Origin of the sequence: Nocardia sp. NPDC060255 (assembly GCF_042727395.1) — a bacterium.
GTDB lineage: Bacteria > Actinomycetota > Actinomycetes > Mycobacteriales > Mycobacteriaceae > Nocardia.
Genome location: NZ_JBHXAU010000002.1, coordinates 182,860 through 239,456 on the forward strand (window position 1 = coordinate 182,860; position 56,597 = coordinate 239,456).

General features: G+C 67.6%; 51 protein-coding genes (2 of these 51 only partly in view). 19 read left to right on the forward strand and 32 right to left on the reverse strand.

Annotated features, from left to right (window positions below; genetic code table 11):
- The 3 genes in view from ACFWF1_RS06675 to ACFWF1_RS06685 are tightly spaced (at most 15 nt apart) and all read right to left on the reverse strand, a layout consistent with a single transcriptional unit that may run on beyond the window.
- Positions 1 to 2,614, reverse strand: partial view of an amino acid adenylation domain-containing protein gene (locus tag ACFWF1_RS06675; protein ID WP_379286014.1) — the 5' portion only. The gene continues 2,402 nt to the left of window position 1, outside the view; 2,614 of the gene's 5,016 nt are visible here — the first part of the coding sequence; it begins with the start codon at positions 2,612 to 2,614; the stop codon falls past the left edge of the window.
- Positions 2,598 to 5,906, reverse strand: coding sequence for a beta-ketoacyl synthase N-terminal-like domain-containing protein (locus ACFWF1_RS06680; RefSeq protein ID WP_379286016.1), 3,309 nt, complete (start codon positions 5,904 to 5,906; stop codon positions 2,598 to 2,600). The genes ACFWF1_RS06675 and ACFWF1_RS06680 overlap by 17 nt, the downstream gene beginning before the upstream one ends.
- Before the next feature lie 15 nt (positions 5,907 to 5,921).
- Positions 5,922 to 6,758 carry a type II CAAX prenyl endopeptidase Rce1 family protein gene (locus tag ACFWF1_RS06685; RefSeq protein ID WP_379286018.1) on the reverse strand — a complete coding sequence of 279 codons (837 nt, stop codon included), beginning with the start codon at positions 6,756 to 6,758 and terminating at the stop codon, positions 5,922 to 5,924.
- Between the two features lie 662 nt (positions 6,759 to 7,420).
- Between ACFWF1_RS06685 and ACFWF1_RS06690 the strand changes: the two genes are divergently transcribed.
- Complete coding sequence (locus ACFWF1_RS06690; protein ID WP_379286020.1) at positions 7,421 to 8,833, forward strand: MDR family MFS transporter; 1,413 nt, start codon at positions 7,421 to 7,423, stop codon at positions 8,831 to 8,833.
- Here ACFWF1_RS06690 and ACFWF1_RS06695 read toward each other — a convergent pair.
- From ACFWF1_RS06695 to ACFWF1_RS06720, 6 genes are all read right to left on the reverse strand, one after another.
- The gene (locus ACFWF1_RS06695) at positions 8,830 to 9,822 is read right to left on the reverse strand and encodes an endonuclease/exonuclease/phosphatase family protein (RefSeq protein ID WP_379286022.1); all 993 of its coding nucleotides are present in this window, start codon (positions 9,820 to 9,822) and stop codon (positions 8,830 to 8,832) included. The genes ACFWF1_RS06690 and ACFWF1_RS06695 overlap by 4 nt on opposite strands.
- Before the next feature lie 153 nt (positions 9,823 to 9,975).
- On the reverse strand, positions 9,976 to 10,728 hold the full coding sequence (locus ACFWF1_RS06700; RefSeq protein WP_379286024.1) for a hypothetical protein: 753 nt from the start codon (positions 10,726 to 10,728) through the stop codon (positions 9,976 to 9,978).
- Positions 10,725 to 10,934: a hypothetical protein gene (locus ACFWF1_RS06705; protein ID WP_379286026.1), complete on the reverse strand. Its 210-nt coding sequence runs from the start codon at positions 10,932 to 10,934 to the stop codon at positions 10,725 to 10,727. Before ACFWF1_RS06705 ends, ACFWF1_RS06700 begins: the two co-directional genes overlap by 4 nt.
- Before the next feature lie 157 nt (positions 10,935 to 11,091).
- Positions 11,092 to 11,346 carry a 2Fe-2S iron-sulfur cluster-binding protein gene (locus ACFWF1_RS06710; RefSeq protein WP_379286028.1) on the reverse strand — a complete coding sequence of 85 codons (255 nt, stop codon included), beginning with the start codon at positions 11,344 to 11,346 and terminating at the stop codon, positions 11,092 to 11,094.
- Positions 11,343 to 12,683 (reverse strand): oxygenase MpaB family protein, encoded by a 1,341-nt coding sequence (locus tag ACFWF1_RS06715; protein ID WP_379286030.1) that lies wholly within the window; start codon positions 12,681 to 12,683, stop codon positions 11,343 to 11,345. Before ACFWF1_RS06715 ends, ACFWF1_RS06710 begins: the two co-directional genes overlap by 4 nt.
- Positions 12,684 to 12,686: 3 nt before the next feature.
- Complete coding sequence (locus ACFWF1_RS06720) at positions 12,687 to 13,706, reverse strand: oxygenase MpaB family protein (protein WP_379286032.1); 1,020 nt, start codon at positions 13,704 to 13,706, stop codon at positions 12,687 to 12,689.
- 95 nt (positions 13,707 to 13,801) lie between these two features.
- Between ACFWF1_RS06720 and ACFWF1_RS06725 the strand changes: the two genes are divergently transcribed.
- Entirely contained in the window at positions 13,802 to 14,419 is a 618-nt protein-coding gene (locus ACFWF1_RS06725) for a TetR/AcrR family transcriptional regulator (protein WP_379286033.1), read from the forward strand.
- Between the two features lie 88 nt (positions 14,420 to 14,507).
- Here ACFWF1_RS06725 and ACFWF1_RS06730 read toward each other — a convergent pair whose 3' ends face one another.
- The gene (locus ACFWF1_RS06730; RefSeq protein ID WP_379286034.1) at positions 14,508 to 15,947 is read right to left on the reverse strand and encodes an amino acid permease; all 1,440 of its coding nucleotides are present in this window, start codon (positions 15,945 to 15,947) and stop codon (positions 14,508 to 14,510) included.
- 621 nt (positions 15,948 to 16,568) lie between these two features.
- Complete coding sequence (locus ACFWF1_RS06735; RefSeq protein ID WP_379286035.1) at positions 16,569 to 17,396, reverse strand: NADPH-dependent oxidoreductase; 828 nt, start codon at positions 17,394 to 17,396, stop codon at positions 16,569 to 16,571.
- 138 nt (positions 17,397 to 17,534) lie between these two features.
- Between ACFWF1_RS06735 and ACFWF1_RS06740 the strand changes: the two genes are divergently transcribed.
- Entirely contained in the window at positions 17,535 to 18,296 is a 762-nt protein-coding gene (locus ACFWF1_RS06740) for a siderophore-interacting protein (RefSeq protein ID WP_379286037.1), read from the forward strand.
- Positions 18,297 to 19,143: 847 nt separating this feature from the next.
- On the opposite strand, the gene ACFWF1_RS06745 is transcribed toward ACFWF1_RS06740, so the two are convergent.
- Complete coding sequence (locus ACFWF1_RS06745) at positions 19,144 to 20,037, reverse strand: alpha/beta fold hydrolase (protein WP_379286039.1); 894 nt, start codon at positions 20,035 to 20,037, stop codon at positions 19,144 to 19,146.
- A 162-nt stretch (positions 20,038 to 20,199) separates the two neighbouring features.
- Between ACFWF1_RS06745 and ACFWF1_RS06750 the strand changes: the two genes are divergently transcribed.
- The gene (locus ACFWF1_RS06750; RefSeq protein ID WP_379286041.1) at positions 20,200 to 20,628 is read left to right on the forward strand and encodes a hypothetical protein; all 429 of its coding nucleotides are present in this window, start codon (positions 20,200 to 20,202) and stop codon (positions 20,626 to 20,628) included.
- Positions 20,629 to 20,691: 63 nt separating this feature from the next.
- On the opposite strand, the gene ACFWF1_RS06755 is transcribed toward ACFWF1_RS06750, so the two are convergent.
- The 3 genes from ACFWF1_RS06755 to ACFWF1_RS06765 are packed head-to-tail and all read right to left on the reverse strand — an operon-like array spanning position 20,692 to position 23,427.
- Positions 20,692 to 21,744, reverse strand: a complete 1,053-nt coding sequence (locus ACFWF1_RS06755) for an ABC transporter substrate-binding protein (protein ID WP_379286043.1) — start codon at positions 21,742 to 21,744, stop codon at positions 20,692 to 20,694.
- Positions 21,745 to 21,746: 2 nt separating this feature from the next.
- Entirely contained in the window at positions 21,747 to 22,631 is an 885-nt protein-coding gene (locus tag ACFWF1_RS06760; protein ID WP_379286044.1) for an ABC transporter permease, read from the reverse strand.
- Positions 22,621 to 23,427 (reverse strand): ABC transporter ATP-binding protein, encoded by an 807-nt coding sequence (locus ACFWF1_RS06765; RefSeq protein WP_379286045.1) that lies wholly within the window; start codon positions 23,425 to 23,427, stop codon positions 22,621 to 22,623. Before ACFWF1_RS06765 ends, ACFWF1_RS06760 begins: the two co-directional genes overlap by 11 nt.
- Positions 23,428 to 23,574: 147 nt before the next feature.
- Between ACFWF1_RS06765 and ACFWF1_RS06770 the strand changes: the two genes are divergently transcribed.
- Positions 23,575 to 25,263 (forward strand): ATP-binding protein, encoded by a 1,689-nt coding sequence (locus ACFWF1_RS06770; protein ID WP_379286047.1) that lies wholly within the window; start codon positions 23,575 to 23,577, stop codon positions 25,261 to 25,263.
- Positions 25,245 to 25,934: a response regulator gene (locus ACFWF1_RS06775; RefSeq protein WP_379286049.1), complete on the forward strand. Its 690-nt coding sequence runs from the start codon at positions 25,245 to 25,247 to the stop codon at positions 25,932 to 25,934. Before ACFWF1_RS06770 ends, ACFWF1_RS06775 begins: the two co-directional genes overlap by 19 nt.
- A 7-nt stretch (positions 25,935 to 25,941) precedes the next feature.
- On the opposite strand, the gene ACFWF1_RS06780 is transcribed toward ACFWF1_RS06775, so the two are convergent.
- The 3 genes from ACFWF1_RS06780 to ACFWF1_RS06790 form a co-directional block, all read right to left on the reverse strand.
- Complete coding sequence (locus ACFWF1_RS06780; RefSeq protein ID WP_379286050.1) at positions 25,942 to 26,391, reverse strand: MarR family winged helix-turn-helix transcriptional regulator; 450 nt, start codon at positions 26,389 to 26,391, stop codon at positions 25,942 to 25,944.
- Complete coding sequence (locus tag ACFWF1_RS06785) at positions 26,384 to 26,827, reverse strand: SRPBCC family protein (RefSeq protein WP_379286052.1); 444 nt, start codon at positions 26,825 to 26,827, stop codon at positions 26,384 to 26,386. The genes ACFWF1_RS06780 and ACFWF1_RS06785 overlap by 8 nt, the downstream gene beginning before the upstream one ends.
- 64 nt (positions 26,828 to 26,891) lie before the next feature.
- A complete protein-coding gene (locus ACFWF1_RS06790) occupies positions 26,892 to 27,464 on the reverse strand; it encodes a carboxymuconolactone decarboxylase family protein (RefSeq protein ID WP_379286054.1) in 573 nt (190 codons plus the stop codon).
- Positions 27,465 to 27,533: 69 nt separating this feature from the next.
- Here ACFWF1_RS06790 and ACFWF1_RS06795 point away from each other — a divergent pair, with 69 nt between their 5' ends.
- On the forward strand, positions 27,534 to 27,899 hold the full coding sequence (locus ACFWF1_RS06795) for a winged helix-turn-helix transcriptional regulator (protein ID WP_379286055.1): 366 nt from the start codon (positions 27,534 to 27,536) through the stop codon (positions 27,897 to 27,899).
- A 69-nt stretch (positions 27,900 to 27,968) separates the two neighbouring features.
- On the opposite strand, the gene ACFWF1_RS06800 is transcribed toward ACFWF1_RS06795, so the two are convergent.
- From ACFWF1_RS06800 to ACFWF1_RS06810, 3 genes are read right to left on the reverse strand one after another with little or no spacing between them, the layout of a single operon-like run.
- Entirely contained in the window at positions 27,969 to 28,502 is a 534-nt protein-coding gene (locus ACFWF1_RS06800) for an LppP/LprE family lipoprotein (protein ID WP_379286057.1), read from the reverse strand.
- Positions 28,503 to 28,561: 59 nt separating this feature from the next.
- On the reverse strand, positions 28,562 to 29,254 hold the full coding sequence (locus ACFWF1_RS06805) for an HAD family hydrolase (RefSeq protein ID WP_379286058.1): 693 nt from the start codon (positions 29,252 to 29,254) through the stop codon (positions 28,562 to 28,564).
- Entirely contained in the window at positions 29,251 to 30,807 is a 1,557-nt protein-coding gene (locus tag ACFWF1_RS06810) for a mannitol dehydrogenase family protein (protein WP_379286060.1), read from the reverse strand. Before ACFWF1_RS06810 ends, ACFWF1_RS06805 begins: the two co-directional genes overlap by 4 nt.
- A 651-nt stretch (positions 30,808 to 31,458) precedes the next feature.
- On the opposite strand from ACFWF1_RS06810, the gene ACFWF1_RS06815 reads away from it, so the two are divergent.
- The 7 genes from ACFWF1_RS06815 to ACFWF1_RS06845 all read left to right on the forward strand — a co-directional run bounded on the left by ACFWF1_RS06815 (position 31,459) and on the right by ACFWF1_RS06845 (position 39,481).
- On the forward strand, positions 31,459 to 32,508 hold the full coding sequence (locus tag ACFWF1_RS06815; protein ID WP_379286062.1) for a Gfo/Idh/MocA family oxidoreductase: 1,050 nt from the start codon (positions 31,459 to 31,461) through the stop codon (positions 32,506 to 32,508).
- A 122-nt stretch (positions 32,509 to 32,630) separates the two neighbouring features.
- Positions 32,631 to 33,542: a bile acid:sodium symporter family protein gene (locus ACFWF1_RS06820; protein ID WP_379286064.1), complete on the forward strand. Its 912-nt coding sequence runs from the start codon at positions 32,631 to 32,633 to the stop codon at positions 33,540 to 33,542.
- 82 nt (positions 33,543 to 33,624) lie between these two features.
- Positions 33,625 to 35,400: a protein kinase gene (locus ACFWF1_RS06825; protein ID WP_379286066.1), complete on the forward strand. Its 1,776-nt coding sequence runs from the start codon at positions 33,625 to 33,627 to the stop codon at positions 35,398 to 35,400.
- Between the two features lie 47 nt (positions 35,401 to 35,447).
- On the forward strand, positions 35,448 to 37,004 hold the full coding sequence (locus ACFWF1_RS06830) for an AMP-binding protein (protein WP_379286068.1): 1,557 nt from the start codon (positions 35,448 to 35,450) through the stop codon (positions 37,002 to 37,004).
- 9 nt (positions 37,005 to 37,013) lie between these two features.
- Positions 37,014 to 37,811, forward strand: coding sequence for a M50 family metallopeptidase (locus ACFWF1_RS06835; protein ID WP_379286070.1), 798 nt, complete (start codon positions 37,014 to 37,016; stop codon positions 37,809 to 37,811).
- Positions 37,812 to 37,889: 78 nt separating this feature from the next.
- Positions 37,890 to 38,852 (forward strand): DUF5995 family protein, encoded by a 963-nt coding sequence (locus ACFWF1_RS06840; protein ID WP_379286072.1) that lies wholly within the window; start codon positions 37,890 to 37,892, stop codon positions 38,850 to 38,852.
- Between the two features lie 65 nt (positions 38,853 to 38,917).
- Positions 38,918 to 39,481 (forward strand): type 1 glutamine amidotransferase domain-containing protein, encoded by a 564-nt coding sequence (locus ACFWF1_RS06845; RefSeq protein ID WP_379286074.1) that lies wholly within the window; start codon positions 38,918 to 38,920, stop codon positions 39,479 to 39,481.
- A gap of 228 nt (positions 39,482 to 39,709) precedes the next feature.
- On the opposite strand, the gene ACFWF1_RS06850 is transcribed toward ACFWF1_RS06845, so the two are convergent.
- Positions 39,710 to 40,219 carry a gluconokinase gene (locus ACFWF1_RS06850; protein WP_379286076.1) on the reverse strand — a complete coding sequence of 170 codons (510 nt, stop codon included), beginning with the start codon at positions 40,217 to 40,219 and terminating at the stop codon, positions 39,710 to 39,712.
- A gap of 227 nt (positions 40,220 to 40,446) precedes the next feature.
- On the reverse strand, positions 40,447 to 41,322 hold the full coding sequence (locus ACFWF1_RS06855; protein WP_379286077.1) for a dihydrodipicolinate synthase family protein: 876 nt from the start codon (positions 41,320 to 41,322) through the stop codon (positions 40,447 to 40,449).
- A gap of 116 nt (positions 41,323 to 41,438) precedes the next feature.
- On the opposite strand from ACFWF1_RS06855, the gene ACFWF1_RS06860 reads away from it, so the two are divergent.
- Both ACFWF1_RS06860 and ACFWF1_RS06865 read left to right on the forward strand, forming a co-directional pair.
- Positions 41,439 to 42,359 (forward strand): LLM class F420-dependent oxidoreductase, encoded by a 921-nt coding sequence (locus ACFWF1_RS06860; RefSeq protein WP_379286284.1) that lies wholly within the window; start codon positions 41,439 to 41,441, stop codon positions 42,357 to 42,359.
- A 1-nt stretch (position 42,360) separates the two neighbouring features.
- Positions 42,361 to 43,230: a class I SAM-dependent methyltransferase gene (locus tag ACFWF1_RS06865; protein WP_379286078.1), complete on the forward strand. Its 870-nt coding sequence runs from the start codon at positions 42,361 to 42,363 to the stop codon at positions 43,228 to 43,230.
- Here the strand turns inward: ACFWF1_RS06865 and ACFWF1_RS06870 are convergent, their stop codons facing one another.
- Positions 43,231 to 45,267, reverse strand: coding sequence for a CocE/NonD family hydrolase (locus ACFWF1_RS06870; RefSeq protein WP_379286080.1), 2,037 nt, complete (start codon positions 45,265 to 45,267; stop codon positions 43,231 to 43,233).
- A gap of 203 nt (positions 45,268 to 45,470) precedes the next feature.
- Positions 45,471 to 45,740: a hypothetical protein gene (locus ACFWF1_RS06875; RefSeq protein ID WP_379286082.1), complete on the reverse strand. Its 270-nt coding sequence runs from the start codon at positions 45,738 to 45,740 to the stop codon at positions 45,471 to 45,473.
- Between the two features lie 108 nt (positions 45,741 to 45,848).
- Between ACFWF1_RS06875 and ACFWF1_RS06880 the strand changes: the two genes are divergently transcribed.
- A complete protein-coding gene (locus tag ACFWF1_RS06880; protein WP_379286083.1) occupies positions 45,849 to 46,514 on the forward strand; it encodes a TetR/AcrR family transcriptional regulator in 666 nt (221 codons plus the stop codon).
- Positions 46,515 to 46,569: 55 nt separating this feature from the next.
- Positions 46,570 to 47,475, forward strand: coding sequence for a dienelactone hydrolase family protein (locus tag ACFWF1_RS06885; RefSeq protein WP_379286085.1), 906 nt, complete (start codon positions 46,570 to 46,572; stop codon positions 47,473 to 47,475).
- On the opposite strand, the gene ACFWF1_RS06890 is transcribed toward ACFWF1_RS06885, so the two are convergent.
- The 3 genes from ACFWF1_RS06890 to ACFWF1_RS06900 form a co-directional block, all read right to left on the reverse strand.
- Positions 47,476 to 48,990 (reverse strand): FAD-dependent monooxygenase, encoded by a 1,515-nt coding sequence (locus tag ACFWF1_RS06890; RefSeq protein WP_379286087.1) that lies wholly within the window; start codon positions 48,988 to 48,990, stop codon positions 47,476 to 47,478.
- Positions 48,987 to 49,568: a TetR/AcrR family transcriptional regulator gene (locus tag ACFWF1_RS06895; protein WP_379286089.1), complete on the reverse strand. Its 582-nt coding sequence runs from the start codon at positions 49,566 to 49,568 to the stop codon at positions 48,987 to 48,989. The genes ACFWF1_RS06890 and ACFWF1_RS06895 overlap by 4 nt, the downstream gene beginning before the upstream one ends.
- Positions 49,569 to 49,642: 74 nt before the next feature.
- Positions 49,643 to 50,542 (reverse strand): LysR substrate-binding domain-containing protein, encoded by a 900-nt coding sequence (locus ACFWF1_RS06900; RefSeq protein ID WP_379286090.1) that lies wholly within the window; start codon positions 50,540 to 50,542, stop codon positions 49,643 to 49,645.
- A gap of 117 nt (positions 50,543 to 50,659) precedes the next feature.
- Here ACFWF1_RS06900 and ACFWF1_RS06905 point away from each other — a divergent pair, with 117 nt between their 5' ends.
- A complete protein-coding gene (locus tag ACFWF1_RS06905) occupies positions 50,660 to 51,781 on the forward strand; it encodes a PQQ-dependent sugar dehydrogenase (protein WP_379286092.1) in 1,122 nt (373 codons plus the stop codon).
- A 1-nt stretch (position 51,782) separates the two neighbouring features.
- Here the strand turns inward: ACFWF1_RS06905 and hutI are convergent, their stop codons facing one another.
- The 4 genes in view from hutI to hutU are tightly spaced (at most 32 nt apart) and all read right to left on the reverse strand, a layout consistent with a single transcriptional unit that may run on beyond the window.
- Positions 51,783 to 52,940, reverse strand: coding sequence for an imidazolonepropionase (gene hutI, locus ACFWF1_RS06910; RefSeq protein ID WP_379286093.1), 1,158 nt, complete (start codon positions 52,938 to 52,940; stop codon positions 51,783 to 51,785).
- Positions 52,928 to 54,232: a formimidoylglutamate deiminase gene (locus ACFWF1_RS06915; RefSeq protein ID WP_379286095.1), complete on the reverse strand. Its 1,305-nt coding sequence runs from the start codon at positions 54,230 to 54,232 to the stop codon at positions 52,928 to 52,930. The genes hutI and ACFWF1_RS06915 overlap by 13 nt, the downstream gene beginning before the upstream one ends.
- Complete coding sequence (locus ACFWF1_RS06920) at positions 54,229 to 55,428, reverse strand: allantoate amidohydrolase (RefSeq protein ID WP_379286097.1); 1,200 nt, start codon at positions 55,426 to 55,428, stop codon at positions 54,229 to 54,231. Before ACFWF1_RS06920 ends, ACFWF1_RS06915 begins: the two co-directional genes overlap by 4 nt.
- A 32-nt stretch (positions 55,429 to 55,460) precedes the next feature.
- Positions 55,461 to 56,597: the 3' portion of a urocanate hydratase gene (hutU, locus tag ACFWF1_RS06925; RefSeq protein ID WP_379286099.1), read on the reverse strand. 516 nt of this gene lie beyond the right edge of the window; 1,137 of the gene's 1,653 nt are visible here — the last part of the coding sequence; the start codon falls outside the window, past its right edge — the gene reads right to left on this strand; its stop codon occupies positions 55,461 to 55,463.

Genomic DNA, 56,597 nt, shown 5'->3' on the forward strand with positions numbered 1-56,597 from the left:
GCGGCTCGACGGCCGAGCGGGTGCGCCCGGCGATCGGCGAGGCGACGATCAGATCCTGTTGGCGGGTATACCGATTCAGCACGGTGTAGAACGCGGCGAGCAGCACCGCGAAGGTGGTGACGCCGCTGCGGGCCGCGAGCGCCCGCACTTCGGCCATCACCTGCGGGTCGACGGCGAGCCGCTCGACCGCGCCGCGAGAGCTGCGGCGCGCGGGACGCGGCCGGTCGCCGGGGATTTCGGTGACCGTCGGGTCGGCCAGCTCGGTGCGCCAGAAGTCCAGCTGCCCGTCGAGTCGGCCGGCGTTGCCGCGCTGCCAGCCCGCGTAGTCCGCGTACTGCACGACCAGCGGCGGCAGCGGCGAGTCGACGCCGGCGACCTGGGCCCGGTAGTGGGCCGAAACCTCTTGGCTCAGTACGGCAACCGACCAGCCGTCACACACGATGTGATGCAGCGCGATGGCCAGCAGGTACTCGTCCGGCCCCGACTTGATGAGGTGGTATCGCCAGACCGGGCCTTCGGCCAGATCGAACGGCGCGCGGTAGACGCTCGCGGCGAGGTCGGCCTCGGCGGTGCCGCGCTGCTCGGGCGCGAGGGTGCTGTAATCCGTGAACTCCAGCGGCCGTGCCGAATACGGGCGGATCACCTGGCGCAGCTGCCCGTCCTCGGTAGTCCGGTAGACGCTGCGCAGCACCTCGTGCCGCTGTTCGACCAGGGCCAGAGCCTTTTCCACCGCGGCGACGTCGAGCTCGCCGCGCAGCCGCAGGCCGCCGGGCATGATGTAGGTCGCGTTGCCGGGATCCAGTGTCTCCAGGAACCAGAGGCGTTCCTGGGCGTAGGACACCGCGAGCAGCTCGCCGTCCGTGCGCGGTGCGGCCTGCAGCGGCGGCAGCGAATCCTGGTCCGCGGACGCCGCTTCGATGAGTCGCGCGGCCGTCACGATGGTCGGGCTCTCGAACAGCTCGCGCAGCGAGACGCTGACGCCGAACTCGTCGAGGATCTGCGAGATCACCCGGGTGGCCGCCAAAGACGTGCCGCCGAGGAGGAAGAAGTCGTCGTGGCGGCCGATTTCGGCACGCTCGAGGGCCTGCGACCAGAGGGCGGCGAGGCGGGTCTCCCGCTCGCCGATCGGGGCCTCGAACGCGGTCTCTTCGACGTCGTCCGAATCCGGTTCGGCCACTTCGTCGTTCACCGCGTACTCGCGCACGGGCAGCGCGGCGAGCAGCTCGTCCACCGGCGTCGTCGGTGCGGCGGCGGCCGCCGCGGCGATCGTCAGGAAGTCCTGTGCCAGGTCCGCGGCGGCAGTCGCGTCGAGCAGCTTCGCGTTGTAGGTCAGGTGACAGACCAGCTCCGAGCCCGTCTCGGCGACGTGCATGACCAGGTCGTAGAGCGTCGCGCCGGTGTCGATGGCGTGCCATTCGACGGTGAGTCCCCACTCGCTCAGATCGGGGCGTTCCAGCACCTGCTGCACGAACAGGGTCTGGAAGACCGGGCTGAAGGCCGGATCCCACGGCCCGCCAATGGCTTCGACGACCTGCTCGAACGGGACGGTCTCGTCGTCATACGCCGCCATCGCGCTGTCGCGGGTGCGGTGCAGCAGATCGAGGAAGGTCTGGCCGTCGGCGAGATCGGCGCGGACCGGGACCGTGTTGACGAAGTGCCCGATGGTTTTCGCGAGCTCGGCGTACGGCCGGGCCGCCATCGGGATGCCGATGGTGAAGTCGCGCTGACCGGTGCGATGCGCCAAAGTCAGTTCGTAGCAGGCCAAAAGGAAGACGAACGGCGGAACCGCGTTGTCCGCCGCGCGGGCGCGGATCGCGTCCGCCACCTCGCGCGGGAACGAATTCTCCACGCGCGCACCGTTGTTGCCCACACGGCGCGGGCGGCGGCCGATGGACAGGTCCAGCGGCGGGGCATCGCGCAGCAGCGCGGCCCGCCGCTCGACCGCCACCGTCTGCGCGGCGGGCGTGCCATGTTCGGCACTCCACACCGCGTAGTCGGCGTATTGCCGCGGCGGCACCACGAGAATGATCTCCGCGCCGCGCCGGACGGCACCGTAGGCCGCCCACAGCTGATCGATGAGCAGCGCGATCGACAGGCCGTCCAGCACCAGGTGATGCGCGACGACCGCGAGGATCCACTCCTGCTCGGCCAGCCGGATCAGCGCCCAGCGCACCGGCGGCCGGGCCGCCAGGTCGAACGGCGCGGACGCGAGCGACTCGAGCAGCCGATCGACCGCGGCCGCCCGTGCCTTCGCGGGCACCAGCCGCAGATCCGGTGACTGCCACTCCGCGCCGGCGACCTCGACGACCTCGGCCCGCAAACCCTCCGGCGATTCCTTGAACACCGTGCGGAAGGCATGCTGCTGCTGGGTCACCGCGTCGGCGGCCGTGCGCAGCGCCGCCACGTCGAGCGGACCGGTGATCCGAATGCCCAGCGGCACATGGTAGATCGCGGCGTGGCCGGCCAGCTGCTCGTGCAGCCAGATGCCCCGCTGCGCCGGTGTCGTCGGGAACGGTCCGGCGCCCTCGCGCAGTGGCACGGTGGTGGTGGAAATGCCTGCGGCACGGCGTTCCCGCAGGCGCGCCAGGGCCAGGCTGCTAGCCGGTGAGTTCATGATCGCTCTCCAAAAGGGCTGCATCGGCTTGCTCGACCATGAGCTCCTCCAGCGCCGCCGCCACCTGAGCCACGGTCGGCTCCTGCAGCATGCGCCGGAGTGCGAACTCGATCTCGAAGAGTTCGCGCAGCCTGCGGACGAACTGGGTGGCGGCCAGCGAGTGCCCGCCGATGCGGAAGAAGTTCTCGAAGACGCCGACCTGCTCCAGCCCGAGCAGCTCGGCCCACATCTCGGCGACGACCTGCTCGTATTCGGTGCGCGGCGCGACATAGTCGGCGTCGGCGGTGAACAGATCGGTGCTCGCGCGCGACACCGGGGCGGCCTGGACGCTCGGCACACCGCCGACGATCCGGTACGACTTGCGGTCGAACGGATACAGCGGCAACCGGGCCTGCGGCCGCGTCGCCGCGTCCACGCCGGACCAGCGCACCTCGTGCCCGCGGACGTGAAGTTCGCCCAGTGCCGCCAGCATCACCGAGAGGTCGTCGAGGTCGCGGACCAGCGACGGCACCGCGACCCCGGCCCGATCATGATGGCGGAGCAGGCTTTTCAGCATGCCGTTGAGCGCGGGATGCGGGCCGATCTCGATGAAGGCGCCGATATTGGCGTCGATCATCGCGCCGACCGCCTCGGCGAACTGCACCGGACGCACCACCTGATCGGTCCAGTAGAGGCCGTTCAGTTGCGCGCCGTCGATCCGGCCGCCGGTGACGGTCGAGAAGAACGGAATGCCGCCCTCGCGGGGCTGGATGCACGGCATGTCGGTCGCGAATTCCGGCAGGCAGTCGCGCATCAGCGGCGAGTGGAAGGCGTAGCGGCCGGGCAGGCGGCGGGTCATGATCTGCTCGCCGTCGAGCCGGTGCAGGAAACCGTCGACCGCGCCCGTGTTGCCCGAGATCAGCGTCCACTGCGGGCCGTTCGTGCCGGCGAGGTAGACCCGCTGTGGCAGTTCGAGTTCCGCGGCGGGCCGGTTGACCACGGCCATGCAGCCGTTGTCGCGCAGGCGCGCAGTGGCTTTGGCCCGTGCGGCGATGATCTGCGCGGCGGTGCGCAGGTCGATCGCGCCGCAGACGTGCGCGGCGGCGACTTCGCCGACGCTGTGGCCCACCACGGCGGACGGGGTGATCCCCCACGACTGCCACAGCGCCGCGAGGGCGACCTGCAGGGCGAACAGCACCGGCTGTGCGGTGGCGGTGTCGGCGAGGGCTTCCTCGTCGCGGCCCCGGTCGAGCACGGCGAAGGTGGACCAGCCGAGCTCGATGCGGAGCTCGCGATCGATCTTGAGCAGAGTGTCCCGGAACACCGGCTGATGACGAATCAGCTTGCGCCCCATGCCGACCCACTGATTGCCCTGCCCGGTGAAGACGAAGCCCACCTTGCCGGGGCCGTTGCGCGGCACTCGACCGGCGGCAGCGCCCAGTGGCAGCGAGCCGCCGGAGATCGAGGTGAGCTGTTCCGCCAGATCCGCATGACCGCGGGCGGTGACCGCCACACGGAACGGATGCTGGGCGCGCCGCGCGGTCGAGGTCTGCGCGAGTTCGGCGATCGGGGCGGCCGAGCCGTCGCGCAGCGCGTCGATCCAGCTGTCGACCAGGTCGAGCGTCGACTGCTCGCTCCGGCCGGAAATGCTGACCAGATACGGCTTTTCGGGCGCGGCAGGGGCCTGGGTGTGCGGCGCCTGCTTGGCTGCGCCGGTCAGCACCGCGTGCGCGTTGGTGCCGCCGAAGCCGAACGAGCTCACGCCCGCCAGCGCGCGGCCACGACGCTGCGGCCAGACCTGGTTCCGCGCAGGCACATCGAACGGCAGCTCGTCGAAAGCGATGTGCTTGCTCGGCGATTCGAAGTTCAGGTTGGCGGGCACCTGCCCGTGATGCAGCGCGAGGGCGGTCTTCACCAGGCCGGTGATGCCCGCGGCGGCCTCGAGATGACCGACCACCGTCTTGGCCGAGCCGACGAGGAACTTCTCGTCGCGGTTCTCGGCGAAAACGGTGCCGAGCGCCCGCGCCTCGATGGCGTCGCCGAGGATGGTGCCCGTGCCGTGCGCCTCGATGTATTGCACGTCGCCCGGGTTCACGCCGGCCCGGCGATAGGCGCGGCGCAGCACGTCGACCTGCGACTGATAGCTCGGCGCGGTCAGCCCGTTGGTACGGCCGTCCTGGTTTATCGCCGAACCGAGCAGCACCGCGTAGACCCGGTCGCCGTCCTGTTCGGCCTGTGCCAGCGGCTTCAGCACGACCGCGGCGCTGCCCTCGCCGCGGACGTACCCGTCGGCACGATCGTCGAACGTCTTGCACCGGCCGTCGGCGGCCATCATGCCCGCGCCCGCCAGCGACTCGGTGACCCGCGGGTCCAGGGTCATGTTGACCCCGCCGACCACGGCGACATCGCAGTCCCCGTCGTGCAGGCTGCGCAGCGCCATGTGCAGCGCGACCAGCGACGACGAGCAGGCGGTGTCCACGCTGACGCTCGGTCCGCGCAGATCGTAGAGATAGGACAACCGGTTCGCGGCGATGCTGCTCGCATTGCCGGTGACGGCCGCGATCGGCATCCCGGACTCGGCCGCATCGCCCATGCCGCGCGCGTAGTCGCCCGCGGTGATGCCGACGAAGGTGCCGGTCGAGGTCCCGGCCAGCCGCTCGATCGGCACGCCCGCGTCCTCGAAGGCGTCCGCGACGGTTTCGGCGAGCAGCCGGTGCTGCGGATCCATGGCCGCGGCCTCGGCGTCACCGATGCCGAAGTAGTTGGCGTCGAAGGCATATGGGTCATCGAGGAACGAACCGAACCACGAGCCGTGCTGTTCGTCGCCGGGCGCGCGGCCCGACGGCGGCCAGTCGTGCCGGGCGGCCGGTGCTTGACCCACCAATTCGCGGCCGTGCCACAGGGTTTCCCACAGCTGCTCGGGTCCGCGCAGTCCCGGGAACGAGCACCCGATGCCGATGATCGCCACCGGTTCCTGCGCGAGGTCGGCGCGTACCGAGCGCCCCCCGACTGCAGGCTCCCGATCCGCGGCATCCTGCGGCATGGGTTCGATGCTGTCCTGTGCCGCGGCCAGCCCCTCGGCCAGTGCGTGCACGGTCGGATACTCCCAGGGGAGATCCGGTGGTAGTGGTTTTCCCATCCAGGTGGAAATCTTGCCGACGAATACCAGGGCCACCGCCGAGGTGAGCCCGAAACTCGAGAACGGCTCACTCAGTGCGACATCATCCGTGGCGATGTCCAGTAGATCTCCGAGCGTTTCGGTGAGGAACAAACTGATCTCGTCGGCCGTCCGACGGGCCATTTCTGCAGACATCTAGCACGATCCCTACTACGTAGAAACAGAAGAACGTGGCTCGACTGAATTTTCAGTATTGTCCGCGACGGCGGGGACATCCTGTTCGGTGAGGGTTTTTCCGGGAATCTCGGACAATCCGCGCTCGGCCAGGTTGCGCCGGGCCTGCGCCAGCGGGAACGCCAGCACGCGCAGATCATGGAACAGCTTGATCGCGATGGTCGGCCAGATCGCACCGGTCAATTTATAGGTGAGCGCGAGCGCGACACCACCGAATATCACCTGGGCGGAGACGGCGGGACGGAAGCCGTGCCGCAGGCCATCGATGACGCCACCGGCAACGATGATCAGGATCCAGAACGGCATGTCCGGCCACAGCAGCGCGACCGCGTAGATGGTGAAGCCGCGGTAGACGACCTCCTCGGCGGGGGTGCTGAACGAGTTGGCCAGCCACCAGAACCGCTCGATCGAGCTCTCCGGCGTGATGAAGACGACGTACTCGATCTTGTGCGCGATCCAGTCCTTGCCGCGCCGACCACCGACCAGCGGAATCAGCACGGGTCCAAGCAGATACGACACATAGACGGCGACGATGGCCAGGCTGATGATCTTCTCCGCGAGGGAGAAACCGCGGAAGATGGCGAAGTCGAAGTGGGTCAGACCCAGCTCGTGCACCGAGGTGCCGCTGACGGCGAAGGCGATGAGGATGACCGCGAGGGTCGCCCAGGTCCGGAAGACGCCACCCTGATACAGGCGGACGCGCGCGTCGGACCGTTCACCGAATTCCTTGGTGAAGACACGCACCGAGAATATCTCGAAGAATGGCTCGGCAAAGACGAGATAGACAAGCAGAATTATGCAGAAGATTTCCATCGGGAGGCCCCGTTCACTATCCGGTCGGGTCGGTCTTTACATTTCATCGGAGTGGGGTCGTCCGTGCCCTCATGCTAGGGACAACTAATTACACGCAGGTTGAGGAAAACATCAGTGATTTTGCCCTACTGCCCGAGCTCTAACATCACCTACCTACGGCGTCGTCCTGAACACATCGGCAGACAGTACAACCGTACTGAGATGACTGTCTACAGCTTCCACCTGGAAGCTCCTGTGAGCTGAGACACCGGTTTTATACGGAGTAAGGGCCTCCGCATGCACCGGGCGCCATACGTCCCATTCGCGCAGTTTTTTCGGCCGATTTCACCTGGTCGGGCAAACGGCGTTAACCATTACCCCCATTTCATTCAACTGCCGGAAACATTCCGCACCACCCAGCGAAACATCTCGTGACATCAATCTGATAGCTAATTGTTTGCCAGAGATGTGCAGAGGTCCAACTTCGTATGTACGGCCGTCCAACACCGGGCCACGGCACCCCTACGCGGCACGGGCTCGATCGGTGCCGACACCGGCCGATCGCGGGCCCGCCGCGGGCCTCGTCGACACCCGAGCGCCGAGAAAATTCCGAGCGGGAATAGCTGGTGCCGGACTACGTTCGTTGATGGTGGTTAGTCGAACAAACGAAAGGGGCCGCGCGCGTGGCAACCGAGACAGTGGCATCGTCCGTCGGATTTCGATCGGAGCGTGGCGCCGTACTCGGTGCGCTGATGCTGTCGACGGGATTGGTGGCGTTGGATTCCACCATCATCGCCACCGCGGTGCTGACCATCACCAGCACGCTCGGCGGCTTCGCGCAGTTCCCCTGGCTGTTCTCTATATACCTACTCGCCCAGGCGGTGACCGTCCCGATCTACGGCAAGCTCGCCGACACGGTCGGGCGTAAGCCGGTCCTCATGTTCGGCATCGCGGTGTTCGCGCTGGGCTCGCTGCTGTGCGGGCTGGCGACGAGCATGCTCGGGCTGATCATCTTCCGCGCGGTGCAGGGCATCGGCGCCGGCGCGATCCAGCCGATGACGATGACCATCGCCAGCGACCTCTACACACTCACCGAACGCGCGAAGGTACAGGGTTATCTCGCCAGCGTGTGGGCGATGTCCTCGGTGGCCGGACCGCTGCTCGGCGGCGTCTTCGCCGACTACCTCAGCTGGCGCTGGATCTTCCTGATCAACCTGCCGCTCTCGGCCGTCGCGGCCTGGATGCTGCTGCGCAAGTTCGCCGAGACCGCGCCACGGCGTAAGCAGAAGGTGGACTATCTGGGTGCTGCCCTATTAACTGTCGGCGCGGGTGCGCTGATCCTCGGCCTGCTCGAAGGTGGGCAGGCCTGGGCGTGGGGCTCCCCCGCGAGCATCGGCATCTTTGTCGGCGGTGCGGTGCTGCTGGTGCTGTTCGGCCTGGTCGAGCGGCGGGCGGCGAATCCGATCCTGCCGCTGTGGGTGTTCACCCGGCGGGTGATCATCGCGAGCAGCGTGGTTTCGGTGCTCGTCGGCACCATCCTGATCGGCTTGACCTCCTACGTCCCGACATTCACCCAGGGCGTGCTCGGCACCAGCGCGCTGATCGCCGGACTGACCGTCGGCGTGCTCACCCTCGGCTGGCCGATCGCCGCATCCCAGGCAGGAAAGCTGTACCTGCGCATCGGGTTTCGATCGACCGCACTGATCGGCAGCGGGCTGGCGACCGTCGGTGCCGCGACCACATTGCTGATCAACGAGGATTCGACGCTGTGGCAGGTCGCCGGATCGTGTTTCGTGATCGGCATCGGCATGGGCCTGGTCGCGACGCCGACCCTCATCGCGGCGCAAACCAGTGCCGACTGGTCCGAGCGCGGCGTGGTGACCTCGGCCAATATGTTCGGCCGCTCGATCGGCAGTGCGGTGGGCGTCGCGATCTTCGGCGCGATCGTGAACGCACGCGTCGGGCACACCGATCATCCGGTGCCGTCGACGCTGTCCTCGGCGGTGCATCTGGTCTTCATCACGGTCCTCGTGATGGCGGCCGTGATGGTGCTGGCCTCGGCGTGCATGCCGGGGCGCAACACCGTGGCCGCCTAGGGTCCGGCGAACTCGAAGGTCGCGACGACCGGCGCGTGATCGGATTCGGGGAACTTCTTGTCGGTGGCGAAGTCGGCGGACTCGTCGTGCAGCAGTTCGTTGTGGATCTCGGTGCCGCGATAGTTGGCGAGCAGGTTCCGGGTGACCAGCAGGTGATCGAGCATCTGGCCCTTGCCGTGGTGGAACAGGGAGTAGCGGGCGGATTCGGGGACGGTGTTCTCCAGCGGCACGAGTACCCGGCCCGCGAGGGCGCCGTTGCCGGTGTCCTCGACGTCGCCGCGGATGGCGAGCAGCGGCACCTCGTCGGCGGTGGAGTTGAAATCGCCTGCGACCACGATGCGGGCGGCCGGGTCGTTGTCCAAGATCTGATCGACCAGGCGGCGGACCTCGACGGCCTGACTCATCCGCTTCATCGAAGACAGGAACGAGCCCTCGGCGGCCGCGCCCGCGTCGCGCCAGGTGAAGCGGTCGAGCTTCTGGCCGGGGACGTCGGTGGGCAGCTTCGACTTCAGGTGCACGACGATCACGTGCAGCGGGGAGCCGAGCAGGTCGAGTTCGACGTGCAGGATCGGGCGTTCGATGGCGATCGACTGTGGTTGCGCGGCAGGCGGATTCGCGGTCAGCACCTGATAGATCGGGGCCGCGACAAGATCATTGAGCAGTTGGGCGTGCGCGGTGACCGGAAGGGAGGTGACCACCGCGATATTGCGTTCGTCGAAGACCTCGCCGTTGGCTTTCTCCGTCGAGACGATGTTCCAACCGGCCAGGGCGGTGCCCTGCAGCAGGTCGGCCAGCGCGATCAGTGAACGCGGCTGGCCGGGCCGCTCCTGGCCGTTCACCTCCTGCAGGCACAGGATGTCGGCACGCAGGCGGTTGATCTGGGGTCGCATCACTGCGATGCGGTCCGCCAGGGTCGGCTCGAAGGGGGTGGGATTCGGCGTCTCATCGAAGTTTTCGAGATTGAACGTCGCGATTCGCAGGGTGACCATTACACACATCCTCATCAGGCCCCGACGGTTCGTACGTGTCAATTGTCGACCTGCGCGGGCGTTTCGGGGTGCGTAGTCGACTACCCGAAAATCGGCGTTCACGTGGACTTCGCGTGCGGCGGTGCGGTTGGTCGCCGGGGACGTACCTGATCGTTACGACGCGGGGCGGTCGGCGATTTCGGCGAGGGCGCGGTCGCGGTGTTCGGGCGGCAGTTGGTCGGCCGCGGCGCGGACTGCCGCGAGGGCGGAATCCGAGAGACCGTCGAGAGTGCTGCGGTATTCGTCCCACAGGTCGTGTTCGGCTGCGGCACGGAGCATCTCGGCCAGTTTCGCCTCGGGGACCAGGGCGACCATGCGTTCCAGGTGCTCGGCGTCGTCGACGAGGAAAGCCGCACGAATCAGGGCGGTTCCGTCGAGGGCTGCCTGCGCGGCACGGGCGGCGGCGTCGGAGATCGCGGCCATCAGGTCGCCGAGGGTGATCCAATCTTCTTGCTCAGCAAGCAGTTTGGCGACCGCGACGATGGTGTCGGTCGGCACCCCGGCGATGATGTAGGCCGAGCGGCGCGCGTCGAGTAGCGGGGCGACCTCGGCGAGGAAGTCGACCGGCAGGCGCTTGGCGACGTCCACCGCGTGGGATGGCTCGAGTACGCCCGCCATCCGCGCGGCCAGCAGCGCGTTGCGGTTGCGCGCCACCAGTTTCGCGATGACCGGGGCGGGGATCACCTTGGCCGCCGCCGCGGTTTTGCGCAGGCCGCCGGACTGGCTTTCGAAGAGAAGGTCGGCGACCTGGAAGCGGAAGTCTCTGACGTCGGAGGCGGGGACGTCGGCCAGGTAGGCGAGTCGCTCGACGGGGACGCCGAGCGTGCGGGCGAGCTTGGTCACCTGGGCGGTAGCCGCGTCGGTCACAGCCCGGCCGCCTTCTTGACCGCGCCGCGCAGGAAGCGAGGGACGAAATCCAGCAGCGAGTATGCGGCGGTTTCGAGGTCCTTCGCTTGCTTGCGCCTGGCTTCGGCCACCACCGTGGCGAGTTCGGCCTGGACCTCGGGGCTCAGTGCGGCGATCCCGGCGGGCAGATCGCCCGGCACCAGTTCGGCCAACGTCTTCGTTGTCATCTCACTACCTCCGGCTCGACTCACTACCGAATCGCCCCAACCCACGCTTCGCTGACGCCCGGCTTCGTTGCGCAACGCTACTGTGCCGTCGGCTCGGCTGCTGCGCGGGTGGACATGATCACAACGGCACCGGCGAGCGGTGTGTGTCGCCGACGGGTCAGAGGTCGAGGACGAGGTGGGTGAAGGGGCCGGGGGCGGTTGTGCAGAGACGTAGCGGGCGGGGGTAGTGGTCGGCGGGATGAGGGCCGGTCGCGGCAAGAGCTACCGTTTCGCAGGTTCCGCAGATGCCCGCTCGGCACATCGAGTCGATGGCGACGCCCTCGTCCTCTAGTGCCTCGAGCACGGTGAAGGCGGGTGGGACGAGCACGGTGCGGCCGGATTTGCGTAATTCGACAACGAGGGGCGGGATCATCGGACCGGGCAGCGGGCGAGGCCGGTGGCCGAATCGTCGTGCTGGTCGTAGGGGGTGCCGTAGATGCCGACGCGGGCGGCGAGCAGTTTCGCGACCTTGGTGTTGCGGCGCCAGACCGGGTCGTCGGCGGCGGCTCGGCGCACCATGCGGCCGTGGGAGCCCGGTAGTGCGTCGTCGAGTGCGCGCAGCCGGACATCGAGTGCGGCCGCCACACCGGTCAGGGTCGACCATGGCTGCACCGGGACATCGCGTAATGGTGTGCTGCGGACCAACTCTCGCACGAGTCCTGCGCTGCTGAAGTAGGTCAGCAAGCCGAGTAGCGGTGCCGTCGCTTGGACTTTCAGTCGGTCGACCACACTCGTCCCCGCCAGGCGGTGGGTTGCCGCGCCGGCCATGTTCGCGGTCCATTCCGGCGCGACACCGGCGGTGGCGACCATGTAGTCCGACATCTCCATGCCTTCGACGGCCGAGCGCGGGATCAGTTCGTCCGCGACGCCGAAGACGTAGGCGATGTAGGCCCAGTAGTGCATCACCGCATTCAGTTGCCGCTCTGTGCATTTGCGGCCGTGAGTGTGGTCGAAGCACATCGGCGACAGGCCGAAGGTCACCGCGGCGCCCATCATCGTGCTGTTGGAGATGGGATTGCCGTGCGTGGCGAAATGGCCGGCGCCCCAGGTGCGGCGCAGGCCGGCGCGCACCTGGGCGTGCATGAGTCGTACGCGCACAGTGTCTTTGAAGACCGGCGACCAGCGGTCCATGCCGCCGCGGACCGTCACGTTGCGGAACCAGGTGGAGGTCTCCAGGTTTCGCCGGTAGGGATCGTTGACGAATCGGCCGGTGGCGCCGGTCGCGGAGGCTACCTCCGCGCCGACGAAGGTGCCCATGAAGTCCTGCACGCCCATGGCGAGTTTGCCGGAGGTGGAGACGTTGATCCAGAGTTGGCGGCCGTGTTCCCACAGGTCGGGGTCGTACCAGTCCGGTGGGTTGTCGAGGGTGGCGAACAGCGCGACCAGTTCCGGTGGCGGATCGTCGAGTGTGTCGATGCCGTGGTCGAGGGCCTGGTCGAGGACGCGTCTGCCCTCGGCGGTGCCGATCCGGCGGAACGCGGCGACCAGCTGGTCCATCGGTTCGTCGCCCTGCCAGAGATGGTCGGCCATCAGCCGGGTGCGCGGTGTCTCGGCGGGGATCGGTCGGACGTCGATCCACGGCGACAGGATCGATTTCCTTGGCTCGAACCATAATTCGGAGGCGACGGCGCGCGGCGGTGGCGGGCGCAGCGGCATGCCGTGGCGGTAGTAGTAGTCGTTGGGGTGCGCGGCGGTGTTCACGTCCAGCATCGGTCAAAATCCTGTCAGTTGCCGGAATTTCGTGGCGGGGGTCGACCCGTGGTCGGCGTGAACCGGGCAGTAGTGCTTCGGGTCGTCGCGGTGTTCGGTTGCGGGCCAGAGCAGTTTGGGCGCTTCCGGCGGTGCCATGGTCGCGGGGCGGCGGCCGCGTTCGCGGCGGCGACCGGCTCGGATGCGGGGGAAGAAGTAGCGGATCTCGTCCGGTGTCACCCGGTTCATCGCCGTGCAGAGCTCACACCAGCGGTCGAAGAGAAACTGATCCCTGCGGGTCCAGGTGAAGCCCATCGTGCGCCGGATCGACGGATCACACAGGCCGATGGTGACGAACTGATAGAACTTCGCACCATAAGGTCGGAATAGTCTCTCCCACAATGGTTTCGGCAGCAGATCGAGTACCGGGAACGGTGGCACCGGCGCGTTCTCGGCCAGCCGGTACACCTCCCACGCGGCCTGGGTCGACTCCAAGACGTTCTCGCACATGTCATTCCAGTAGTCCTGGAACTCCGGCCAGCTCTTCGGGACGACTCGCATGCTCATCCCGTACATCTCGTACCACTGGTATTGCTCGCGCCACAGTTGTTCGCGTTGTGCGGGCGTGAGGCCACCCATGAACAGTTCGCCCGCGCGCAGCGTCTGCACGAAGAACACCGCGTGTGCCCAATAGAAGGTGCCGGGATCCAGTGCGTGATACCGCCGCCCCTGCGCGTCGATGCCCTTGATCGTGCGGTGGTAGTTCACGATCTCGCGGGCGGTCTGCTCGGCTCGCGGGCCGTCGAAGACCACGCCCACAATCGGATACGCCGAGCGCAGCACCCGCTGATAGAACTCGTCCTTGATCTCCGAGTGGTACTCGACGCCCGCGCCGAGGCCGGGATGCATGTTCTGCACCATGCCGAGGAACAGGCCGGTCGGCGCGAAGTAGAGGGAGCCGAAGATCTGCCAGGTCAACGAGTCCGGACCGAGTGGCACGGGTGCGTGGGGGCGCTCGTGCAGCACGTCATTGTGTGCAACCATGACTTGATGCTGACACGAATAAATACTCGCGTTCAATTCGTCTTCTGATGCCACCGAGGACGCGGAAAACGCCGCAGCAGGAGCGCTCTCGCGCGATGGTGCAGCGCATCGTCGACGCGGGGCAGGCGGTGCTCATCGAGCACGGTTATGACGGCGCGTCCACCAATCGGATCGCCGAAGCGGCGGGTATCAGTCCCGGCTCGCTGTACCAATACTTTCCGGGCAAGGACGCGATAGTCACCGCCGTAATCGACCGCTATAACAGCGAAGTCGCGTCGCGGGTGCACAGCAGCGTGCTGGCCCAGCTTCATCAGCCGCCCGAAACCGCCGTTCCGGCAACGATTTCCGCGCTGCTCGACGCGCTGGGCAGTCATCCCGCGCTCTTGCGCGCCGTGATCGAGCAGACGCCGCGGCTCAGTGGCGACAACACCGTGTTCGCCTTCGAACAGCAGATCGGCGAGCTGGCGCGGGTGGCGTTGACGATGCATCGGGACTCGCTGCCCGACGATGTGGACTTCGAGGCGGCCTCGTGGATGCTGGTCCGAGCGGTCGAACACCTCGCCATTCGCTACATACTGGACCAGCCTGCGGTCTCCCGCGAGCGCTTCCTCGCCGACATCACACGGCTGGTGCTGAACTACTTTCGACCAGCGCCGGGGCCCTCACCTGCGAAAACCCCGACACCGCACCGATCACGAGCAGAACGCGAGTAAGCACGGCCGCACGCCTACTGATCTCCCGCACCGGGAATTGCATGCGATTCCAGGTGCCGAAAATCAAGAGGCGTGCGGCTGTCGTGCCTTAGTGTCCGGCGGTGTTTCGGGCGGGATCCGTTGTGCTGCTGGACTTTCCGAGGCGGGTCAAGGCGAGGTAGCCGACGGACACCAACACCGTCCAGACGACGCCCACCACCACTGCGGTGCGGCCGCTCTCGGTGAAGAAGAGCAACACGACCACCAACGCGAGGAACGCCAGCGCGAGCACGGTGCTGTAGGGCGCGCCGGGGAGGCGGTAGTCGGTCGCCGGGAGCTCACCACGAGCGACCCGGGCGCGGTAGATCAGGTGGCAGACCAAGATCATGCCCCAGACGAAGATGATGCCGATGGTGCTCACCGAGGTGATGTAGGCGAACGCCTTGTCCGGGGAAATGATGTTGACGATCACGCCGATCACCATCGCCGCCGCCGACGCCGAGATGCCGACATACGGCACGTGGCGCGAGCTCAGCTTGTTGAGCGCGGCCGGTGCTTCGCCGTGCAGCGACAGGGTGCGCAGCATGCGGCCGGTCGAGTAGATGCCGGAATTGCAGGACGAGAGCGCGGCCGTGAGCAGCACGAAGTTGATGATGCCCGCGGCGCCGGGGATGCCGATCTGCTGGAACACCTCGACGAACGGGCTCTTGCCCGCGTGGAAGTTGCGCCAGCTGGACACCGACATGATCACCAGGAGCGCGCCCACATAGAACAGGCCGATCCGGAACGGCAGCGTGTTGATCGCCTTGCGCAGCGTCTTGCGCGGCTCGCGGGCCTCACCGGCGGTGACGCCGACCAGCTCGACACCCACGTACGCGAACAACACGATCTGCAGCACCAGCAGCGACTGGCCGAAGCCGTTCGGGAACACGCCGCCATCGGCCCACAGGTTGGTCACGGTCGGGTTGGCGGCGTGGCCGAAGCCGATGGTCAGCACGCCGATGCCGAGCAGGATCATGCCGATGATCGCGGTCACCTTGATGGTGGAGAACCAGAACTCGCCCTCGCCGAACAGGCGCACCGAGATCAGGTTCGCTGCGAACATCACTGCGAGCACCACCAGGGCGGTGATCCACGGTTGGATGTCGAACCAGTACTGCACGTACTTGCCCGCCACCGTGATTTCGGCCATGCAGGTGGCCACCCACACCGCCCAGTACGACCAGCCGGTGACGAAACCCGCGTAGCGGCCGATGAATTCGTGCGCGTACTCGGCGAAGCTGCCCGAGACCGGACGGTAGGTGAGCAACTCCCCCAGCGCGCGCATGATCACGAAGATCGCCACGCCTGCCGCGAGGTAGGCCAGGATCAAGGCGGGGCCGGCCTGCTCGATCGCGCCGCCCGCGCCATAGAACAGGCCGGTGCCGATCGCGCCGCCGACGGCGATCATCTGGATGGTGCGCGGGCTCAGGCCGCGCGAGTAGCCCTCCGAGTCGCCGGTCGAATCCTGCGTTCCAGCGTCCGATAGATGACTGTCGGCGGCTGTCATAGTGCGGTCCTTCTCTCTTGCGGCAACGACGCGACTCCCCGGGATCGTCGGTCGGTGACCCCGGACACATGACATGGGATCATCGCATGTTCCGGAATCGATCAGCACGTCACGCTACCGGTCGGTCGTGCTACCCGAGACCGCCCAGACCAGAGATCCCAGGTCAGCGCCTCGACCGGGACGTCAGCATCGCCGATAATTCATTTAGAGCAATTCATCTGGAGATGAGTTGAGTCGCGCTGCCGACCAGGCGACGCAACTGCCGGGCGCACCCGCGTGGACCGCGAGCCCCTGACCCGCCGCATCGACGCGCACCTCTTCGCGGGCCGCGCGCGAAATTGCCAGCAAATACGTGCGCCGGGGCGACAAAACGCGCGCGGCAGCGGGATCAGCGCGGTTCAGGGCACACGATCCAGGCCGGGCGTCGCAGAGATCGTGGCCGATCGCGGCGATGCGGGAGAACACCCACTCGCAAGGCACCGAGCGTAAGCCGTCGGACTGCCGCGCACGTCTTGTCCAGCCGCGCACGAAATTGCCAGCGAATACGTGCTCGGGGCGACAAAACGCGCGCGGCAGAGGATCGGTGCGTGGTGCGGACGAAGGTTCAACGGACTTCTCGAGTTACTTCAGGTGGAAGCCGTGGTTCTCCAGTGACGTGCGCAGGCGGTGGCGGCCGTTGAGGCTGGCTGCCGAGGCGAGGCGGGCCAGGACGCGTTCGGTCCACGAGTGTGAGAGTTGTTGTTCGGCATAGAATTCGGCGATGCGGGTTTCGTAGTCGGTGACGTGTTCGCGTTGCGTGGCCAGGTCGTAGGTTTCGTGGTGCAGGACCGCGCCCTGCGGCAGGCGGGGCTTGACCCTGGCATCCTCGGACGGATCGGGGTGGCCGACCAAGAGGCCGAAGACCGCGAACACCTGTGGGGGCAGATTCAGTTCCGCCGCAACGTCTTCCGGATGGTTGCGTAGCGCGCCGAGGTAGACCGTGCCGAGGCCGAGGGATTCCGCGGCGACCACCGCGTTCTGCGCGGCGAGGGCGGCGTCGATGAATCCGACGTAACTGGATTCGAGGTAATCGGCACCCTCGAGCGGGGCCTCCTGGTCGTCCGCGAGCTGGCGTAGTCGCGCGAAATCCGCTGTCCAGACCAGCAATACGGGTGCCTGCAGGATGTGCGCCTGATTGCCCGCCACCGCCGCGAGCCGCGCCTTGCGCTCGGGGTCGCGCACCGCGATGACGCTCCACACCTGGAGATTCGACGACGTCGGCGCGGACTGGGCGGCCGAAATCAGCAGGCGCAGCGTGTCATCCGAGACCGGGTCGGCGAGGTAGCGGCGGACCGAACGATGCTCGTGCAGCACCTGCAATACCGGGTTCCACTGGGCGGGTTCGGTAGGCTTGGGGTCGCGGTAACGCTGTTGCACCAGGTGGGTCGGCGTCGGCACGGTCTGGGTCATGTCCGTCATCCTGGACCGCCGCGGCACGTTCGTCAGCGGTTGCTCGCATCGTGAGCCGAAGGCCGCCGATATTTCCTTGGAGATCAACTCGGAGTAGGGTCGGTAAGGTAACCCTAATTAGCAGTGGGAGGAACACCTATGGCCCGACCCCGCACCACCCTGACCGTGCAGCACACCGAGTGGCTGAGCCCGCACCTGATCCGGGTCCACCTCGGCGGCCCCGGCTTCGCCGCGTTCCAGGCCAGCGAGTTCACCGATTCCTACGTCAAGTTCATCTTCGAGCGTGACGGCATCGACGTGCTGCGCACCTACACGGTCCGCTCGGTCGATCAGGACGCAGGCCAGCTCGCGGCCGATTTCGTGTACCACGGCGCCGAGGGCATCGCGGGACCGTGGGCGGCGGACGCCAAACCCGGCGACACCATCGATCTGTTCGGCCCCGGCGGTGCCTACGCGCCCCGCGCCGACGCCGACTGGCACCTGCTGGCCGGTGACGAGGCCGCGCTGCCCGCCATCGCCGCCGCACTCGAGGCGATGGACCCGGCGGCCGTCGGCTACGCGTTCGTCGAGGTCGCCGGCCCCGACGACGAGCTGCCCCTGCGCAAGCCCGAGGGCATCGAGCTCACCTGGCTGCACCGCGGCACCCAAGCACCCGGCGAAGCACTCGCGGAAAGCGTGCGCAACGCTCCCTGGAAAGACGGCCAGGTCCAGGTCTTCATCCACGGCGAAGCGCAGGCCGTCATGCACGACATGCGCCGCTACGTCCGCCGGGAACGCGGCGTAACCGCCGAATGGGCGAACTCGATCTCCGGCTACTGGCGTCGCGGACGCACCGAAGAGGGCTTCCGCGAATGGAAGGCCGAGCTCAAGGAAAAAGAGACCGCGCCCGCAAACGGCTGACGCAAGCCGCCCCGGCCGCCGCGCACCCCGCCTGAAGCAGCGCAGTTCTTGTCCGCCCGCGCACGAAATCGCCAGCAAATACATGCGCGGGCGGACAAAACACGCGCGGCAGCAGGATCAGCGCCGCTTTGGGCAAGCGATCCACGCCAGCGGCGCAGTGACCGTGGCGATCGCGGCGACGCGAGCGCCCCCACCTCGCAAGGCGCTGAATGTGGGCCATTCGGCCTGCCGCGCACGGTTTCGCGAGCCGCGCACGAAATTGCTGGCGAATACATGCGCAGGCCGACAAAACGCGCGCGGCAGTCGGACAGCACGGTTCAGGGCACACGATCCAGGCTGGGCGTCGCAGAGATCGTGGCCGATCGCGGCGATACGGGAGACCCCACCTCGCGAAGCGCTGTGCGTAAGCGGTTGGGCTGCCGCTTTGCGGGCCGCGCACGTCTTTGCAGGCCGCGTACGAAATTGCCATCGAAACATGCGCGGGCGGATGAAACGCGCGCGGCAGCGGGATCGGTGCGCGGCCGAAGGTTCAGGGCACGCGCGGCAGCCCAGCAGTCGCGGAGAACGTGGCCGATCACAGCAATGCGGGAGACCTCACCCTCCGACCGCTGAACGTAAGCCGTCGCACTGCCGCGCACGTCTTCGCTTGCGGCGCGCGAAATTGCCAGCGAATACATGCGCGGGCGGATGAAACGCGCGCGGCAGCGGGATCGCGGCGAGGGGCGGGGTTCGGGGTGAGCGATGTAGGTCAGCGGTCGCGGAGAAGGCGGTCGGGCGCAACTATCGAGGACCTCGCCATCGAGCAGTAGTCGACGGGGAGTCGTTGGCTCCGAACGTGGTTCGGGCCCTACGGCTCGGGATGCCGCACTGATTCGGCGAGGACATCGTCGATCGCCGATCGGGTCGCCGCGACGTAGTTCGGTGGGTCGGTGAGGAACACGTCGTGGGCGGCGTCGAGTTCGATTACCGTCGCATCGAGCAGGGCGGCCAGCGCACGCTGGTCCTTGGGCGGCACCGCACCGTCACGCGTGGTAACCACAACGGCTGTCGGCAATCCGGCGAGCTCGGCCGCATGCGGCCGGAAATCGAAGACGTACTCGGCGAGAATCACGTCGACGATCACCCGTGGGTGACAGTGACCCAGTTCCGACCGCAACCATGGCCACAGCCGCGCGACCTCGTCGGACTTGACCCGGGCCTTCCGGAAATAGGACAGCGGCACCGACCGCCCGATCCCGCCGCTGCGATGCGCGAACGGCCGCAGCCCGCGAAAGAACACTCGGCCGATCTTGTCCTCGGCACTGTCGAACGCCATCGCGGTGGCTTCGAAAACCAACCCGCGCACCCGATCTCTATGCCGACGGGCAAATTCCAACCCCACCGGCCCGCCCAGCGAGTACCCGCACACCACGACCTGATCGATGCCGAGCGCATCCAGCACCGCAGCCGCGTCATCCGCACACTGCGCGATATCGAACCGCTCATCCGACCTCAACGGCAGCCCGCGCCCATGCCCCCGCATGTCCATCGCGACCAGCCCATAGCTGTCAGCAACAGGCCGCATCAGATGACAGAAGTTCACGTCGGCCGTCAACGCCCAGCCATGCAGCAGCAGAACAGGATTCGCGCCGGGCACAAACCGGACACCAACGCTCGCCCCGTCGGCCAGCGCAACATCCCGGCGCGGCGGAAACGTAACCGGAGCAGCGATCACATCACCACTTCGTGGAAGGCCCGTCACCTACCCGACGGTAGCCGATAATCGCACCGCTCGTTCGACCGCACCACGCGGAGATTCGTGTCGTCCGTTTTGCGTACAAGATCACGTTTCAAGGTAATGTTCACGATGGGGGGCGGCCGGGCCGCACCCTGTGCTGAATATCGAGATGAGGGGGAATCATCCATGATGACAACACTTTTGAGTAGACGCCTGCGCCGGTTCGGTCTCGGCGCCGCCGTGGCCACCGCGGTGATGGTGCTCGCCGCGCCCACCGCCTCGGCGGCTGAAGCCCGTATCACGATGTCCTCCGACAACGGTACTTATTCGGTCTGGTCGACCTATACCGTGACGGTCACGGCGGACCCTGCCACGGAAGGGGCGGCCCACCTCTGCTTCTGGGTCGACGGCATCGGGGCGTGTCCCACGGTCCCGGCGAAGAACGGTACTGCGACCTATCAATGGAGACCGACTAAGCAGGGCAGATACCAGATCGACTCCACGTATGTCTACGCCGGTACGCAGTGGCCGTCCGGACCCGGTGATCGGGTGACCGTCATGGTCTACTGCCCGGGCCACCAAGGGCAGTCGTGGGACTGCCGGCGCGAGCCCTGAGCCGAACAACCGACCGATGCGCCGTCCAGGGCTTCCTGGACGGCGCATCGGTTTCCGGGTGAGTTACTGCTTGGGGGCGCGCAATGCTTCCTCTACGAATTTGGTGGTGTAGGTCTTCGAGAGGTCGATGCGGTCCTTCATCGGGGCCACGTTGCGGGAGTACTGACCGAGGATGTTCAGGACGTTCTGGGCGCCTTCGGGTTTCATCAGGCCGTCGCCGTTGAACATGCCGATCGAGTCGCGGATGGACTGAATGTAGAGGTCTTTGCCCGCGCTGGCGTATTGCGAGGGCATTTTGGCGGCGATCTCTTCCGGGGTGTGGGTTTTGATCCACTTCAGCGTTTGCACGAACGCCGCCGCGAGCTTCCGCACGATGTCCGGGTGGGCGTCGATGGTCGCGCAGTTCATGTACAGCGAGGTAGCGGGGTAGAGGCCGCCGAGGGCGGCGCGGGTGCCCGCTTCGGTGCGCATGTCGACCAGGATTTGGGCCTCACCGGAGTTGACCATCTGGGCGACGGTCGGGTCGGTGGTCATGCCCGCGTCGATGCCGTTGTGGTTCATGCCTGCGATGAACGTCTGTCCGGCACCGACTTTCACCCGGGTGTAGTCCTTGGTGGTCATGCCCTGCTGGCCGGTGAGGGCCTGGGTGAGGAAGTCGGTCGAGGAGCCGAGCGAGGTGACGCCGAGGTTCCTGCCGCGTAGGTCGGCGGTCGATTTGATGGTCCCCGCGTCCTGCTTGGAGACCAGCTCGACCTCGCCGGGCACGTCCGAGAACTGCACCACCGATTGGATGCACTGCTCCTTGGCCTGCAGGTCGATGGTGTGGTCGTAGAACCCGACCACGCCCTGCACGTCACCGGTGAGCAGCGCGGTCTCCGCGTTGGCGCCGGACTGCTCGCCGAGCAGCTGCACGTCGATATCGTTGGCGGCGAAGTAGCCGAGCTGCTTGGTGAGCATCGCGGGCAGGTAGATCACCTTCTCCAGCCCGCCGACCATGATGGTGATCTGCGGGCGCCCGTTCGCCGTCGGAATGTGCCGGGAATCCCGGCATCCGGTGGCCAGCAGCAGCGCCGCGATGGCAATGACGACGACCGTCACCTGTTTGCGGTATCTCATGCTCAGATCCCGTGGCCCGAAGTCGCCTGCGACGGACGCCATTTCAGCAACTTGCCCTCGGCGAAGCCGATCGCCCATTCCGCGAGCAAGGCGATCACGGTGATGATGATCATGCCCGCGTAGATGCCCGCCGAATCGAAGGTGCCCTGGGCATTACTGATCAGCAGGCCCAAACCTTTACTGGCACCGGCATATTCACCGACCACCGCGCCGATCAGGGCGAAGCCGAAGGCGGTGTGCAGGCTGGACAGGATCCAGGTGGTCGCGCTGGGCAGCACGATCGCGGTGAGCACCTGCCGCTTGCCCGCGCCGAGGATGCGCGCGTTGTTGATGACGTTGCCGTCCACTTCACGCGCGCCGGTGAAGGCGTTGAAGAACACCGCGAAGAACACCAGCACGACCACCGTGGCGACCTTCGAGCTGAGCCCGAGACCGAACCAGATGATGAACAGCGCCGCGAGCACGATGCGCGGAACCGCGTTGAGCGCCTTGATGAACGGAGCGAGCACGTCGGCCCAGTAACGGCTGCGGCCGAGCAGGGTGCCGAGCACGACACCGGCGACCGCGCCGATCAGGAAGCCGAGCACGGCCTCCTGCACGGTGGTGAAGATCTGCAGCCAGATCGAGCCGAACTGCGTTCCCTCGGTGAACCATTCGACCAAGCGGTCCCAGATCAGCGTGGGCTTGGAGTAGAAGAACGGATCGATCCACAGCGAGGCGGTAAGCTCCCATGAGCCGAGCCACAGTGCGACCAAAGCCAATCGGAGGCCCCAGGTGCGGATGCGCACGCGCCGGGCGTTGGTGCGGACCCGGGTGAGGATCTGCTCCTCGCTCTCGTTCTCCGGCACCGCTGCGGCGGAACCCTTTTCGAGCAAATTATGCGACACGGGAGGTTCCCTTGGCTCGAGCCGCCTCGACCTCGTCGCGCAGCGTTTCCCAAATCTCTTTGTAGATATCGCGGAATTCTGTGGTGAGCCGGATCTCTTCGACATCGCGTGGCCGGTCGAGCGCGACGGTGAAGTTGCCGCACACCGTCGCCGGGCTCGCCGTCATCACGACGACCCGGTCGGCGAGCACGATCGCCTCTTCCAAATCGTGGGTGACGAAGATGACCGCGGCACCGGTGCCCGCCCACACGCGCAGCAGTTCGTCCTGCATGAGCTGGCGGGTCTGCACGTCGAGCGCGCTGAACGGCTCGTCCATCAGCAGGATTTCCGGATCGTTGACCAGCGTCTGCGCCAACGCGACGCGCTTGCGCATGCCGCCGGACAGCTGATGCGGGTAGTAGGTCTCGAACCCGGCGAGGCCGACCTTGTCCACCCAGACCGCAGCCTTTTCGCGCGCTTCGGCTTTCGACGCGCCGCGCAGCCGCGGGCCGAGGGCGACGTTGTCCAGCACGGACTTCCACGGCAGCACGGCGTCCTGCTGGAACATGTAGCCGATGCCGTCCGGGATGCCGTCGACGTCCTTGCCGCGCACCAGCGTTCGACCCGCCGAGGCGGGTTCCAGGCCGGACACGAGGGACAGGGTGGTCGACTTGCCGCAGCCGGTCGGGCCGACCACGGAAACGAATTCGCCGGGGCGGACCTCCAGGTCGAGGTTCCTGACGGCGGTGTGGATGCCGCCCCCGGTGCCGGGGAAACGCTTCGTTGCGCTCCGCAGCTCGATGAGTGGGTGGTTCATGGTGCTTAGCTCCTGCGAGATCGAGGTAGAGCGAACGTACGTGGCCCCGGTCACACCGCGGAGCTTGTGCGCACAAGCCGTGCAAATGTCCGATTCGCTAGTTCTGCGCATTCTGCTCACGCCTGGGCGGTGGTCTATGCTGCGGCAATGGCGAATGAGGGCGCGCCTGCCGTGCGATTGAGGACTCAAGTTCTGCTGCTGCAGATCGTGGTGGTCACCCTTACCCTCGGCGTCGCCTTCGCCGTTTTCGGCTACCTCAGCGACCAGCGGCTGCGCGACGGGTACGGCCAGCGCGCGCTCGCGATCGCGCGCACGGTCGCGGCCGATCCGGTGGTGCGGGACGAGGTGACCAGGTACGCGCCGGGTGCGATCGGCACCGACCCACAGCTGCGCGAACGGCTGGCCGCCGGACCGCTGGAGCGGATCGCCGTGGACACGACGCAGCGAACCGACGCGTTGTTCGTGGTGATCACCGACGACTCCGGGATTCGGCTGGCGCATCCGGACGCGGCGCGGATTACCGAGCATGTGAGCACCGATCCGTCGGGCGCGCTGGCCGGGCGCGAGGTGATCGCCGAGGAGCGCGGCACGCTCGGCGACTCGGTGCGAGCGAAAGTTCCTGTGCTCGAACCTGGTTCGGATCGGATCGTGGGCGCGATCAGCGTCGGCATCTCCACCGATGCGGTGCGGGACCAGTTGCTCGACGACCTGGGGACGGCGGGGCTGCTGGTCGGTGCCGCGCTACTGGTCGGGATCGCCGGATCGATGTTGCTGGCCCGGCGCTGGCGCGGGCTGACGCTGGGGTTGGAGCCCGCCGAACTCGCCGAGTTGGTGCGCGGTCAGGCCGCGGTGTTGCACGGCATCGGTCGCGGCGTGCTGGCCGTCGACTCTTCTTGGCGCACAACGTTTGTCAATGACGAGGCGCGCAGACTGCTCGGGATCGGCGCGGATATCGGGCGGCCGGTGGACGAGATCGGTTTGACGCCACGGGTATTGGAAGTGTTCCGCGGGCTCGACGAGCAGCCCGCCTCGGCGACGGTGGGCTCACACATCGTTGTCGTGGCGGCGCGGCCGGTGCATCGGGACCGTCGTGATCTGGGCGCGGTGCTGACGGTGCGCGACCGCACCGACGTAGAAGCGTTGACTCGTCAGCTCGACGCCGTGCAGTCGATGAGCACGGTGCTGCGCGCGCAGCGGCACGAGTTCTCCAACAAGATGCACCTGATCAGCGGGCTGTTGCACGGTGGACGCACCGAGGAGGCGTCGCGCTCGATCGACGAGATGATCGGCGCGGGTCCACTCGGGGCCGCCGCGCCCGGTATCGACGCCATCCACGACGCCTACCTGCAGGCGTTCCTCGCCGCGAAGGCGGCGCACGCACGCGAGAGCGGCGTCGAGCTGGTCCTCGGCCCGAACACCTGGGTGGACGGCAGCCTCGTCGACCCGGTCGACGTGACGACCGTGCTCGGCAATCTGCTCGACAATGCGATCGAGGCGGTGCGCGCCTCGGACAACCCGGTAAAACAGGTGGAAGTCGAACTGGTGCAGGAAGATTCGACGCTGCACATCGTGGTCGCCGACAGCGGTGACGGTGTCGCGCCGGAGCTGATCGACGTGCTGTTCACCGAGGGCACGTCCACCCGCGACAGCGGCGATGTGCCCGGTGGCCGCGGCGTCGGCCTCGCCCTGATCCGCCAGATCGCCCGCAATCACGGCGGCGATGTCCGACTGGCCAGTCCGCGCGGTGGCACTCCCCCGCTGACCGGCGCCGAATTCAATGCCCGCATTCCGCAAGTGCTCGTAGACAGCAAGGTGTCATGGCTCCATCAGACTTAACCGTTCTTGTCGTCGACGACGACTTCCGTGTGGCGAACCTGCATGCCGGAATAGTCGACTCCATCGCGGGTTTCACCGTCGCGGGCACCGCCAACACCTTGGCCACCGCCCGCGACATCCTGGCCGCCGGGCCGGTCGACCTGGCCCTCGTCGACGTCTACCTCCCCGACGGCTCCGGCATCGACTTCGTCCGCGAATTACGCTGCGACGCCATGGTTCTCACGGCCTCCACGGACAGCGGAGCCGTCCGCGCCGCCCTGTCCGCCGGCGCCCTCGCCTTCCTCGTCAAACCCTTCCCGCACACCGAACTCGCCGCCCGCCTGGCCGCCTACGCCCGCTACCGCCGCATCCTCACCGCACCCCAGGTGGACAACGCCCGAGTAGACGCCGCCCTGCAAGCCCTGCGCCCCGCCGGATCCGCCACCAACACCCCCACCACCGTCACCTCCCCCACCAAAGACCTTGTCCTGCACTCGATCCTGGAAGCAGGCACCCCCCTCTCGGCCGGCGAGGTAGCCACCGCCATCGGCATCTCCCGCGCCACCGCCCAACGCTACCTCGCCACCCTCGTAGGCACCGGCACCCTCCGCATGAGCCTGCGCTACGGCAGCACCGGACGCCCGGAACAGGAGTACTCGGCGGCGACCCGCGAGGCCAGAACGGATCGTTGAGATCCCATCAGTCCTGATCGATGCGTGGAATACGTTGGGCGGCAATCGATTGCAGGCGGTCTCTGAGGTCTGTGCTGTCTGGGCCGAAGATCTCGGCGTCGGTGTCGACGACTATCTGGATGCCGCGGCGCGCCACGTTCTTGCCCGCGGTCGTTGCTTCGATGCGGAGGATGCGGGCGTCGGTCGTGTCCGGATGGCGGGTGAGGAAGCCGCTGCCTTCTAGCGCGCGGATGACTCTGGAGCCCATCATGCGGTCGGCGCCGGCCATGTCTACAACTTGTTGCTGAGTGGGTAGGTCGCCGTGGCGGGCGAGCCACCCCGCCGAGGCGAGCAGGTTGAATTGGGTCAAGGTCAAGCCGAGGGGGCGCAGGTTTCGCTCGACGGTGGCGCGCCACTCCAAGGCAGCGTGGTGCAGCCAGAAGCCGGGGCTCTGCAGCGGGCCTTTCGGCTCAGCCATGAGCGACGTCCGCTTGGAGCCTGCGTTGCGCCTCGCGTTCGAGGGCGGCGAAGCTCAGGTGCATGTCGGAGCGGATGGCCTTCTCCCAGATGAGCCGGAAGATCGGGTGGAACGGGCCGTGTACCTCCATGCGTTTGACCACGCGCACGGCACCGTCGGTGAGCGGTGCGTAGGTGTAGTGGCCGCGGATCTTGCCGAACGGGATGCGCGCTTCGCTGGTCCATGAACTGCCCTCGTCGACCGCGGTGATCGTAAACGGTCCCGCCGGTGCACCTTTGGGCTTCACCCAGCCCTTGGTGCCCGGCGCGAACGGTCCGTCGATGCGGGACTTCTCTTCGTGTGGGTCCCAGTCGGCCCAGTGCGCGACGTCGGTGGCGGTCTGCCAGATCGACGCGATCTCTCCGCTGATGACGGCTACTTCGGAAATGACGTACATGGCGCTCCCAGTTGTTGTTGCGACAACAGTATCTGTTGTCGCAACAACAAGTCAAGGGCGGTGTTCAGGCCGGGAAGTGGCGGGCCCATGGCTCGTGTTCGATACGGGCGGTGTTGATCACGGTGCTGAGTAGGCGGTACCAGCCGGTGGTGGTGATCAGTTCGAGAATTTGATCGTCCGGATAGGCAGCGTGCAGGTCCGACCATAGAGAGTCGGAAACTGTTGCGGTGTCGTGGATTTCGTCGACTAGACGGATGAGCATGGCATCGCTGGATGACCATGAGGGGTCGTCAGGCTTGCCGATGACGGTGGCCTCGATTTGTTCCGGGGTCAGACCGACTTCAGTGGCTTGCAGTGCGGCGTGGATGCCCCATTCGTATTCGGCGGCGGCTCGGGCGCAGGTGCGGAGGATGACTATCTCGCGGTCGCGGGGCGGGATGCGGCCGTGGCCGAGGATGCCCGCCCCCAGTGGCCGCATTCGGCCGAAAAGGTCGTCGTGCAGGGCGAGGGTGCGGAAGAGGGCGAGGGGTTCAACGGCCGAGCCCGGCGGCATCCACTTGAGCAGTTGTGCCTCGATTTCGGGAGCGTAGGGCGGGCTCAGGGGCGCGATGCGCGGGGTGGCAGTGATGTCGCTCATGGTCGATCCTCATGCTGGCAGCGATGGCGGAGTATTCTTGCTTCGGAAATAAGAGCAAGGATGGTGACGATGGTAGCTTCGGAATCCGAAGCGGACAAGACTCCGATGATCGGCGGGCCGGTGCGCGGGTCGCGGACCGGGCGGCCGATCATGGTGCTGCTGGATCTGCTCGGCAGGCGGTGGGCGCTGCGGGTGCTGTGGGAGTTGCGCGATGGGCGCGCGGTGACGTTCCGGGAGTTGCAGGCGCTATGCGGCGGCGTGTCTGCCAGCGTGCTCAACGATCGGCTGCGCGAACTCCGGGAGGCGCGGGTGCTGGCCGCGGAACCGAACGGCTATCAGCTCAGCGCGGACGGCCTCGACCTCGTCGCCGCACTCGCGCCGCTACAGGTCTGGGTACAACGCTGGGCCGACGACGCCCCGGGGAAGCAGCCCTGACACGCGTCTGTTGATTTCACGCACCGGGTTTCGCATGCGATTCTCGTCGCGAAATCAATAGGCGCGCGGCTACTTCGGCGGGTTGCCGATCATCCGGACTCTCTGTCCCTCCCAATGGAATTGGACCCGGGTGACGGTGCCGTCGGGGCAGGCGTTGCAGCTGCCCGGCGTCTTGTACGCCAGCCCGACGGTGTCGTCGGTGGTGCGGTCCACGTCCAGCGACGTGAACCCGTGCGCCTCCTGCGTCGCGGTGCCGAGGTAGGCACCCTTGTGGAACAGCAACGCTTGGTTCGGCGAACTCCCCGTGGCCCCCTGCACCGTGATGATCGCGGTCGACAAGGTGGCGCACGGATCGAAATTGCCCTCGAAGCCGCGCGGGTCGGTCGACCACGGTGCGTGCGTCACCGGCTCGACCGGCAGCGTCGCGACGGCGGACTGGATCACCTGCGCGGTCAGATCGACACCGCAGGTGACAGGCAGGCTCGACGTCGTCGGATCCGCGTTGTGCACGTGGGTCTGCGATGACCCACTGTCGTTGTCGGCGGCACACCCGGCGGCCGCCATGACGAGTCCAGCACACAGCACAACTACGGGCCGAGCCATCCGTACCACGAAAGATCCTCTTCAGGTCCGCCGACAGATTCGAGCTAGCTCGGCACAGCCTAGGCGGTTGACGCGGTTGAGGGCGCGTTGGCCACGGCGAGATAATCGATCACTTGATGCAGGTCCGGATACAGCCGGTGCGCGAGCCGCCGGGACTCCTCGGTCGGCTGCACCAGATCGGGAACCAGGATGCAGCGCAGCCCCGCGGCGCACGCCGCGCGCAGGCCGTTGGTCGAATCCTCCAGCGCGAGTGTCGTTTCCGTCTCGCCGCCGAGTGCGGCCATCGCCTTCAGGTACGGCTCGGGATCGGGCTTGCCCTTGGTCACGTCCTGCCGCGTCACCACCACATCGAACCGGTCGGCGATGCCGGCCAGTTGCAGGTGATGGTCGGCGCGGTCCCGCGACGACGAGGTGGCGATCGCCTTCGGCACCCCTTGCGCCTCCAGCGCGTCGAGCAGCGCCAGCGCACCCGGCTTGGTGGTCAGCCTGCCGCTGTCGACGAGCTGACGCAGGTGCACGTCGTGCAGCGCGAAGTACTCCTCCAGCGGGAAACCCCGGCCGTACGCGGCCGCGGCGAGCGTCCGGCATCGATCGGCGGGCACGCCGATCATGCTGCGGCAGAACTCGATCGGCATCTCGTAGCCGAGCTCGGCGCCCGCACTGACCAAAGACTCCATGGCCAGGCTCTCCGAGTCGATCAGCAGGCCGTCCATATCGAAGACGACCGCCCGAACCGGACTTTCGGCGTTCACCCGTTGCTCCCTTCCGATTGCGGCGCCAGCCGGCGCCGGACCGCGGCCTCGACACCGTCGCGGCTGATCTCGGCGAGGGCGTCACCGACCTGCCGCTGCACGTTCTCCAGTTCCGGTAGCGTGCCGAAAATATCGGTGCGCTGCAAGAACGCCTGCGCACAGCGGTGCGGATCGCTGTCGACCAGCACCGCGAGCGAGTCTTCCCGCGGGTCGATCAGCTCCATCACCGCGCCGGGGGCGTGGCTCGCGGTGAACCAGCGGATCCACGCGGCGATCAGCAGGGTCGCCCCGGGGGTCGGCCTGCCCGCCTCGATGTTGTCGCGCAGTGCGTCGACGACCCGCGGCATCATCTTGTCCGACCCGTTGCGGCCGATCCGCGTCATATCCTGCGCGATAGCGGGATTACGGAAGCGACGCATCAAATCGGCTACGGTGCGGCGCAATTCGGGCGTGCCGAGGGCCAGCGTCGGCCCCTGCTCGTCCAGCATGAACTGCCGGGCCAGCGCTGCGAGCGCCGGGCTCGCCGTCGCCTCGGCGATGGTGCGGTGCCCCGCCACGCCGCCGAGGTAGGCGAGCAGCATGTGCGTCCCGTTGAGCAGGCGCAGCTTGGCCAGCTCGTAATCCTTGACGTTGGAGACGAATTGGGCGCCGCCGAGTTCCCACTGCGGGCGTTCACCCTCGAAATCCTCGATCGTCCAGGTCATGAACGGCTCGGCGGAGACCGGCGCGAGATCCTCGATGCCGCCGAGCCAATTGCGGGCCACCGCGGCGTCGGTGGGCGCGGTCGGCTGCACGATGCGGTCCACCACGCTGTTCGGGAACTGCACGTGCCTGGCGATCCACTCGGCGAGATGATCGTCGCGCATCAGCGCGAAATCGATGACGGCCCGGCGCAGCGTGCTGCCGTTGGCGCACATGTTGTCGCAGCTGATGATCACCGGCGGGGTGCTCCCCCGCCGCCGGACCAGTTCGAGGCCCTGCGCGAGCATGCCGATCGGGGTGATCGGCCTGGTCGGCGACCGGAGGTCGTGGCGGACGCCGGGGCAGTCCACTTCCAACCGTCCGGTGACCGGCGAAACGCAGTAACCGCTGGCGGTGACGGTGAGCGTGACGATCTTGACGCGCGGGTCGGCGATTCGCTGCGGCACGCCGATCAGGTCGGTCGGCGCGTGCACGGCCTCGGTGATCGAGCCGACCACTTCCACCCGCGCCTGCCCGTCTTCGTGCAGCAGCGTGGTGTACAGGTGGTCCTGCGCCCGTAGCGCGTCGACCACGGTGGGGCGGTTGATCGCGACGGCGGCGATGCCCCAGCGCGGATCGCCGGTCTCGTTCATCGCGTGCTGGGTTGCCAGGGCCTGGTGGGCCCGGTGGAACGAACCGCAGCCGAGGTGCAGGATGCCGGTGGTCAGGCTGCGCGGAGCAAACCCCGGCCGGGCGACCGTGGCGGGCAGCTTGGTGAGCATGTCGGTGGACAGGCGCGGCACCACCTTGCCCGGTATCCGGGATGTCAATTCGGTTCGAGTTTTCTTCGCCGTAATCAGCGGCACACGCATGTGCGGCCTCCGTGGATCTGCGAGAAGGGGCGATATACAGAACGCCGTATCAGCATTGACTAAGCGACGTTTCACACGGTAGGTCAGCCTCGACAGTATTTCGACAGCTAACCCCGAATCGGCCAACTGAAGGCAGTTCGCCGCAGGTCATCACCTGTATTGCAAAAATTCCGTAAAGCACCACTTCAGGCCGCGTGAATCGTCGGTAACTATTGGAAATACGTACTGCCAAAATGCGCTGCCGTGACCTCTGTCACGCGCAGTCATTTCCGATTTGCCCGAAAGGGAACGCTTTAAGATTGCTCTAAGATTTGCTGAATAATTGCCGATTTTCGAGAGGGGAATACACCATAAAGGACGTTCACACGCGATGGCGCGATGCCGAGAAGCGGTGCGGCAGATATGTTTCCGTATGGAAGCGTCATGGGACCCGCCGCGCCGCCCGGCAACCGCCGGGCACGGATCGTAAGCAAAGCTAAGGTTGCCTCGGGGTTGCGGAAGTGCCTGCTGTGCGAAACGAACGGATTCCACTTGGCAGCACACCCGCGCACCTGAGACCACCGCGTCGCGCACCCGACGATTGTCGAGGTCGCCGGTGACGGCCAGTCGACCACGACCTGTATTCCAGGAACGATCCGCTAGCGTCGAGACATGAGCTTGGACGTCGCTGTAGTCGGGTACGGGTTGGCCGGATCGGTCTTCCACGCTCCGCTGATCGCCGCCGAACCGCGCATGCGGGTCGCGGCGGTGGTCACCTCGTCGGCCGAGCGGGCGGCGCAAGCCGAACGCGAACACCCGGGCGTGCGCGTCGTCGCCACTACCGACGAACTGTTCGCGGATCCCACCGGCGTCGATCTAGTCGTCATCGCGACACCCAACCGCACGCATGCCCCGCTGGCGAGGCAGGCGTTGGACGCGGGCCTGCCGGTGGTGGTCGACAAGCCGTTCGCGGTGTCGGTCGCCGAGGGCGAGGACCTGATCAAGCGCGCCGAGCAAGCCGGGCGTGCGCTGACGGTCTTCCAGAATCGTCGCTGGGACGGCGACTTCCTGACCGTCCGTGCCCTCGCGGAAGCGGGCCGGCTCGGCGAAGTGCGACGCTTCGAGTCCCGATTCGAGCGCTGGCGCCCGGTGCCCAAGGGCGGCTGGCGGGAAGTGGGCAGCGCGGCCGACGGCGCCGGACTGCTCTTCGACCTCGGCAGCCATCTCATCGATCAGGCACTGACGCTGTTCGGTCCGGTGAAATCGGTGTATTGCGAACTGGATCGGCGACGCGCGGACATTCAGACCGACGATGACGCCTTCGTCGCACTCACTCACACCTCGGGCGTCCGCTCCCACCTATGGATGAGTGCCGTTGCGCCGCAACTGGGTCCGCGCTTCCGGGTGCTCGGATCGCAGGCAGGCTACGTCACCTACGGCCTCGATCCGCAAGAGAGCGCGCTACGTGACGGCCGCCGCCCCGGCGACGGCAAGCCCTGGGGCACAGTCGGATCCGAGCACTGGGGGGTGTTCGGCGCCGAACCTGCCGTCGAACGTGTCCCCACCATCGCGGGCAACTACCCCGCCTTCTACGCCGAACTGGCTGCCGCCCTGCTGGATGGCGGTCGAGTTCCGGTCGACCCACGCGATGCCGTCGCCACACTGCGCGTGCTGGAAGCCGCGCGCCGATCGGCCGCCGAAGGCGCGGTCGTCACCGGATAACCCGCCTTTCAGCAGGCACACCCCTCAGTTATTGGGCTGGCGACCAACGTCATCCGCCGATAACGTCGACGCTCGGTGTCGGCCGTGGGTAGGCCGAGGGTTCAGGCTGAGAGGAGATCCCCATGGGTTCAACGATTTTCGCGGTGTTCCTGCCGCTGGCTCTGGCCCTGGTGATGTTCGGACTCGGTTTGACCTTGGCCGTCGACGATTTCGCCAGGGTGCTGCGCTATCCGAAGGCCGCGGTGATCGCGCTGCTCTGCCAGATGGTGCTGCTGCCGGCGGTCTGCGTCGGGCTGATCTACCTGTTCCGGCTCGAAGGCGCGCTCGCCGTTGGCATGCTGTTGCTCGCCGCGTCGCCGGGCGGGCCGTCGGCCAACCTGTTCAGCCACATCGCGGGCGGCAACGTCGCGTTGAATATCACGCTCACCGCGATCAATTCGGTGCTCGCGGTGTTCACCATGCCGCTGATCGTCGCGTTCGCCTACAGCCGATTCATGGACGACGCCGGGTCGTTCGGGCTGCGGCCGGACAAGTTCGCGCAAGTGTTCGCGATCGTGCTGGTTCCCGTCGCGATCGGCATGTTCGTGCACCGCCGGTTCACCGGGTGGGCCGAACGGATGCGCGGCAACGTCAAAATCCTCTCGATCGTGGTGCTCGCGCTGGTCGTGCTCGCGGCCGTGGCGAAGAACTTCAGCACGCTCACCGAGAACATCGGCACACTCGCCTCGCTCAGCCTGCTGTTCGCCGTGATCAGTCTGGCCGTCGGCTATTTCGTGCCGCGGCTGTTCCAGGTCGAGGCCGATCAGGCGATCGCGTCGGCGATGGAGATCGGCATCCACAACGGCGCGATCGCGATCGCCATCGCGGGATCGGTACTGCACAGCGACGCGATGGCCGTCCCGGGTGCGGTGTACGGGGTGCTGATGAACATTCCCGCCGCGATCGCGGCATATCTGCTGGCCAGGTACGTCCGGCAAGATCGTCCTGAGCCGGTGCCCGGTGCGGTCGCCGGCGGAAACCGCACCAGCATTTGAGAAACGGCTGACTGGACCGGACACCTCGTCGAGCGGTAGGTAACCTTTCGATGTTCGACACTCGAAGGGAGCCAGCATCGCGATGCGACCGCTCGGCGCAGACGATCCCACGCGGATCGGCGACTACCGGTTACTCGGCGTGCTCGGTGCGGGCGGCATGGGCCGGGTGTATCTGGGACGCAATGCCGGTGGCCGCACGGTAGCGGTCAAGGTGATCCGGCCGGACCTGGTCGGCGACAACGAATTCCGGGAGCGGTTCCGGCGTGAGGTGACCGCCGCCCGACGGGTCGGCGGGCAGTTCACCGCGCCGGTCCTCGACGCCGACGTCGACGCGGACCCGCCGTGGCTGGCAACGGGTTACGTGGCGGGATTCTCGCTGACCGAGGCCGTCGACGAGTACGGGCCGTTCACCGAGAGCTCACTGCTCGTCCTCGCGCACGGGCTGGCCGAGGCGCTGGTCGCCGTGCACGCCGCCGACCTGGTGCACCGCGACCTCAAACCGTCCAATGTGCTGCTGGCCCTCGACGGTCCCAAGGTGATCGACTTCGGCATCGCCCGCGCGATCGACGACAGCCAGTTCACCACCACCGGAAAGGTCATCGGCTCGCCGGGATTCATGTGTCCCGAACAGGTGACCGGCGATCCGGTCGGGCCGGCCGGCGATGTGTTCGCGCTCGGCGGCGTGCTGGTGTTCGCGGCCACCGGGCAGGGGCCGTTCGGGACCGGCGAGATGGTGCAGATGCTGTGGCGCGTGGTGTACGAGGAGCCGCGGCTCGACGCGGTGCCCGACCGCCTGCGCCCGCTGATCGCGGCCTGCCTCACCAAGGACCCGGCCGCTCGGCCGACCCCCGAGCGCATCATCGCCGACCTGACCGCCCTCGGCCTGCCCGGTCGCGGCGGCTGGCTGCCCGGACCGGCGCTGGAAGAGGTCAGCAGGCGCGCGGTGCAGCTGCTCGACCTGGATTCCGGGCCGTTCGATGTGCCCGAGGCACTGAGCAAGCCCGCGAATCCGACGCGGACCGCCGAAACGGTGGTGCGGCCGTTCACGGACCCGAACGCGCGGACCGCCACGAGCCAGCCGGGGTCCGGTCAACCGGATGCCACGCCGCGATCGTGGTGGCAGGGCGCGCCCGGTCCCGCGGGTCAGCCGTATTCCTCAGGGCCACAAGATGGTCCGTATACACCGCCGCACCCACAGGAGTCAGCTGGACAGCTCGGCTACCAGCAGTCACCTGGGCCTCGCGAAGGTTCGTACCCGCCGCCGCACCTACAGCAAGCTGGGCCACACGGCTACCAGCCATCTGCGCCGCAAGACGCTTCCTACGGTCACCGGCAACCGGCGGCACACCCCGCACCGCCCACCCGTCGACGCCCACGCCGCCGTGCCGCATTGATTGCCGGTGCGCTGGTGCTGTGCCTCGTCGTCGCGGCTGCCGCCTTCGTGATAACCGAGCAGTTCACCGGTTCCGATGGCAACACCGATCAGTCCGTCGCGACGGCGGGCGGTCCTGCTGCCGAATTGCCGGAAGCGTTCATCGGCGAATGGAAAGGCGTCGCGAAAGACCAGATCGCCAGCTTCGACATCGTGCTGACGCTGAACGCAGGCACGGTCGGCGAGGAACTCGGCAACTCGTCCAACACCGGGAAAGTCTCCGGCACGACATGCGGCCGAGCCGAGACATTGACGGCCGTCGCCGGCGAAGAACTCACGCTCACCGCACGACTCACCGAGGACGCGGGCGGCTGTAACGACGACGGCAACACGACGCACGTCCAGCTACTTCCCAACGGCACGCTGTCCTATCGCACCGGCAGCGTCATCGGCGATATGGCCGGAATTCTGACCAAAACCTCGTAACCCGGCTTGTGCTACCCGGTAGCTGAGGAAGTGGCAGACTGCGAATCATGGGCGATGCTTCGGGCAGCATGTCAACACCAACCATTACCTGTGCGGGCCGTGTCCGGTCGCAGGCCGAGGCGCATCAGCGGGCGGGAAGGTTGGCGGCGGCACTCGCCGAGGCCGGGGTGCGACCCGGCGATCGGGTCGCGATGATGATTCGCAACGATATCGAGTTCGTCGAGGTTTCCCTGGCCATCGCGGTGTGCGGGGCGAACTCGGTGCCGATCAATACGCGGTGGCAGGTGCCCGAGGTCGCGCATGTGCTCGTGGACAGTGACGCGCGGGTGATCATCGCGCACACCGAGTTCATCGATATCGTCGAACAGGCGGCGCCGCACGAGGATACGACCATTCTCGAGGTCGAGATGGCGCGCGAGCCGCTCGCCGCGGCGGGGCTGGACCCGGCACTGAACGAGCCGACCGGCAGGCACTCGACCTTGGAACAGTGGATCGACGCGCATCCCGAGCCGCTCGGCCGGATCGAAGGCTCGCGCGACGACTCGACCGGCTTGATCTACACCTCCGGCACCACCGGAAAACCCAAAGGCGTACTGCGCGAACGAATGACGCCACACCAGTGGTTATCGGTGGCAGGCAGCGCGGCCAAGCGGCTCGGCCTCACCCCACGCGGGCAGGCGGTGATCCCCGGACCGCTGTATCACGCGAGCCCGAACGGCATCGCGACGCTCGCGCTGCGGGTCGGCACCAGCATCACGATCATGCCGCGCTGGGATGCCGAACAGTTCCTGCGCATCGTCGACGAGCGCCGCGTCACCCAGGCCAAGGTGGTGCCGACCATGCTGTCGCGGCTGCTGTCGCTGCCCGCGGACGTGCGCGGCCGCTACGACGTCTCCAGCCTCACCCACCTGATCCACTCGTCCGCGCCCTGCCCGCCCGCGGTGAAGCGGGCCGCGATCGACTGGTTCGGCGACGCGCTGGTCGAGTACTACGGCTGCGCCGAAGCGGGCACCATCACCTGGATCTCCGCGAGCGAATGGCTGGCCCATCCCGGCAGCGTCGGCCGGCCGGCGGACGGCGCGGCCGCCGTCATCGTCGATGACGCGGGCGAACCGCTGCCCGCGGGCGAGACCGGCCAGGTGTTCGTGCGCGGCGCCGATTACTGGCCGAAGTTCCGCTACCTGCACGACAACGGCGAAGCGGACAGCCCGATACCGGGCTTCCTCGCCGTCGGCGACCGCGGCTACCTCGACGACGACGGCTTCCTCTATATCACCGGACGGGCCAACGACCTCATCATCTCCGGCGGCGTGAACATCTATCCAGCCGAGATCGAGAACGCGATCATGGCCCTGGACGGCGTCGAGGATGTCGCGGTGTTCGGCATCGCGCACCACGGCGATCTCGGCGAAGTCGTTGCCGCCCAGGTTGTTCCGCGTCCCGGCGCCGAGCTCACCGAGGAAAGCGTGCTGGCCGGGCTGGCCGGGCAGCTCGCCGCGTACAAGGTGCCGAGGGTGCTGCGGATCGTGGCCGAACTGCCCCGCGACGATGCGGGCAAGATCTACAAACGTCAGCTCCGAGCGGAGATGTCCGACGCCGGATAAGGTGCGGCGGTGGACAGAGCCGAATGGGTCGAGCGTGGCACCTCCATCGTCGACCGCTTGACGACAACGCAAACCCAGCCGCCGTGGTGGTTGGTGGCCGGTGCCGGCGTGGTGGCGCTCGTGCTGGTGGGATACACGCCCATCTGGCGGTTCACCCGCAATATCGTCACCATCGCGCACGAGGGCGGGCACGCGCTCGTCGCGCTGCTCACCGGGCGCAAGCTCAACAGCATCCGATTGCATTCGGACACTTCGGGTCTCACCGTGTCGAGCGGAAAGCCGTACGGCCTCGGCATGATTCTCACGACGATGGCGGGCTATCCGGGGCCGCCGCTGCTCGGGCTGGCCTTCGCCGCGTTGCTCGGCGCGAGCCGGATCACGCTGATGCTGTGGGTGGCCATCGTGCTGCTGGCCGCGGTGCTGATCATGACGCGCAATGTCTACGGCATGCTGACGGTGTTCGCGGTCGGTGCGACCGTGTTCGCGGTGTCCTGGTTCGGCACCGACACACTGCAGGCGGGCTTCGCCTACCTGGGCGCCTGGTTCCTGCTGCTCGCCGGGGCGCGGCCGGTGATCGAATTGCAGCGCGGGCGATCTCGGCAGTTGCGCAGCCGATATCAGGAGGATGTCGCCTCCGACGCCGATCAACTCGCGCGGCTCACGCACCTGCCCGGGTTGCTGTGGGTCGGGGTGTTCGGGGTGATTGCGGTGGGGTCGCTGGTCATCGGGGCGGGCTTCCTGATCTCCGATATCTCCGGGATCTGCCTGCAGAGCGTGACCGGCGGGACCTGCCCCACCGGGCAGTAGGGCGGGCTTCGTTGCAGCATGAGCAACGAAGGGTTGTCTGGGTCGGCTAATGTTGGGCCGCCTCCGGTTTCGCCGGAAATGTCTCGACCCATCCTCGCCGTCGCCGAACGTCAGCGCCTGTTCGCCGCGCGGCGCGTGAACATCCCGGAGCAGAACATGATCACCACCATCCGCCTCGCTCTCGTCGCCGCTTTGCTGCTCGGCGGTGCCACGCTGCTGGGCGCGGGCCAGGCCGGGGCTTCCGTCGAATCCGCTTGCGGCACTGCGTTGTCGCCCGCCGAGGTCTCCGCGATCGCTGATCTCTCGGATACCAGCAAGCTCACCGGCTCCTCGCTGGAACAGCTGACACAAGCCGTCGAACAGCATCGGCAGCTCACCGAGATCCTGGTCGAACATCGTGATCTGCGTGGCGTGTTCGCGCTCGGTCTCGATGCCGTCGAGCAGGCCGCCGTGATGCCGTTGCAGCGCGCCCCGGCCTCGTTCGCCGACCCTGAGTGGGCGCATCGGATCAGTCTCGAACTGCTGTCCCGGTTCCTGCGCAACGTGCACGCCGAATTCACCGGCGCACAGACCGATCCGCAGTGGACCAACTACTTCGACCTCGCGCGCCGGTGCGAGCTGTCCCCGGCTCGCGTCGCGATGGCCGGATACGACGCTCATCTCTCGGTCGATCTGTCCTACGCGGTGGCCGCGGTCGGCGGCACACCCGCGAACGCGGGCGACTATTTCAAGATCGTCGACGCGATCGCGCAGCAAGGGTCGTTGATCGTGAGTTCGACCAAGGAGATCTATCACGGTGACCTCGGGCCGCTGTGGCGGTTCTACTTCGTCGGCGAGGGCCTCGATCTGGTTGTCGGCCAGGGGGTGGGCACACCGCAGTTGCTTCGCCTCGCCGACGCCGGTGCCAACGTGGTGATCTTCGGGAACGGACTCGCGCTGACCGATCCGGCCCTCGCGCCTGCCGCCCGCGTCGAGATCGACGCGCTGTGGCGCAGCGCGGACGTGGCGTTCGAGGTGCTCAGCCGACTCGGCGGGCTGTAGAGGTTTAGCTTTCCGGATTCGCGGCACGCCTACTCCGGGGGTGAACGATGGAAGGAGTTGTCGGCATGTCGGACGACCTGAATGGGACGCGCGTACTGATCATCACTTCGAATACGGGTGTGGAGCGCGATGAGCTGCTGGTTCCGCAGCGGGAACTGAAGGAGCGCGGCGCCACCGTCGTGCATGCCGCGCCGAAGAACGAGCAGGTGCAGACCTTCGAGCACGACACCGAGAAGGACGTCACCGCGCAGCCGGATTCGGCGCTCGAGGATGTCTCGGTGGACGACTTCGACGTGCTCGTGGTCCCAGGCGGCACAGTCAACGCAGACAAGCTGCGGGTGGAAGACCGCGCGGTCGAACTGGCCAAGGAGTTCGCCGCCGCGGGTAAGCCGATCGCCGCGATCTGTCACGGGCCGTGGTTGCTCGTCGAGGCGGAACTCACCCCGGACAAGACGCTGACCTCGTACTTCTCGCTGCGCACGGATGTGCTCAATGCGGGCGGCCGGTGGGTCGATCAGCCGGTGGTGCGTTCGGCCGAGAACGGCTGGGCGCTGATCACGTCCCGCAATCCGGACGACCTTCCTGACTTCTGCCGGGTGATCGGTGACGAGCTGGTCAAGAAGTCATAGGAGGAGGCTGGCTTGGCAGTCTTAGCTACCGACTGCGGCCCGTGACGGGCAGTTTCACAACACGCCGTAGTCGAGGAGTTGGACGCGAAGCAATAGGCCAGGAACTACTCGACGTCATCGAGAAGCTGGACACGAAATCAATGTCAGCGGCCGCCAGATGCGGCGCCGAGGAACTGATCGCCGCGCAATAGGCCAGGGCTGCTCGTCGCCGCAATGGGGTCGGGGGTGTCACTGGTCGCGCAGTGCCGCCGATGTTTCGCGAGCCAGTTCGGCTGGGTCGCGGGTCGCATCGACGGTGGTGCCGCGCTCGTCGTCTGCCAGCGGCTCGAGCGCGGCCAGCTGCGAGTCGAGCAGGCTTGATGGCATGAAATGGCCGGTGCGGTCGGTCATTCGGTGCGCGAGTTCTTCGTGTGACGCGGACAGGTGCAGGAAGTATGCGTCAGGTGCGGCGGCGCGGAGTCGGTCGCGGTAGGCGCGTTTCAGCGCTGAGCAGGTGACCACGCCGCCCTGCTCGGTGCGTTCGCCCATCCACGCGGCGACCGTGTCGAGCCAGGGCGCGCGGTCTTCGTCGTCCAGTGGGATGCCCGCCGCCATCTTCGCGATGTTGGCCGCCGGGTGGAAGTCGTCGCCTTCGGCGTATTCGACCCCGAGTTCGGCGGCGAGTGCCCGGCCGACCGTCGATTTGCCGGACCCCGACACCCCCATCACAACCACGACGGGCAGCGCTCGCTCCGGCACATCGGCTCCTTTGCTCGGTGCGCGCCGCCCCACGGTGGGCGGTGCGACATGTCCGAACAGACATTAGCGCGGCCGTCGCGGGGCCTGGTCGAGCACGTCTGCACCGGCGACGATCTGCGATGGGCCGCCTTCTGTGGCACGGCAATCCGGCCGCGGGCGATCAGCCCCGGCCCGTTACGTACTCGGCCGATCACCCCGGCCCGTCACGTACTCGGCCGCACTCGGCATCATCTGCCGACCGCCGCGATCAGTTCGGCGAGCGCGCGACGAGCGTCGTTGTCCACCGGCAGCAATGGCGGCCGCGGGTCGCCCGCGTTGATACCGAGAGCGTGCAAGCCCGCTTTGACGGTTCTCGGCAGGCCGCCTCGGGTCATCGCAACGAGCAATGGCTCCAGCTGTTCAAAAAGCTTTGTCGCTGTATCAACTTCACCCACTGTCAGCAGCCGCCACACTGCCACGATCTGTTCCGGCACCAAACACGGTGCGGCAGTGCACCATCCGGCGGCACCGGCTTCGAATGCTTGCAGGGCGAGCCGATTGCTGCCGTTGAAGAACGGCACGTCCGCGCCGAGCGCCGCGATCCGCCGCATCCGCGCGATATCCCCGCTGGATTCCTTGATCATCGTGATGTTGTCCACGCCCGCAACGAGATCCACCAGAAACTCCGGTGTCATGTCGATGCCGCTGGTGCCGGGATTGTTGTAAGCCATGATCGGCAGCGTCACCGCGTCGGCCACCGCGGTGAAGTGCCTGCGCAGCTCCGCCTCGGTCAACCGCCAGTAAGCGACCGGCAACATCATCAGCGCAGTGGCGCCGAGTCGTTCGGCAAGTCGCGCCCGCGCGATCGTCCCGGCCGTGGTCAACTCCGACACCCCGATCACCGTCGGCACCCGGCCATCGACCTGCTCCACACAGATCGACGCCACCGCCGCCCATTCCTGATCGTCGAGATACGCGCTCTCCCCGGTACTCCCCAGTGGCGCAACAGCATCCACGCCCGCGTCGACCAGTCGATCCACCAGTCCCCGCAGTACTCCCTCGTCGACCTTGCCGCTGTCGGCACTGAACGGCGTCACCGGATACGCCACGATCCCTGTGATCATCGAAACCTCCCTTACCTCGACCCCCATCATTGCCCGGGTGGCGGAATTCATAGTGAGGGATGAGCCGCATGCCCCGGTCGTACCGTCCGGAAGCGTGCTCGGGCACCATGGTGATCATGGAATTGCGCATCTTCACCGAGCCGCAGCAGGGTGCGAGCTATGACACGCTGCTGACCGTTGCGAAAGCCACCGAGGACCTGGGATTCGACGCGTTCTTCCGGTCCGACCACTACGCCGCGATGGGCGGCGCGGACGGACTGCCCGGGCCCACCGATGCCTGGATCACGCTGGCCGGGCTGGCCAGGGAGACCAAGCGGATCCGCCTCGGCACGCTGGTCACCGCCGCCACCTTCCGGCTGCCTGGCCCGCTGGCGATCCAGGTCGCCCAAGTGGACCAGATGTCCGGTGGCCGTGTGGAACTCGGCCTCGGCAGCGGCTGGTTCGCCGACGAGCACGCCGCCTACGGCATCCCGTTCCCCGCGGACAAATTCGCGCGGCTGGAGGAGCAGCTCGCGATCATCACCGGGCTGTGGTCGACCAAGCCGGGTGACAGGTTCGACTTCGACGGCAAGCACTACCAGCTGACCAACTCCCCCGCGCTGCCCAAGCCGGTGCAGGATCCGGTGCCGGTGCTGATCGGCGGACACGGCGCCACCCGCACGCCGCGGCTGGCCGCGCAGTACGCGACCGAGTTCAACATGCCGTTCTCCTCGATCGAGGACAGCGCCGCCCAGTTCGAGCGGGTCCGCGCGGCCGCCGTGGCGCACGGTCGCCGGGCCGACGACCTGGTCTACTCGAGCGCCCTCGTCGCCTGTGTCGGCGCCGACGACGCCGAGGTGGCGCGCCGGGCCGCGGCGATCGGACGCGAGGTGGACGAGCTGAAGGCGAACGGCCTGGCCGGTTCGCCCGCCGAGGTGGTCGGCAAGATCGGCCGCTACGCCGAGATCGGCGCGCAACGGATCTACCTGCAGATACTGGACCTCGCCGATCTCGACCACCTCGAGCTGATCGCCGACCAGGTGCAAGGGAAACTCTGACATGGAAGGCGGGAAGGCGAGCCGGACGGCGTTCGCTACCGCACATGCGCGCGCCTATCACCAGATGGCACCCGAACCGCGCGTATTCACCGATCCGTTGGCGGTATCGATCACGGGTGTGACCGCGGCGGAGCTGGCCGACCAATCCGTCGCCGCGACGGCCGGACTGTCGAGCACGGAAGCCGCGTTCCACCGCGTCCGGCGGTTGTTCCTGGCCGCCCGGTCGCGCTTCGCGGAGGAGACGGTCGCCGACGCGGTGGCGGACGGGGTGCGGCAGGTGGTGATCCTCGGCGCGGGGTTGGACACCTTCGCCTATCGCAATCCCGATCCGGCGCTGCGGGTATTCGAGGTCGACCATCCCGCGACGCAGGCGTGGAAACGTCAGCTGCTCGCGGCGGCGGGAATCGCCGTCCCCGACTCGCTGACCTTCGCACCGGTCGATTTCGAGAGTGAAACGCTGGCAGCAGGTTTGGCCTCGGCAGGCTTTGCCCGAGACCAGCCTGCCGCCTTCGTCTGGCTCGGCGTCGTGATGTATCTGAGCAGGGAGGCCATCCAGTCGACTTTGCGGTACATGGCCGCGCAGGCGACGCCGGTGCGGCTGGCGTTCGACTACATCCCGCCTGCCGCCGACGCCGCGCCGGAACACCGGGCTCAACTGCAAGCCCGGGCGGATCGCCTGGCCGCGCTCGGCGAACCATTGCTGAGCCACTTCACCGCCGCTGAACTGGCAGCGGAGTTGCGCACGGCAGGCTTCGACGACGTCGAAGACCTCAGTGCGCTCGAGCTCCTCGCGGGCTACGTGGGTCAGGCCGAGCTCGGTCCCGACCCGGAGCGGCTGCACACCCGCGTCGCCCGCGCCCGCCGCACCTGATCAGCCGAGCGGCCTGCTGGTCGGCAGGTTCACGAAGCTCGGCTCGGCCGGATCCAGTTGCAGGGACTGCGGTTTGAGCTCGGTGTTGTTGAGCAGCGGCCGGAACGGCAAGGCCTTGGGCGAGTTTCCGGCGAAGACGTCGACGCGCAGTCGATGTCCGGGCTGCAGCACCGCCTGGATCGGGATGACGGCGATGTCGAGCGCTACGGGCTTACCCGGGACCACGGGCAACATGCTGTCCAGGGTGATCGGGTTGTATGGGGCGGTGTAGTCGCCGTTGGGCGAGCGGGTGCTCTTCGCCTCGTCGACCGCGCGCATCGACGCGGTGAGCTGGCCGGTGCTCAATACGGTCGAGGTTCCCGCCGGGGCAACGTCGTTCACGGTGACCGCCCAGTATCCGTCGGTCGCATCGTGGATCGTGTTGAGGTGCAGGTTGATCGGGCCGGAGATGACCGTCGGTTCGGTGACCGGTGTGCCGGTGAAGGTCAGTGCGTCGTGTTCGGCGATGCGAGAGTCCTTGGCGCACATATCCAATACCGCGGTCATCCCGGCGGCGCCCTGCGCGGTATCCCGCGAGCACGCGTTGGCGATGCCGGGCGACACCGTCAGGGTGCGGGGCTCGTCGGGCTTTGTCGCGGACAGCGATCCGTCATAGCCGCTCTCGGCGGTGCCGCTAGGGGTCGCGGACAGGTAGACCCGGCGATGGGTGGTGCCGGCCTGCGGGAACTGCCCCAGTGTCCGCCAGCCGCCGCCCTGTTCCCATAGGGTCACCGGCCCGAATTCGCCGAGGCCGTGGTCGATGTCCTTGAGCCACTTGTCGAACCACACTCGTTGCAACACCTCGAGGCGCGCCGGGCCGCCGGGCCCGCCCGTGCCCGCGCCGGGATTCGCGTGATAGGTGTCGCCGACGAGCAGCTGTTTCTGGTTCGCGGGCAACGGGATCGCGTTGAACAGCGTGGTCGCGCTGTTGGCGAAGATGTCGTGCCAGCCGCCATAGACGAAGGTGGGCACCGTGATTCGCTCCGGATGCCCGAGGATGGCCTGCCGGAAATCGCTGTCGTGGTCCAGCGCGGCGGCCAGCGTCTGCGGAACCTGGTCGAGTGTCGGTGTGAGCAGCGCCTGGGTCAGCAGGTCGTAATTCGTTGCCGGGTCGGCCATCCGGTCGTGGAACCACCGCCAGTCGAAGGTGCCGTTCAGTATCGACCGCACGTCGGGGATCAGCTTCGTCTGGTTCACATTGCTCAGCCAGAGCGGCAGGAAGGTGGTGCCGATGCCGCCGCCCGGCGCGACGACATCGCGCATCAGATCGCTACCCGGTTCGACCGGGAAGATGGCTTTCAAAGGGCCAGGGGCATTTTCGGCCGCGCGCAGCTGCGTGATGCCCGCGTAGGAGCCGCCGCTCATGCCGACCTTGCCGGTGGACCACCGCTGGGCCGCGGCCCACTCGATCACTTCGCGAGTGTCGAGTTGTTCGCGGGCGCCGAGGGTGTCCCAGGTGCCCTGCGAGAAGCCCGTGCCGCGCACATCCGCGACCACCAGGGTGTATCCGCTGCGGATCAGGCTGCGGTCGATGCCGAGGACGGTCTGCACGGTGCCGCCGTCGAGTGCGTGCAGCAGATCGCCGAAGCCGCTGATCGGCGTGCCGGATAGGTTCATCCGGCTCAGCAGGCTCAGCACCATGGGCTGGAGGTCGGGCGTCGCCATTGCCGAATCGACCAGGTTGGACAGCAGTTTGGTGTACGGCGTGAGGTTCACGATGGTCGGCAGCGGCTGCTGTTCGACCGCGCCCGCCGCGTCCACCGGCCGGTACACATTCGCCTTCAGCATGACGCCGTCGCTCATCCGGATCGGGACGTCCCAGTCGATGTGCACGTCGGAGTACGGTTGCGGCCCGTCGTGCAGCGCCGTCCACTGATCGCTGGGCGCGGCCGCCACCGTTCCCGCGGCAAACCCGCCGCCACCAACGATGATCGATAGCACAGTCGCCAATCGAGCCACGCGGACAAACCGTTGTGCCACTTGCTGCCCCGAAAGCATCCTGCTCCTCGACCGATGTGCCGCACGTTGATGGGGTAACGCAGTACCGGAGGCACAACATAGCAATCTGTTCGCAAATAGCCGGGAGGTACGGCCTGGTCGGTTTGTCGCAGTGACGCCGGCGCGACAAACCGATCCGGTTGCGCGGTAGGCGCATTTGCGCAAATCGGACACTATAGATACCGCGCAGTTTGATTTAAGAATCAGGCAGGCAGCAGCGTTCCGGTCAGTCGTTCCGCCTCGTCCCACAGCCGCCGCGCCGCCTCTTTGTCCCGCGCCCGGCGCGGCACCGATGCGACATGGGTCGGGCCGACCAGACCGAATCGTCCACTGGGACCGTAGTATTCGCCATTGCGCGCCATGATCACGTGCGCGCCCGCACCGGCCAGACGCGCGGCCGCCTCTTTCCCTGTCCCGCTGTTCGCGCCGGTGATGACGACAGTTTTACCGGTCTGATCAGGTACTTCATACATCGTGAGCTCCTGTCGGAGATTTAAGAGACCGTCGGTCTGTTGATGGTTCTCACGTTAACGGACCACCGGTCTGTAGTCAATAGACCGCCGGTCTGAAATACTGGTGGCATGGTCGGATTCCAACGCGCACGCAGCGAAGAACAGCGAGAGGTGCGCAGACGCGCCATCCTCGACACGGCGGCGGCGATGCTGGCGCAGATGCCGGTGGCCGAGGTCGGCCTGAACGAGCTGGCCCGCCGAGTCGGGCTGGCCAAGTCGAATGTGTTGCGCTACTTCGACTCTCGCGAGGCGGTACTGCTCGAGCTGCTCGACGTGTCTTATCGGGAGTGGCTGGTGGCGCTGACACCCGAGCTCACGGACACCACGGGCGATCTGCCGACCCGCCGCGACCGGCTGGTCCGCGCCATCGTCACCTCACTCGCCGAGAACCCCGTGCTCTGCGATCTGTTCAGCTCCCAGGCGGCCGTCTTGGAGCGCAATATCTCCCCCGATGTCGCCGCCCAGTTCAAACGCGCCTCGATCGCCACGACCGGTGACTTCGCGAACCTGGTTGCCCGGCTGATCCCCGAGTTCGGCGCGGAACGCTCGTGGAAATTCTGTGCCGCGGCATTGCTCACGGCCGGCTCGCTCTGGACGCACAGCCATCCCTCGGCAGCCATGCTCGCCGCCTACCAGCAACACCCCGACCTGGCCGCCGCCTGCATCGACTTCACCGACACCGGCACGGACCTGCTGAACATCCTCGCCGTCGGCCTGCTCGCCACCGACACCTGAGCGCGTTGCCCGGAAAGCCACGCGGATCGTCACGGCGGGGCCTACCTTGGTGGGCATGACGCCGCTGCAGCGCTATATCGCGGAAGAAATCGCACTCGATCACGCGGACGGCCTACTGAATCGCCGCGAGGCGCTGCGACGGCTAGGCCTGCTCGGGTTCGGTATTCCGGCGGCCGCGGCGCTGCTCGCCGCCTGCTCCAGCCAGCACAACGATCAACCCGTCACTTCGCAACCACCCTCTGCCGCAACACCATCCACGCCACCAGGGGCGAGTTCCGCGCTGCCGACGACACCGATTACCTTCGCCGGCCCCGACAATCGTCAGTTGCAGGCCGCCTGGGCCGAGGCCGCGCAGCCTCGCGGCGGCGTGCTCGTCATCCATGAGAACAAGGGCCTCACCGACCACATCCGTTCGGTGACAGGACGATTCGCCGGAGCGGGCTACTCGGCCCTCGCCGTCGATCTGCTCTCCGAAAAGGGCGGCACCGCCGCCTTCACCGACCCGGCGCAGGCCACCGCCGAGCTCAGCAACACCCCGCAGGAGCAGTTCATCGCTGACCTGCGTGCGGGTCTCGATGAGCTCGGAAGGCGTGTGCCCGGCAAGAAGCTCGGCACAACAGGGTTTTGCTTCGGCGGCGGCCTGGTCTGGTTGTTGCTCGCATCCGGGCCGTCGGCGCTCGCCGCGGCAACGCCGTTCTACGGACCGTTCCCCGACAACGGCGACCTTTCCGCCTCGAAGGCCGCCGTGCTCGGCATCTACGCGGCGGCCGACACCCGCGTGGACGCCACCCGCCAGGCCGCCGAGGACGCACTCAATCGGGCGGGCGCGCCGCACGAGATGTGGGTCGCCCCGAATGCCGATCACGCGTTCTTCAACGACACCGGGCCCCGCTACGCACCGGCCGCCGCGACCGAGGCCTGGCGGCGGGTACTGGATTGGTACGGAACACATCTGGGCTGATCAGCAGGCGGTGAGGAAGTCCTGGAGAGGCGCGGGATCCGTTGCGACGACACCGATGTAGCCGTCGGGCCGGACGAGGACCAGCGTGCCCGGCCCTGCTGGATCGATGTCGTAGTTGCGGAAGGCGGCACCGACGGTTGACGCTGTGACGTCGACCTCGCCAGGTTCGAGCACCCGCCCGCGTACCCGATCACCCTGTGCGCGAACAACTTCGGCAACAGCCCCGGCGGTAGCGGCACCGAACCCGAGCACCGTGAAATGGGTGCCGCGGAACAGGTCGAACAGGCGGGAGTCACCGCACTGAGCGTCCGGTGCACGGTCGCCCGCTCGCACCGCGCCCGGCGTCGCACGGGTATCCACGGCCAACGGTCCGCCACGGTAGTTGACCTTCAGCTGGAAGATATCCAGGCTGCCCTGCCCCGGTTCCGCGTCTCGAAAGTCCCGCCGATGCGAGCGCGTCGTCACGTCGAGCACCCGGGCCGCGATCGGAAACCGCTCGGCCTCATAGGTATCCAGCAGCCGGTCCGGCGCGCCCGACAGCACGGCCGCGAGCTTCCAGCCGAGGTTGTAGGCATCCTGCACGCTGGTATTCAGTCCCTGCCCGCCGGACGAGGAGTGCACGTGCGCCGCGTCACCGGCCAGGAACACCCGGCCGACCCGAAAACGGTCCACCATGCGGACATTCACCCGGTACACCGAGATCCAGTTCAGGTCGTACAGCCGGATATCCGAGCGGCCGGACCGTTCGTCGAGAATCTTCTGCACGGCCTCCAGGGTCAGCTCGGGCACGTCGTCCGCGGTCATGTTGGCAATGAACTGGTAGTAGTCGGTCCCCGGCATGGACCACAGCGAAAAGCGTTCCTGCACATTGCCGGTCGTCAACATATGACAGTAGGTACCGGTCAGGCCCTCGGCCTTGACATCGCCGATCAAAGTGCGCTCGGTCGCGAAGGTTTCGCCCTCGAAGCCGACGCCGAGCGTCTTGCGCACTGTGCTGCCGCCGCCGTCCGTACCGACCAGATACCGGGCGCGCACGTGCTCGAGGGCGCCGTCGCGGCGCAGGGTAGCCATGACGCCGGTGTCGTCCTGGACGAAATCGACGAGCTCCGTGTTCAATTCGAGGCGGCCGCCGAGTTCGAGCAGCCGGTCCCGGAGCAGTTCGTCGGTGCGCCACTGGGGCAGGATCCACGCGTTCGGATAGGGCACGCCGTCAACGCGTTCGAGTGGCGCGAGTCCGAGCATCTCCTCCACCGTCCGCGTCGATCTCACCTGAGTGTCCACGTACATGCGGAACGACGGGAACGGCGCACCGTTGGCGACCACCGCGTCGATCAGGCCGAGATCGTCGAACACCTCCAGAGTCCTTGGCTGTAAACCCTTTCCGCGCGAGCCGGGAAAGAGCCCTGCGGCCTTGTCCACCACCAGACATTCGATCCCGCGCCTTGCCAGTTCGCAACCCAGCGTCAGTCCGGTCGGTCCGGCGCCCACGATCAGCACCGGTAGATCTGTAGTCATCTGTCTTCTTTCGGGAAAGTTCGGGTGAGGATCGGCAGCAGCAGCTCGTCGACCAGGTCGGCGAGGAACGCTCGATCCAGGGGTTCGCCGAGAAACATCCGGCGCATGATCTGACCTTCCGAAACCTGGTGTGCCAGTTCGGTTGCGGTGCCCTCGGGTAATTCGCCGCGAGCGACGGCGCGCTCGACGACGGTGCGGAACGGGCCGAGGTCCTCGTCCGCGACGTGCTCGCGCAGCGCCGCCGCGAGTTCGGCGTCCACCCGCATGGCGTGCATCAGGCCGGTCATCATGGTCACGTAGTGCTCGTCGACCTGCGCGGTGAGGCCGACGAGCGCCGCGATCAGATCCCCGCGCACCGTCCCGGTGTCCGGAATGTCCGCGACGTACTCGGCATCGTGCGCGTCCATCGCCGCCTTGACCAGCGCGGGTTTGCCCGGCCAGCGCCGATAGATGGTGGCCTTGCTGGCCTGTGCCCGTGTCGCGACGGCATCCATTGTCATTGCCGCATAACCGATTTCGCCGAGCAGCTGATACGTGGCGGCAAGTATCGCCTGCTCGCGTTCCGCGCCCCTGATCACAAGCCCTCCAAGTGAACGGTACGGTTTCGTTCACTTCAAAAATAGCCGAAGACCGGCGACAGGCACAAGGCCGATTACAGAATTTGATCGCCGAGCGCGACGTCTCGGCAGGCCTCGAGCAGCGGGTGCAGCCGCTCCATGGCATTGGTGCGCACGGCGAGCACCGTGGGCAGCGCGAGCACACCCGGCGTGCACACGGGCAGGAAGGCCACCCGGCTGCTGTGCAACAGCCGTGCGTGCGGCGCGTAGAGGACGGTCCATCCGGCGGCACCGGCGCCGAGTGCGGCGAGGGTGTCCTGGATCGAGACTTGCTCAGGGCCGAGCACCGGTTCGAATCCCGCTTTGCCGCACGCGGTCAGCACAAGATCATCGAGCAACGCGTTGTTCTGCCGGTTCGTCAGATAGAGCGGCAGCTCGGCGAGCTGAGCGAGATCGACACACCGGTCGGCGGCCGAGGGATGATCGGCGGGCAGCGCGACGACCAGTTCGTCGTACCACACCGGAATCTGCTGCACGCCCTCCGGCGCGGCCACCTCGCCGCGCAGGAACGCCGCGTCCCACTCGTGCTCCGACACCTTCCGCAGCCGCTGCCCGAGCGCCGCCGACGTCAGTTCCACCTTCACCCCGGGCGCGCGGTACTTCAGCGCGACGAGCAGCCGCTCCAGCCGCTCGCCCATCCCCCGGCTGGTGCCGATGCGCAGCACGGTCGGCGTGGTCAGGAAGTCCGCAACGCTGGTCCGCGCCCGTTTCTCGGCCGCGAGCACCTTCTTCGCGGCAGGCAGGAACGCCGCCCCGGCCTCGGTGAGCCGGACGCTGCGAGGCGACCGTTCCAGCAGCACGACGCCGAGCTCGCGTTCGAGCCGGCCGAGCTGCTGGCTGACTGACGATTGCACAATCATCAGCCGTTCCGCCGCCCGACCGAAATGTAGCTCCTCGGCCACCGCGACGAAATACCTCAGTTGACGAAGTTCCATGACCTCAACGTGGTTCGGGGACAAGACTGGGTCAGGCTACCGCCCGGGGTGCGCGGCCAACCGATGTGGCATCGTCCCGCGCGCCGCGCACACACAAATATCGTCGGAGGTGCCCGCGTGAGTTGTCCGGAAGTCAGGTCAGCACGTCGTCGTATTACCGGTGTCGCGGCCGCCGTAATACTGGCCGTCAGCGTGATCTCGGCGTGTGCAAGCGGCGACAAGCCCGCGCCCTCCCCCGCGACCGTGCAGAGCACCACGCCCAGTAGACCGTCCGGCGCGCCCGACCTCGGCGCGGCAGAGGAGATCGCGCACGGGATCGAGGTGCCGTGGGGGCTGACCTTCCTGCCCGACGGCAATGCCCTGGTGGCGGAACGCGACAGCGGGCGCATCCTGCGGATCGGGTCCGGGCATGCGCCGGAGCAGGTGTACCAGGTGCCCGGTGTCGTCGCGAGCGGTGAGGGTGGCCTGCTCGGTCTGGCGTTGTCGCCGCAGTATGCCGAAAACCATTACGTCTATGCCTACTTCACCGCCGCATCCGATAATCGGATCGCCCGATTTCGACTGGATGGAGCGCCGGAGGTGCTGTTCGACGGGATTGCCAAGTCGGCCAATCACAATGGCGGCCGGATCGCGTTCGGCCCGGACGGGCTGTTGTATGCCGGGACCGGCGACGCGGGACAGAGCGCGCGGTCGCAGGATCCGGCGAGCCCCAACGGGAAGATTTTGCGGCTGACGCCGGAAGGACAACCGGCGCAGGGCAATCCGACCGAGGGATCGCCGATGTACAGCCTGGGGCATCGCAATGTGCAAGGCCTGGCCTGGGACCGTGACGGGCGGCTTTTCGCGGCGGAATTCGGGCAGAACCGGTTCGACGAGATCAATCTGATCGAGCCGGGACACAACTACGGATGGCCGACGGTCGAGGGCGTCGGCGGCGCGGATCGCGGGTTCACCGACCCGTTGGTGACGTGGACGACATCGGAGGCTTCGCCGTCGGGAATCGCGATCGCCGGAGACACGTTGTACGCCGCGGCATTACGAGGCGAGCGGCTGTGGACCGTGCCGCTGCGGGACGGCGCGGTCGGCCAGCCCCGAGATGTGTTGCGGGGCAGCTACGGCCGGTTGCGCACGGTCGCGGTCGCGCCGGACGGCGCGCTGTGGCTCACCACGTCCAATACCGACGGCCGGGGCAACCCGCGGCCGAATGACGATCGCGTGCTTCGTTTCCCGGCGCGATGAGTCAGTCGAACATCGGGACGCGGACCGGCTGCCCCAGCCGCCACACCGCGTAGGTGAGCGGCACACCCGGGCGGTAAGCCAGGTGGGTGACCGACGGTGCGTCCAGCACTTGCAGATCCGCGCGGGCACCGACGCGCACGACACCGACATCGTCGCGGCGCAACGCTCGCGCGCCGCCCGCGGTCGCCGCGTGCACCGCCTCGGCCACCGAAAGTCCCATCTGCAGTACAGCGGTGGCGACGCAGAAGGCCATCGAAGTGGTGTACGAGCTGCCGGGGTTGGCGTTGGTGGCCAGCGCGACGGTGGCACCGGCGTCCAGCAATGCGCGGGCCGGTGCGAGGCGCTGCCTGGTGGACAGGTCGCAGGCGGGCAGCACGGTGGCGACGGTGTCGGAGGACGCGAGGGCCTCGATGTCGGCGTCGGTCAGGTAGGTGCAGTGATCGACGCTGGCCGCGCCGTGCCGCACCGCCAGTTGGACGCCGGGGCCTTCGCCGAGCTGATTGCCGTGCACCCGCAGGCCGAGGCCGCGCGCGTGCGCGGCGCGCAGCACCCGATCCGACCGCTCCTCGTCGAAAGCGCCTGTCTCGCAGAAGACATCGGCCCAGCGCACGTAGGGTGCGACAGCGTCGAGCATCTCGCCGCACACCAGATCGACGTACTTGTCGGGGTCCATGTCGACCGGGACCAGATGAGCGCCCAGGAAGGTCACCTCATCGGCGGCCGCCGCGGCGAGCTTGGCCGAGCGGAGTTCGTCGGCGACGTTGAGTCCGTATCCGGTCTTGGTTTCCAGGCAGGTGGTGCCCTGCCGTCGCGCCTCGGCGATATGCCTGGCCAGGTTGACCGACAGTTCGTCGTCGGACGCGCCCCTGGTGGCGGCGACGGTGGTGGCGATGCCGCCCGCGCGATACGGCCGTCCGGCCATCCTGGCCTCGAACTCCGCAGTGCGATCGCCCGCGAAGACGAGGTGGGTGTGGCTGTCGACCCAGCCGGGCAGCGCGGCCCGGCCGCCGAGGTCGACCTGGTCATCCGCCGCGGGAGCGGCGTTCGCCGGGCCGATCCAGGCGAATCGCTCGCCGTCGAGGACCACCGCCGCGTCGCGCAGCGGGCCGTCCTCGGTGTTGGTGGTGAGTTCGCCGATGCCGGTGATCAGGGTCGACACAATGCCTCGATTTCCTTGCGCAACACGGTTTCCGGATGGGTCACCCGCAGGTGGCGGTGCTCGGACACGACGGGACGGCCCGCGACGAGCACCGAGTGCACGTCGCTCGCGGTCGCGGCGAACAGGGCGGCGGCGGGGGCCGTGCCCGCGGTGCGGATCGAGTCCAGGTCGATGGTGACCAGGTCCGCCGCCGCGTTCGGCGCGATCCGGCCTGCCTCGGGCCAGCCGATGGACGCGTGATCGGTGGCGGCGCGGTACAGCTCGGCCGGGCTGAATCGGCCGCGGGCCCGGCTGGCCAGCCGCTCGTCGAGTTCGAGGGCGCGCCACTCCTCGAAGGCGTCGATCAACGCGTGACTGTCGGTGCCGAGGCACAGGCCCACGCCCGCATCGGACAGCGCGCGGGCCGGGCCGATGCCGTCGCCGAGGTCGCGTTCGGTGGTGGGGCAGAAGCACACGCGGGTACCGCTGTCGGCGAGCAGGGCGATGTCGGCGGTCGTGAGGTGGGTCGCGTGCACCGCGACCGTCTGCGGCCCGAGCAGGCCCGCCTCCGCCAGCAGCGCGGTCGGCGTGCGTCCTTGTGCGGCAGAGCAATCGGTGTTCTCCGACGGCTGCTCGGACAGGTGGACGTGCACCGGCCGGCCCGCGGCCGCCTGAGCGACCACCGGGAGCGCCGCCGCGGGCACCGCGCGCACCGAGTGAGCGGCGACGCCGGTCCGAACGAGCTCCGGTTTCGGCGCGAACGCGGCGGCGCGCTCGGCCCACGCATCGACGCTGCCATCGCTGAAACGGCGTTGGTGCTCCCCCAGCTCCACGCCGAATCCGCCTGCCAGATAACACGTATCGAGCAGAGTGAGCCGAATGCCCGCATCCTCTGCCGCCGCCGCGAGTGCTGCGCTCATCGCGTTCGGATCCGCGTACCGCGCACCACCCGGCGCGTGATGCAGGTAATGGAACTCGCCGACACTCGTGTATCCCGCCAACACCATCTCGGCGTACACCCCGCGCGCAAGCCGATAGTAGGAGTCGGGATCCAGTTGCGCGGCAACGGCATACATGCGTTCACGCCACGTCCAGAACGTGCCCTGATCGTGCTGCGTGCGTCCACGCAGCGCGCGGTGGAAGGCGTGTGAGTGCGCGTTGGCGAAGCCGGGGATCGTCATGCCCGGCAGCACCGTGCCGGTCCGTTCGGTGTCGCGGGTGACCGACTGGATCGTCGCGCCGGTCACCTCGATCGTCACCGCCGCGGCCGGCCCCTCCGGCAGCCAGGCGTATTCGGCCCAATAGGTGCTCATCCGGCCAGTTCCTCCAGCACCCGCGCGAGACTCTGTGCGCCGCTGTCGATGTCGGCGGGCTCGGCATACTCCTCGGGTGCGTGGCTGATCCCGGTCGGGTTGCGCACGTACAGCATGCCGGAGGGCACGTGCGCGGCGAGCACGCCCGCGTCGTGCCCGGCGCCGGTGGGCAGTGCGGGCACGCCGCCGAGCACCGTGTCCATCCGGCTCCGCAGGGATTCGTCGAAAACGACGTCGTCCGAATAGGACTCCTCGGTGACGGTGAGCCGGCACCCTTCCGCCTCGGCGGCGGCGCGCGCCGCCTCGGTGATGTCCTCGACCAGCGCCGCGGTACGGCCGTCACCGGCGGCCCGGGCATCCAGCCACAGATCCACGCTGGACGCAATGACATTCGTGCCGCCCGGATTCGGTACCAGCCTGCCGACTGTGGCGCGTGCGTCCGACATCGCGGCGGCGGCCCGTCGCGCGGCCGCCACCACCGTCGCGGCCGGGAGCATCGGATCGTGTCGATCGACGAGCCGGGTGGCACCCGCGTGATTCCCCTGGCCGGAGAACGAGAACCGGTACCGCCCGTGCGCGATGATGCTGCTGCCGGTGGCGACCGGACTGTCCAGCTCGATCAGCCCGCGCCCCTGCTCGACGTGCAGTTCCACGAAACAGCCGATCTGGGCGAGTGCCTCGGGATCGGCACCGAAACGCTTCGGATCATGCCCGGCCTTCACGGCCGCCTCGGCGAGCGTAATGCCCTCGGCGTCGCGGAGACCGCGCGCCCGATCGGCATCGATAGCGCCGGTGAGCAGCCGGGAGCCGAGGCACGGCACACCGAACCGCCCGCCCTCCTCCTCGGCGAACACGAGCACCGCGAGCGGCCTGGCCGGCGCGAAACCCTTGCCCTGCAAGATCTCCACCGCCGCGAGCGCGCTGGCCACACCGAGCGGACCGTCGTACGCGCCGCCACCGGGCACCGAATCGAGATGGCTTCCGGTGACGACCGCGCCGGGCCCTGGGCTTCCCCACCAAGCCCAGATGTTGCCGTTGCGGTCGGTGTTCACGTCCAGGCCGCTGTCCAGGGCCTGATCGATGAACCAGTCCCGCAGCTCGAAGTCGGCGTAGTCGTAGACGTGCCGCGAGTAGCCGCCGCGCCGGGAATCCCGTCCGACGCCGGCGATCTCGGCCATCAACTGGTTCACGCCCACCGCGTCGCTCCTACCGTGCTCTGGGATTTGGTTCACGGCGCCTCGTGCATCGGAATGCGGACACCGCGCTCGGCGGCCACCTCGGCCGCGCGGTCGTAACCCGCGTCCACGTGCCGGATCACGCCGGTGCCAGGGTCATTGGTGAGCACGCGCTCGATCTTCTGGGCCGCCAACGGTGTCCCGTCGGCCACACACACCTGCCCGGCGTGGATGGACCGGCCCATGCCGACACCGCCGCCGTGATGGATGGACACCCACGTCGCGCCGGACGCGGTGTTGAGCAGCGCGTTGAGCAGCGGCCAGTCCGCGATGGCGTCGGAGCCGTCGGCCATCGACTCGGTCTCCCGGTACGGCGAGGCGACGCTGCCGGAATCGAGATGATCGCGGCCGATCACCACCGGCGCGGACAGCTCGCCGCTGGCCACCATCTCGTTGAAGCGCAGCCCGGCCAGGTGCCGCTCACCGTAGCCGAGCCAGCAGATGCGGGCCGGAAGTCCTTGGAAGGCAACACGTTCACTGGCCATCCTGATCCAGCGGCGCAACGATTCGTTCTCCGGGAACAGGTCGACGATGGCGCGGTCGGTGGCCGCGATGTCCTTCGGATCGCCGGACAGCGCCGCCCAGCGGAACGGGCCCTTGCCCTCGCAGAACAGCGGACGGATGTAGGCGGGGACGAAGCCGGGGAAATCGAAGGCCCGGTCGCAGCCGCCGAGCGCGGCCTCGCCGCGCAGCGAGTTGCCGTAGTCGAAGACCTCGGCGCCCTTGTCCAGGAAGCCGAGCATGGCCCCGACGTGCTCGGCCATCGATTCGCGGGCCCGATCGGTGAACTCGTCCGGCTTCTTGGCCGCGTAGTCGGCCCAGTCCTCGACGGCGATGCCGCGCGGCAGGTAGGCCAGCGGGTCGTGCGCGGAGGTCTGGTCGGTGACGATCTCCGGGTCGAGCCCTTGCGCGAGCAGCTGCGGCAGCACCTCCGCCGCGTTGCCGATCAGGCCGACGGACAACGCCTTTCGCTGCCTGCGCGCGTTGGTCACCCGCACTACCGCGTCGTCGAGGTCGGTCGCGATCTCGTCGAGGTAGCGCTCCTGCACGCGGCGCTGGGCGCGGGCCGGGTCGCATTCGATCACCAGCGCGACGCCGCCGTTCATGGTGACCGCCAGCGGTTGCGCGCC

Coding starts and splice junctions, on each gene's coding strand:
- ACFWF1_RS06705 (WP_379286026.1), bottom strand. CDS start 10,934: ATGACAACGAAGACGTTGGCCGAACTGGTGCCGGGCGATCTGCCCGCC.
- ACFWF1_RS06775 (WP_379286049.1), top strand. CDS start 25,245: ATGGCTCCATCAGACTTAACCGTTCTTGTCGTCGACGACGACTTCCGT.
- ACFWF1_RS06720 (WP_379286032.1), bottom strand. CDS start 13,706: ATGGTTGCACACAATGACGTGCTGCACGAGCGCCCCCACGCACCCGTG.
- ACFWF1_RS06765 (WP_379286045.1), bottom strand. CDS start 23,427: ATGAACCACCCACTCATCGAGCTGCGGAGCGCAACGAAGCGTTTCCCC.
- ACFWF1_RS06880 (WP_379286083.1), top strand. CDS start 45,849: ATGGTCGGATTCCAACGCGCACGCAGCGAAGAACAGCGAGAGGTGCGC.
- ACFWF1_RS06845 (WP_379286074.1), top strand. CDS start 38,918: ATGTCGGACGACCTGAATGGGACGCGCGTACTGATCATCACTTCGAAT.
- ACFWF1_RS06740 (WP_379286037.1), top strand. CDS start 17,535: ATGGCCCGACCCCGCACCACCCTGACCGTGCAGCACACCGAGTGGCTG.
- ACFWF1_RS06680 (WP_379286016.1), bottom strand. CDS start 5,906: ATGTCTGCAGAAATGGCCCGTCGGACGGCCGACGAGATCAGTTTGTTC.
- ACFWF1_RS06790 (WP_379286054.1), bottom strand. CDS start 27,464: ATGAGCGACATCACTGCCACCCCGCGCATCGCGCCCCTGAGCCCGCCC.
- ACFWF1_RS06865 (WP_379286078.1), top strand. CDS start 42,361: ATGGAAGGCGGGAAGGCGAGCCGGACGGCGTTCGCTACCGCACATGCG.
- ACFWF1_RS06795 (WP_379286055.1), top strand. CDS start 27,534: ATGGTAGCTTCGGAATCCGAAGCGGACAAGACTCCGATGATCGGCGGG.
- ACFWF1_RS06815 (WP_379286062.1), top strand. CDS start 31,459: ATGAGCTTGGACGTCGCTGTAGTCGGGTACGGGTTGGCCGGATCGGTC.
- ACFWF1_RS06750 (WP_379286041.1), top strand. CDS start 20,200: ATGATGACAACACTTTTGAGTAGACGCCTGCGCCGGTTCGGTCTCGGC.
- ACFWF1_RS06810 (WP_379286060.1), bottom strand. CDS start 30,807: ATGCGTGTGCCGCTGATTACGGCGAAGAAAACTCGAACCGAATTGACA.
- ACFWF1_RS06830 (WP_379286068.1), top strand. CDS start 35,448: ATGGGCGATGCTTCGGGCAGCATGTCAACACCAACCATTACCTGTGCG.
- ACFWF1_RS06695 (WP_379286022.1), bottom strand. CDS start 9,822: ATGGTCACCCTGCGAATCGCGACGTTCAATCTCGAAAACTTCGATGAG.
- ACFWF1_RS06755 (WP_379286043.1), bottom strand. CDS start 21,744: ATGAGATACCGCAAACAGGTGACGGTCGTCGTCATTGCCATCGCGGCG.
- ACFWF1_RS06825 (WP_379286066.1), top strand. CDS start 33,625: ATGCGACCGCTCGGCGCAGACGATCCCACGCGGATCGGCGACTACCGG.
- ACFWF1_RS06730 (WP_379286034.1), bottom strand. CDS start 15,947: ATGACAGCCGCCGACAGTCATCTATCGGACGCTGGAACGCAGGATTCG.
- ACFWF1_RS06915 (WP_379286095.1), bottom strand. CDS start 54,232: ATGAGCACCTATTGGGCCGAATACGCCTGGCTGCCGGAGGGGCCGGCC.
- ACFWF1_RS06855 (WP_379286077.1), bottom strand. CDS start 41,322: ATGATCACAGGGATCGTGGCGTATCCGGTGACGCCGTTCAGTGCCGAC.
- ACFWF1_RS06725 (WP_379286033.1), top strand. CDS start 13,802: ATGGTGCAGCGCATCGTCGACGCGGGGCAGGCGGTGCTCATCGAGCAC.
- ACFWF1_RS06890 (WP_379286087.1), bottom strand. CDS start 48,990: ATGACTACAGATCTACCGGTGCTGATCGTGGGCGCCGGACCGACCGGA.
- ACFWF1_RS06780 (WP_379286050.1), bottom strand. CDS start 26,391: ATGGCTGAGCCGAAAGGCCCGCTGCAGAGCCCCGGCTTCTGGCTGCAC.
- ACFWF1_RS06800 (WP_379286057.1), bottom strand. CDS start 28,502: ATGGCTCGGCCCGTAGTTGTGCTGTGTGCTGGACTCGTCATGGCGGCC.
- ACFWF1_RS06715 (WP_379286030.1), bottom strand. CDS start 12,683: ATGCTGGACGTGAACACCGCCGCGCACCCCAACGACTACTACTACCGC.
- ACFWF1_RS06785 (WP_379286052.1), bottom strand. CDS start 26,827: ATGTACGTCATTTCCGAAGTAGCCGTCATCAGCGGAGAGATCGCGTCG.
- ACFWF1_RS06735 (WP_379286035.1), bottom strand. CDS start 17,396: ATGACCCAGACCGTGCCGACGCCGACCCACCTGGTGCAACAGCGTTAC.
- ACFWF1_RS06870 (WP_379286080.1), bottom strand. CDS start 45,267: ATGCTTTCGGGGCAGCAAGTGGCACAACGGTTTGTCCGCGTGGCTCGA.
- ACFWF1_RS06875 (WP_379286082.1), bottom strand. CDS start 45,740: ATGTATGAAGTACCTGATCAGACCGGTAAAACTGTCGTCATCACCGGC.
- ACFWF1_RS06770 (WP_379286047.1), top strand. CDS start 23,575: ATGGCGAATGAGGGCGCGCCTGCCGTGCGATTGAGGACTCAAGTTCTG.
- ACFWF1_RS06840 (WP_379286072.1), top strand. CDS start 37,890: ATGTCTCGACCCATCCTCGCCGTCGCCGAACGTCAGCGCCTGTTCGCC.
- ACFWF1_RS06860 (WP_379286284.1), top strand. CDS start 41,439: ATGGAATTGCGCATCTTCACCGAGCCGCAGCAGGGTGCGAGCTATGAC.
- ACFWF1_RS06710 (WP_379286028.1), bottom strand. CDS start 11,346: ATGATCCCGCCCCTCGTTGTCGAATTACGCAAATCCGGCCGCACCGTG.
- ACFWF1_RS06685 (WP_379286018.1), bottom strand. CDS start 6,758: ATGGAAATCTTCTGCATAATTCTGCTTGTCTATCTCGTCTTTGCCGAG.
- ACFWF1_RS06885 (WP_379286085.1), top strand. CDS start 46,570: ATGACGCCGCTGCAGCGCTATATCGCGGAAGAAATCGCACTCGATCAC.
- ACFWF1_RS06820 (WP_379286064.1), top strand. CDS start 32,631: ATGGGTTCAACGATTTTCGCGGTGTTCCTGCCGCTGGCTCTGGCCCTG.
- ACFWF1_RS06900 (WP_379286090.1), bottom strand. CDS start 50,542: ATGGAACTTCGTCAACTGAGGTATTTCGTCGCGGTGGCCGAGGAGCTA.